This is a genomic window from Bacillus massilinigeriensis (genome assembly GCF_900117315.1).
Lineage (GTDB): Bacteria > Bacillota > Bacilli > Bacillales > Cytobacillaceae > Bacillus_BE > Bacillus_BE massilionigeriensis.
Genome location: NZ_LT630337.1, coordinates 2,301,947 through 2,359,617, shown reverse-complemented (window position 1 = coordinate 2,359,617; position 57,671 = coordinate 2,301,947). Strand labels below are relative to the sequence as shown.

Annotated in this window: 54 protein-coding genes, 1 tRNA gene, 3 pseudogenes, 2 riboswitches and 1 other annotated feature (1 of these 61 cut by a window edge); of the genes and pseudogenes, 44 read left to right on the top strand and 14 right to left on the bottom strand. The window is 36.4% G+C overall.

Annotated features, from left to right (window positions below):
- Positions 1-487 precede the first annotated feature (487 nt).
- Positions 488-865, top strand: a pseudogene (gene yiaA / locus BQ6100_RS11725) (inner membrane protein YiaA); the annotation flags it as partial.
- Between the two features lie 278 nt (positions 866-1,143).
- Here yiaA and BQ6100_RS21475 read toward each other — a convergent pair.
- Positions 1,144-1,311, bottom strand: a complete 168-nt coding sequence (locus BQ6100_RS21475) for a hypothetical protein (protein ID WP_173719842.1) — start codon at positions 1,309-1,311, stop codon at positions 1,144-1,146.
- 191 nt (positions 1,312-1,502) lie between these two features.
- Between BQ6100_RS21475 and BQ6100_RS11720 the strand changes: the two genes are divergently transcribed.
- Complete coding sequence (locus BQ6100_RS11720; protein WP_075981800.1) at positions 1,503-2,258, top strand: polysaccharide deacetylase family protein; 756 nt, start codon at positions 1,503-1,505, stop codon at positions 2,256-2,258.
- Between the two features lie 80 nt (positions 2,259-2,338).
- The gene (locus BQ6100_RS11715; protein ID WP_075981799.1) at positions 2,339-2,527 is read left to right on the top strand and encodes a hypothetical protein; all 189 of its coding nucleotides are present in this window, start codon (positions 2,339-2,341) and stop codon (positions 2,525-2,527) included.
- Between the two features lie 260 nt (positions 2,528-2,787).
- Here BQ6100_RS11715 and BQ6100_RS11710 read toward each other — a convergent pair whose 3' ends face one another.
- Positions 2,788-3,768 (bottom strand): YeiH family protein, encoded by a 981-nt coding sequence (locus tag BQ6100_RS11710; RefSeq protein ID WP_075983542.1) that lies wholly within the window; start codon positions 3,766-3,768, stop codon positions 2,788-2,790.
- A 263-nt stretch (positions 3,769-4,031) separates the two neighbouring features.
- On the opposite strand from BQ6100_RS11710, the gene BQ6100_RS11705 reads away from it, so the two are divergent.
- Together BQ6100_RS11705 and BQ6100_RS11700 are read left to right on the top strand one after the other, a co-directional pair.
- Positions 4,032-4,922 carry a LysR family transcriptional regulator gene (locus BQ6100_RS11705; protein ID WP_075983541.1) on the top strand — a complete coding sequence of 297 codons (891 nt, stop codon included), beginning with the start codon at positions 4,032-4,034 and terminating at the stop codon, positions 4,920-4,922.
- Between the two features lie 158 nt (positions 4,923-5,080).
- Positions 5,081-6,043 (top strand): DMT family transporter, encoded by a 963-nt coding sequence (locus tag BQ6100_RS11700; RefSeq protein ID WP_075981798.1) that lies wholly within the window; start codon positions 5,081-5,083, stop codon positions 6,041-6,043.
- A 68-nt stretch (positions 6,044-6,111) separates the two neighbouring features.
- On the opposite strand, the gene BQ6100_RS11695 is transcribed toward BQ6100_RS11700, so the two are convergent.
- Positions 6,112-7,734: an ABC1 kinase family protein gene (locus tag BQ6100_RS11695; RefSeq protein ID WP_075981797.1), complete on the bottom strand. Its 1,623-nt coding sequence runs from the start codon at positions 7,732-7,734 to the stop codon at positions 6,112-6,114.
- 284 nt (positions 7,735-8,018) lie between these two features.
- Between BQ6100_RS11695 and BQ6100_RS11690 the strand changes: the two genes are divergently transcribed.
- From BQ6100_RS11690 to BQ6100_RS11670, 4 genes are all read left to right on the top strand, one after another.
- Positions 8,019-8,975 carry a carbon-nitrogen hydrolase family protein gene (locus BQ6100_RS11690; RefSeq protein WP_075981796.1) on the top strand — a complete coding sequence of 319 codons (957 nt, stop codon included), beginning with the start codon at positions 8,019-8,021 and terminating at the stop codon, positions 8,973-8,975.
- Positions 8,976-9,112: 137 nt separating this feature from the next.
- Positions 9,113-9,802 carry an aspartate/glutamate racemase family protein gene (locus BQ6100_RS11685; RefSeq protein WP_075981795.1) on the top strand — a complete coding sequence of 230 codons (690 nt, stop codon included), beginning with the start codon at positions 9,113-9,115 and terminating at the stop codon, positions 9,800-9,802.
- 108 nt (positions 9,803-9,910) lie between these two features.
- Entirely contained in the window at positions 9,911-10,141 is a 231-nt protein-coding gene (locus tag BQ6100_RS11680) for a hypothetical protein (protein ID WP_075981794.1), read from the top strand.
- Positions 10,142-10,629: 488 nt separating this feature from the next.
- Positions 10,630-11,631: an ABC transporter substrate-binding protein gene (locus BQ6100_RS11670; protein WP_075981792.1), complete on the top strand. Its 1,002-nt coding sequence runs from the start codon at positions 10,630-10,632 to the stop codon at positions 11,629-11,631.
- Positions 11,632-12,020: 389 nt separating this feature from the next.
- On the opposite strand, the gene BQ6100_RS11665 is transcribed toward BQ6100_RS11670, so the two are convergent.
- The gene (locus tag BQ6100_RS11665; protein WP_075981791.1) at positions 12,021-13,265 is read right to left on the bottom strand and encodes a TolB family protein; all 1,245 of its coding nucleotides are present in this window, start codon (positions 13,263-13,265) and stop codon (positions 12,021-12,023) included.
- A 557-nt stretch (positions 13,266-13,822) separates the two neighbouring features.
- Between BQ6100_RS11665 and BQ6100_RS11660 the strand changes: the two genes are divergently transcribed.
- Together BQ6100_RS11660 and BQ6100_RS11655 are read left to right on the top strand one after the other, a co-directional pair.
- Positions 13,823-14,581 carry an SDR family oxidoreductase gene (locus tag BQ6100_RS11660; RefSeq protein ID WP_075981790.1) on the top strand — a complete coding sequence of 253 codons (759 nt, stop codon included), beginning with the start codon at positions 13,823-13,825 and terminating at the stop codon, positions 14,579-14,581.
- 161 nt (positions 14,582-14,742) lie between these two features.
- Positions 14,743-14,961: pseudogene (locus BQ6100_RS11655) on the top strand (SDR family oxidoreductase); the annotation flags it as partial.
- Positions 14,962-14,999: 38 nt separating this feature from the next.
- On the opposite strand, the gene BQ6100_RS11650 reads toward BQ6100_RS11655, so the two are convergent.
- Positions 15,000-15,200, bottom strand: coding sequence for an alpha/beta-type small acid-soluble spore protein (locus tag BQ6100_RS11650; RefSeq protein WP_075983540.1), 201 nt, complete (start codon positions 15,198-15,200; stop codon positions 15,000-15,002).
- A 425-nt stretch (positions 15,201-15,625) separates the two neighbouring features.
- On the opposite strand from BQ6100_RS11650, the gene BQ6100_RS11645 reads away from it, so the two are divergent.
- The 6 genes from BQ6100_RS11645 (at position 15,626) to BQ6100_RS11620 (ending at position 20,950) form a co-directional block, all read left to right on the top strand.
- Positions 15,626-16,450 carry an electron transfer flavoprotein subunit beta/FixA family protein gene (locus BQ6100_RS11645; protein WP_075981788.1) on the top strand — a complete coding sequence of 275 codons (825 nt, stop codon included), beginning with the start codon at positions 15,626-15,628 and terminating at the stop codon, positions 16,448-16,450.
- A 20-nt stretch (positions 16,451-16,470) separates the two neighbouring features.
- On the top strand, positions 16,471-17,493 hold the full coding sequence (locus BQ6100_RS11640) for an electron transfer flavoprotein subunit alpha/FixB family protein (RefSeq protein WP_075981787.1): 1,023 nt from the start codon (positions 16,471-16,473) through the stop codon (positions 17,491-17,493).
- On the top strand, positions 17,486-18,781 hold the full coding sequence (locus BQ6100_RS11635) for an FAD-dependent oxidoreductase (protein WP_075981786.1): 1,296 nt from the start codon (positions 17,486-17,488) through the stop codon (positions 18,779-18,781). Before BQ6100_RS11640 ends, BQ6100_RS11635 begins: the two co-directional genes overlap by 8 nt.
- Positions 18,781-19,062, top strand: a complete 282-nt coding sequence (locus tag BQ6100_RS11630) for a ferredoxin family protein (protein ID WP_075981785.1) — start codon at positions 18,781-18,783, stop codon at positions 19,060-19,062. The genes BQ6100_RS11635 and BQ6100_RS11630 overlap by 1 nt, the downstream gene beginning before the upstream one ends.
- A gap of 285 nt (positions 19,063-19,347) precedes the next feature.
- Positions 19,348-19,875: an RNA polymerase sigma factor gene (locus BQ6100_RS11625; RefSeq protein ID WP_235816518.1), complete on the top strand. Its 528-nt coding sequence runs from the start codon at positions 19,348-19,350 to the stop codon at positions 19,873-19,875.
- Entirely contained in the window at positions 19,859-20,950 is a 1,092-nt protein-coding gene (locus tag BQ6100_RS11620) for a DUF4030 domain-containing protein (protein WP_075981783.1), read from the top strand. The genes BQ6100_RS11625 and BQ6100_RS11620 overlap by 17 nt, the downstream gene beginning before the upstream one ends.
- 43 nt (positions 20,951-20,993) lie before the next feature.
- Here BQ6100_RS11620 and BQ6100_RS11615 read toward each other — a convergent pair whose 3' ends face one another.
- Positions 20,994-22,448 carry a hypothetical protein gene (locus BQ6100_RS11615; RefSeq protein ID WP_075981782.1) on the bottom strand — a complete coding sequence of 485 codons (1,455 nt, stop codon included), beginning with the start codon at positions 22,446-22,448 and terminating at the stop codon, positions 20,994-20,996.
- A gap of 234 nt (positions 22,449-22,682) precedes the next feature.
- Between BQ6100_RS11615 and BQ6100_RS11610 the strand changes: the two genes are divergently transcribed.
- From BQ6100_RS11610 to BQ6100_RS11590, 5 genes are all read left to right on the top strand, one after another.
- A complete protein-coding gene (locus BQ6100_RS11610) occupies positions 22,683-23,477 on the top strand; it encodes an ABC transporter ATP-binding protein (protein WP_075981781.1) in 795 nt (264 codons plus the stop codon).
- Between the two features lie 73 nt (positions 23,478-23,550).
- Entirely contained in the window at positions 23,551-24,519 is a 969-nt protein-coding gene (locus BQ6100_RS11605; RefSeq protein WP_235816586.1) for a bile acid:sodium symporter family protein, read from the top strand.
- 334 nt (positions 24,520-24,853) lie between these two features.
- On the top strand, positions 24,854-25,438 hold the full coding sequence (locus BQ6100_RS11600) for an LOG family protein (protein ID WP_075981779.1): 585 nt from the start codon (positions 24,854-24,856) through the stop codon (positions 25,436-25,438).
- A 56-nt stretch (positions 25,439-25,494) separates the two neighbouring features.
- Positions 25,495-25,848: a YkgJ family cysteine cluster protein gene (locus tag BQ6100_RS11595; RefSeq protein ID WP_075981778.1), complete on the top strand. Its 354-nt coding sequence runs from the start codon at positions 25,495-25,497 to the stop codon at positions 25,846-25,848.
- A 205-nt stretch (positions 25,849-26,053) separates the two neighbouring features.
- On the top strand, positions 26,054-27,121 hold the full coding sequence (locus BQ6100_RS11590) for a GGDEF domain-containing protein (protein ID WP_075981777.1): 1,068 nt from the start codon (positions 26,054-26,056) through the stop codon (positions 27,119-27,121).
- A 110-nt stretch (positions 27,122-27,231) separates the two neighbouring features.
- Here the strand turns inward: BQ6100_RS11590 and BQ6100_RS11585 are convergent, their stop codons facing one another.
- Positions 27,232-27,906: an SOS response-associated peptidase gene (locus BQ6100_RS11585; protein ID WP_075981776.1), complete on the bottom strand. Its 675-nt coding sequence runs from the start codon at positions 27,904-27,906 to the stop codon at positions 27,232-27,234.
- 213 nt (positions 27,907-28,119) lie between these two features.
- Here BQ6100_RS11585 and BQ6100_RS20860 point away from each other — a divergent pair, with 213 nt between their 5' ends.
- Complete coding sequence (locus BQ6100_RS20860; protein WP_084780361.1) at positions 28,120-30,861, top strand: diguanylate cyclase domain-containing protein; 2,742 nt, start codon at positions 28,120-28,122, stop codon at positions 30,859-30,861.
- A 63-nt stretch (positions 30,862-30,924) separates the two neighbouring features.
- On the opposite strand, the gene BQ6100_RS11560 is transcribed toward BQ6100_RS20860, so the two are convergent.
- Positions 30,925-31,713, bottom strand: coding sequence for a Cof-type HAD-IIB family hydrolase (locus BQ6100_RS11560; RefSeq protein WP_075981775.1), 789 nt, complete (start codon positions 31,711-31,713; stop codon positions 30,925-30,927).
- 229 nt (positions 31,714-31,942) lie between these two features.
- Here BQ6100_RS11560 and BQ6100_RS11555 point away from each other — a divergent pair, with 229 nt between their 5' ends.
- The 3 genes from BQ6100_RS11555 to BQ6100_RS11545 all read left to right on the top strand — a co-directional run bounded on the left by BQ6100_RS11555 (position 31,943) and on the right by BQ6100_RS11545 (position 36,039).
- Positions 31,943-33,310, top strand: coding sequence for an aspartate kinase (locus BQ6100_RS11555; protein WP_075981774.1), 1,368 nt, complete (start codon positions 31,943-31,945; stop codon positions 33,308-33,310).
- A gap of 53 nt (positions 33,311-33,363) precedes the next feature.
- Positions 33,364-33,585, top strand: a binding site (T-box leader).
- A 79-nt stretch (positions 33,586-33,664) separates the two neighbouring features.
- Positions 33,665-34,759: a glutamate 5-kinase gene (proB, locus tag BQ6100_RS11550; RefSeq protein WP_075981773.1), complete on the top strand. Its 1,095-nt coding sequence runs from the start codon at positions 33,665-33,667 to the stop codon at positions 34,757-34,759.
- A gap of 32 nt (positions 34,760-34,791) precedes the next feature.
- The gene (locus BQ6100_RS11545) at positions 34,792-36,039 is read left to right on the top strand and encodes a glutamate-5-semialdehyde dehydrogenase (RefSeq protein WP_075981772.1); all 1,248 of its coding nucleotides are present in this window, start codon (positions 34,792-34,794) and stop codon (positions 36,037-36,039) included.
- 297 nt (positions 36,040-36,336) lie between these two features.
- On the opposite strand, the gene BQ6100_RS11540 is transcribed toward BQ6100_RS11545, so the two are convergent.
- Complete coding sequence (locus BQ6100_RS11540; protein ID WP_075981771.1) at positions 36,337-36,573, bottom strand: helix-turn-helix domain-containing protein; 237 nt, start codon at positions 36,571-36,573, stop codon at positions 36,337-36,339.
- 220 nt (positions 36,574-36,793) lie between these two features.
- A complete protein-coding gene (locus BQ6100_RS11535; RefSeq protein ID WP_075981770.1) occupies positions 36,794-37,480 on the bottom strand; it encodes a YhcN/YlaJ family sporulation lipoprotein in 687 nt (228 codons plus the stop codon).
- A 413-nt stretch (positions 37,481-37,893) separates the two neighbouring features.
- On the opposite strand from BQ6100_RS11535, the pseudogene BQ6100_RS22005 reads away from it, so the two are divergent.
- From BQ6100_RS22005 to BQ6100_RS11515, 5 genes and pseudogenes are all read left to right on the top strand, one after another.
- Positions 37,894-38,694, top strand: a pseudogene (locus BQ6100_RS22005) (MCP four helix bundle domain-containing protein); the annotation flags it as partial.
- Complete coding sequence (locus BQ6100_RS22000) at positions 38,689-39,735, top strand: methyl-accepting chemotaxis protein (protein ID WP_390622438.1); 1,047 nt, start codon at positions 38,689-38,691, stop codon at positions 39,733-39,735. The pseudogene BQ6100_RS22005 and the gene BQ6100_RS22000, both read left to right, overlap by 6 nt.
- A gap of 310 nt (positions 39,736-40,045) precedes the next feature.
- The gene (locus BQ6100_RS11525) at positions 40,046-41,416 is read left to right on the top strand and encodes an MFS transporter (protein ID WP_075981768.1); all 1,371 of its coding nucleotides are present in this window, start codon (positions 40,046-40,048) and stop codon (positions 41,414-41,416) included.
- Positions 41,417-41,651: 235 nt separating this feature from the next.
- Positions 41,652-42,752, top strand: a complete 1,101-nt coding sequence (locus tag BQ6100_RS11520) for a DUF6920 family protein (RefSeq protein ID WP_235816517.1) — start codon at positions 41,652-41,654, stop codon at positions 42,750-42,752.
- Positions 42,753-42,913: 161 nt separating this feature from the next.
- A complete protein-coding gene (locus BQ6100_RS11515; protein WP_075981767.1) occupies positions 42,914-43,147 on the top strand; it encodes a glutaredoxin family protein in 234 nt (77 codons plus the stop codon).
- A gap of 1,076 nt (positions 43,148-44,223) precedes the next feature.
- Here the strand turns inward: BQ6100_RS11515 and BQ6100_RS11505 are convergent.
- The gene (locus BQ6100_RS11505) at positions 44,224-45,096 is read right to left on the bottom strand and encodes a LysR family transcriptional regulator (RefSeq protein WP_075981765.1); all 873 of its coding nucleotides are present in this window, start codon (positions 45,094-45,096) and stop codon (positions 44,224-44,226) included.
- Positions 45,097-45,343: 247 nt separating this feature from the next.
- On the opposite strand from BQ6100_RS11505, the gene BQ6100_RS11500 reads away from it, so the two are divergent.
- The 4 genes from BQ6100_RS11500 to BQ6100_RS11480 all read left to right on the top strand — a co-directional run bounded on the left by BQ6100_RS11500 (position 45,344) and on the right by BQ6100_RS11480 (position 49,023).
- Positions 45,344-45,976, top strand: a complete 633-nt coding sequence (locus tag BQ6100_RS11500) for a LysE family translocator (RefSeq protein ID WP_075981764.1) — start codon at positions 45,344-45,346, stop codon at positions 45,974-45,976.
- A 251-nt stretch (positions 45,977-46,227) separates the two neighbouring features.
- On the top strand, positions 46,228-46,515 hold the full coding sequence (locus BQ6100_RS11495) for a YciI family protein (protein ID WP_075981763.1): 288 nt from the start codon (positions 46,228-46,230) through the stop codon (positions 46,513-46,515).
- 519 nt (positions 46,516-47,034) lie between these two features.
- Positions 47,035-48,276, top strand: a complete 1,242-nt coding sequence (locus BQ6100_RS11485; RefSeq protein WP_075981761.1) for an ABC transporter substrate-binding protein — start codon at positions 47,035-47,037, stop codon at positions 48,274-48,276.
- 15 nt (positions 48,277-48,291) lie between these two features.
- Positions 48,292-49,023 carry a hypothetical protein gene (locus tag BQ6100_RS11480; RefSeq protein WP_075981760.1) on the top strand — a complete coding sequence of 244 codons (732 nt, stop codon included), beginning with the start codon at positions 48,292-48,294 and terminating at the stop codon, positions 49,021-49,023.
- 154 nt (positions 49,024-49,177) lie between these two features.
- Here BQ6100_RS11480 and BQ6100_RS11475 read toward each other — a convergent pair.
- Positions 49,178-49,251 (bottom strand) — tRNA-Arg (locus tag BQ6100_RS11475).
- Positions 49,252-49,813: 562 nt separating this feature from the next.
- Positions 49,814-50,584, bottom strand: coding sequence for a molybdate ABC transporter substrate-binding protein (gene modA, locus BQ6100_RS11470; RefSeq protein WP_075981759.1), 771 nt, complete (start codon positions 50,582-50,584; stop codon positions 49,814-49,816).
- Between the two features lie 198 nt (positions 50,585-50,782).
- Here modA and BQ6100_RS11465 point away from each other — a divergent pair, with 198 nt between their 5' ends.
- The 4 genes from BQ6100_RS11465 (at position 50,783) to BQ6100_RS11455 (ending at position 52,254) form a co-directional block, all read left to right on the top strand.
- Positions 50,783-50,935, top strand: coding sequence for a YpzG family protein (locus tag BQ6100_RS11465; protein ID WP_075981758.1), 153 nt, complete (start codon positions 50,783-50,785; stop codon positions 50,933-50,935).
- Positions 50,892-51,029, top strand: a complete 138-nt coding sequence (locus tag BQ6100_RS21470; protein WP_173719792.1) for a hypothetical protein — start codon at positions 50,892-50,894, stop codon at positions 51,027-51,029. Before BQ6100_RS11465 ends, BQ6100_RS21470 begins: the two co-directional genes overlap by 44 nt.
- A 24-nt stretch (positions 51,030-51,053) precedes the next feature.
- Positions 51,054-51,158: riboswitch (SAM riboswitch) on the top strand.
- Positions 51,159-51,283: 125 nt separating this feature from the next.
- Complete coding sequence (locus tag BQ6100_RS11460; RefSeq protein WP_075981757.1) at positions 51,284-51,442, top strand: Fur-regulated basic protein FbpA; 159 nt, start codon at positions 51,284-51,286, stop codon at positions 51,440-51,442.
- Complete coding sequence (locus BQ6100_RS11455) at positions 51,439-52,254, top strand: alpha/beta hydrolase (RefSeq protein WP_075981756.1); 816 nt, start codon at positions 51,439-51,441, stop codon at positions 52,252-52,254. The genes BQ6100_RS11460 and BQ6100_RS11455 overlap by 4 nt, the downstream gene beginning before the upstream one ends.
- 3 nt (positions 52,255-52,257) lie before the next feature.
- Here BQ6100_RS11455 and BQ6100_RS11450 read toward each other — a convergent pair whose 3' ends face one another.
- Positions 52,258-52,458 (bottom strand): hypothetical protein, encoded by a 201-nt coding sequence (locus BQ6100_RS11450; RefSeq protein ID WP_075981755.1) that lies wholly within the window; start codon positions 52,456-52,458, stop codon positions 52,258-52,260.
- A gap of 642 nt (positions 52,459-53,100) precedes the next feature.
- Between BQ6100_RS11450 and BQ6100_RS21845 the strand changes: the two genes are divergently transcribed.
- The 5 genes from BQ6100_RS21845 to BQ6100_RS11430 form a co-directional block, all read left to right on the top strand.
- Entirely contained in the window at positions 53,101-53,229 is a 129-nt protein-coding gene (locus BQ6100_RS21845; RefSeq protein WP_261798577.1) for a hypothetical protein, read from the top strand.
- 131 nt (positions 53,230-53,360) lie between these two features.
- Positions 53,361-53,465, top strand: a riboswitch (TPP riboswitch).
- Between the two features lie 73 nt (positions 53,466-53,538).
- On the top strand, positions 53,539-54,138 hold the full coding sequence (gene thiT / locus BQ6100_RS11445; protein WP_075981754.1) for an energy-coupled thiamine transporter ThiT: 600 nt from the start codon (positions 53,539-53,541) through the stop codon (positions 54,136-54,138).
- Positions 54,139-54,330: 192 nt separating this feature from the next.
- A complete protein-coding gene (locus BQ6100_RS11440; RefSeq protein ID WP_084780353.1) occupies positions 54,331-54,825 on the top strand; it encodes a DinB family protein in 495 nt (164 codons plus the stop codon).
- Positions 54,826-55,069: 244 nt separating this feature from the next.
- Entirely contained in the window at positions 55,070-56,575 is a 1,506-nt protein-coding gene (locus BQ6100_RS11435; protein WP_075981753.1) for a class I adenylate-forming enzyme family protein, read from the top strand.
- A gap of 58 nt (positions 56,576-56,633) precedes the next feature.
- Positions 56,634-57,671, top strand: the 5' portion of a protein-coding gene (locus BQ6100_RS11430; RefSeq protein ID WP_075981752.1) for an acyl-CoA dehydrogenase family protein. It continues 105 nt past the right edge of the window; the window shows 1,038 of its 1,143 coding nt (coding positions 1-1,038); the start codon lies at positions 56,634-56,636; its stop codon lies off the right edge, out of view.

Sequence of the window (57,671 nt, the reverse complement as noted above, 5' to 3'; positions counted from 1 at the left end):
CAACCATTATTTATTATGAACTGTTACTGTAAATACCATGTAACCCTCTGGACTGTCAGGATCATAAGAGTCGATTTTTATTGCTTCTTTCTGAGTATCCGGACCATCTATTCTGGGGATTTTTGGTATTGTTTATATCTAATTGGGAACGTTCCGTTAGGTTTGGTTTGGGTGTACAACAATTATCAGTCATAATTTCTCCTATATTTCACAATAACATTGTTAATTAACTTACTATGTATTATCAATAACTTTCTTTATAGGTGTTACTCAATTATATGGCCCGATTGCGGAGGAATAATCTTCTTGAAAATCAATCAAATTGGATAACAACTATAACATTTTTGTTTCTAAAATCTATGTTTTTTATCTTTTATCACCAGAATGTTTGAAGTGGAAGGAATAAATTAGGAGCATACATATTAGATATATCTAAAATGTGCGGTCTTTATCACAGCAATGTTTATGCTATATAACCTAAATATAATTTAAAGGTGCTTCTTGGGCTGCGTTGCTAGTCGGTGTTTCGGCTTACCTCGTTGGCTTGTTTAATGCATCGATGCAACTGAACGAAAAAGGTTATTACTTTGCCGTTTTAATATTTGGACTGTATTCAGCGGTTTCTTTACAGAAAGCAGTACGAGATAAGGAAGAGGGAATACCTGTTACGAATATTTATTATGGAATTAGTTGGTTTGCTCTGATTGTATCGATTTCCTTGATGGCTATTGGTTTATACAATGCAGGAAGTATCGTACTAAGCGAAAAAGGATTTTACGGCATGGCATTTGTTTTGAGTATATTTGCAGCTATCACTGTTCAAAAGAATATTAGAGATACACAGAGGGCAAGGGAAAGAGATTGAAGCAGAGGGAAGCTTAGGAAAGCTCTTATAGCTAACAATAGGAAGTTTTGATTAGAAAAAGTCACATTGAATGGTTTTGCTGCCACATGTGACTTTTTCTTTTTATTATTCATCTTTGTGTGTATATTTTTTGATATCGGGGTTTACAGCTGATTTTGTTTTTTTCTTCAGATAAGATTTTCCCGTGTAAAAAATTAATTTAGAATTGGTCACAGCTTGGAAGCAGAGAACCGTCCCTACTTCAAGGTATGGCTTATTCCAAATATCTACAGAAAACACTATTTATTTCTATCAATATTTTCTTGAAGAATTTTTTTCAACGTCCCATGAATATTATTCAAACTCAATAAAATAAACCCAAGCATGACATAGGTTACAATTTCATGTGTAAAAAATGATACAACTCCTAAAATAACCGCATAAACCATGTAAAGCCCATTTCTCATAGTTTGACTCCTTTTTATCATCTAATGATTTTTTTTATATGTACTACTTACTCAGATATTACCTTATGCTATCTCCAGTTTACACTAGGTGTGCCTTGAATGACTTACAATATGTGAAAAATTTTTCAATAGATATAGGTTGGTGTGGAACAATATTACTAAACAAATCGTGTGGAAAAACGGAGGATTTTATGAAAAGGTATATCTTTATCATTCTTGTTCTAGTCTTTACACTACTTGCAACCAAAACCTATGCAGCTAAAAAGGTACCCATATTAGTCTATCACCACATTGATGAGTACAATGAAAAAGGTGGTTCCAAAGCGCTATTTGTTACACCAGAAAATTTCGAAAAGCAAATGATTTACCTGAGAGAACACGGATTTACGTTATTAACCTTTGAGCAATGGGACCTAATTAACCAAGTGGAAAAGCCGATATTTCTTACCTTTGATGATGGGTACAAGGATAACCTGAATGTGATGGAGGTTTTTCAAAAAATAAAGAACGAGAAGTTTCAACCTAGAGGGACATTCTTTGTCATTAGTGACTTTATTGGGTGGTCAAATCGACTATCTGCATCAGAGTTGAGAGAAATCTCTCGCTCCGGATTGATTTCTGTGCAATCTCATACCGCAACCCATCCCAGCTTAACGTCAATTGACCAATTTGAATATGAACTAAGAAGTCCCATCGATACGATTCAGAAAATGACTAATCGGCCAGTTATTGCAATAGCCTATCCTTACGGAAGTTTTAACAGCAGAGTTGTCGAAGAAACCAAGAAATACTATAAATTTGGGATTACGACAACCCCTGAACTTTATTCAGAGAAGGGCTTGAAGGATGAACTCTATTTATTGCCGAGGATATATATTAAATATTCAACCACAATAGATGAGTTTGAAAGGATTGTAGAAGGGAAGTATACCAGAAAAAAATTCTGAAGGAACTCTTTAAAAAGATTTCAAGGAATATTTAGATAGAAGCCGCTGATATGTTAAAATTTAGTAAAGGGGGAGGCAAGATGGAAAAGGAAAAAAAGCCATTTAATGATGTAATCGACCACTTAAATAAGATAGAAGGCAATGCTACCAATTCTTCTAACGCAAAATTAAAGAACTTGCCCGGGCCATTGAAATTCTTCGGCTACTTTGTGATTGGATTTTTCTCAATAACTATTTTATTTATAATTATCGCAAATTTTCTCGATTGACTAGTGACTGTATTCTGACAAGAACTAGGTGATAATCTTCAATGTAGCGTAACGGATAGCCATTCCGTTAAAAGCATAAAAACAAGCCCAAAATCCAACTTACCGGACACAGGAGCCGCTATTTTTAATGAATAACGGAACGTGAGTCCGACAAAAAGAAGTCCACGAGATTTCTGTAACTTATCGGACAAGAGATTCGTTAAGGCATAAAAACAGGCCCGAAATCCAATAAATCCGTAATAATGCTTTTTCTGATCTCCCTAAATAATAAAAAACGTGATAATTGAAAGAGCTAAAGACACAATCAATATCGTAGTAAGTGGGCGTAATGCTTTTTTTCGTAAATGACTAAAACTAATATTAAGACCCAGACCAACCATAGCTGATGACATGAAAAAAGACGTAACCATTGAGACCTTATCAATCACTTCCTGCGATACGAGAATTGCTTTTCCTAATACGAAGCTTCCAAATACGCTCATAAGAATGAAACCGATTAAAAACCAAGGGAATTCAATTCTTGCCTCTTTTGTATCCGCTGTATTGCTCCTTTTCATCCAATAAATGAGGATTAATGATAATGGTATAAGAAGCAGAACTCTTCCTAATTTTGCAACTAGAGCCATTGCTAGTCCTTCTTGACCTGCAACAGCACCAGCCAAAGCTACATGGGCAATTTCATGAAGACTCATTCCACTCCACATTCCGTATTCAACCGATGATATAGGTAGAAACGGCCAAATAATCGTATAAGTGACAGAAAAAACTGTACCTACTAAGGCGATAATACCCACCGATATGGCAGTGTCTTCTTCATTTGATTTCAAGATTGAAGATATTGCGGCAATGGCCGCTGCCCCACATACCCCGGTACCTACTCCAAGCAAAAAGGTAATGGAAGGGGATGCCTTCAAACGTCTTCCTAGCATGATCATAGCCAAAATTGCAAAAACAATGACCATCGTATCACGAATTAACAAACCTAAACCTTGATGTATGATGACATCAATATTTAGTTTTAAGCCATATAACACAATCGCAAAGCGTAACAGATGCTTGGAGGAAAATTGAATTCCGGTGCGAATATGGAAGGGATAATCAAATAATTGTCTATAAAGGATGGCTAAAAAAATCGCACAGGCCATGGGCCCAATAGAAATTAGAACGGGCACCTTAGAAATAAGATATCCGATTGCAGCAATAACAAATGTAAATCCAACACCGTATAGCCACATCATCATTCGATGTGCGATGGAATCTGCTTTATTATCAGTTCTTAATTGGTTGACGTTAATGGATTGGTTTTTCAAAAGTAATCATCCCTTTTACATGAATATTTATAGAATACAAAGAATTCTACAATAAGAAAAATAAATATATATAATAGGTATGATAAGTAAATGGTTATACATAAATAGATTATTCTTTTTAGCTTAAGTAGGGGTTTTTCTAAATTGACAATTGACTAGGGAAATAATAGTTCTTTGAGATGAGGTATTTTGTGGTGGATCATTCTTTAATGGTATTTGTAAAAGTAGTGGAAAAGCAAAATTTTTCAAAGGCTGCAAATGAGCTTCATATGACGCAGCCAGCAGTAAGCCAATATATTAAATCATTGGAGGAGAATTTAGGTACAAGATTACTAGAAAGAAGCAATAAGTATGTTCGTCTGAACCAGGCAGGTGAGCTTGTCTATAGTCATGCGAAGGAAATTTTGGCCTTATATTCAAAAATGAAGACATCGGTTGATGAACTTACTACCGAAGCGCGTGGTTCACTTTCTATAGGGGCTAGCTATACCTTTGGTGAATACATATTACCGCGTATTATATCTACACTCCGAAAGAAATACCCTCTAATCACACCGACAGTTAAAATACACAACACAAAGCAGATTATTGAGCTTGTAGCTGCTCATCAGATTGACATTGGGATTATTGAAGGTACTTTTCATGATGAAAAACTATATACTGAAGCAATTTCTAATGATGAGATGTTGATTGTATCATCACCGCTGCATCCACAAGCGAAGAAGGGAAAGGGAAGGAGAATTGCAGAATTAGAGAATGAAACTTGGATATTAAGGGAGAAGGGTTCAGGTACGAGGCAGGCAGCGGAAAAGCTGTTTGAAATGTATCAAATGGCTCCAAAGAACATTATGGAATTTGGAAGCACTCAGTTAATAAAGGAATCTGTTGAGCAGGGGTTAGGCATCTCTCTATTATCAAGCTGGGCAATAGAAAAAGAGCGACAAAATGATTATTTAGATATCATTCCTGTTATTGAACTTCCTTTTAAAAGAACCTTTTATACTGTTACCCAAACAATCTACCAAACTAAGACGTTAAAAACATTTATTGATACTCTAAAGGACTCGCTAAAGCAAGAATTTTAAAAATGAACATTTTGTGAGTTGCATTTAAAGCAATTGGGGATTTCTTTTTTTCACATGAATATGGCCAATCCATCAAGTTTCAAATATCTACTTGAAGAATTCAGTCGAAAGTGTTTGAATTAATTGAATGTGTACAATAATCAGAGAGAAGTAATAATATGAACAAACAAAAGCTCGAGGTAACAAAAAACCCTTATATTTTATTGCCAATCTTACTATTTTTATGGGGTTCTTTAGCGGCCATAACAAAATTGATTCTCAGGAGTCTTGATGGGTATCAGGTTATTTTCTTTATGTTTGGAATTGCTGCGCTGGTTTATACGATTGTTCTTATTGTTAAAGGTGGTTTTGCAGAATTGGTCAACTGGAGGATAAAGGATTACCTTTTTATCCTTCTTTGTGGAATCTTTTCCTTTCTTTATGATTTCTTATACATACAATCACTGGAGATTCTGCCTGCCATTGAGGCTTCAATGTTAAATTATCTTTTCCCTATTTTTATCGTATTGTTTGCCATTCCGATTAATCATGAGAGGCTCGATTTTTTTAAAATTCTATCGATTCTTTTCGGCTTTGCGGGGACAGTACTCCTTATAACTAAAGGGAATTTTGGCAACATGAGCCTTACTAATATGAAGGGAGACATAATGGCCATCTCAGCTGCAATTAGCTGGGGTCTTTTTACCAATATGACTAAAAGGAATCAAAAGGATTTGCTTCTTAGTAACATCTTGATTGTATACGTCGCATTCCTTTTTTCAGCGATTAGCTTGATTACTTTTTCTCATTTTCAAATACCGACGGTGACAGATTTTTCTCGTCTTGTTTGGTTAGGGGTTAGCAATATTGTTCTTGGATTCCTGATTTATATTAGAGCATTGAAATATACATCCGCTTCATTGGTTGCTAGTTTTACATATTTCACTCCATTTGTAACCCTATTTTTCATAATGATCATGGTTGGGGAAAAATTAACCTTGATTGACTTATTGGCATTTTTGCTAATTTGTGTTGGCGTACCGATTCAGGGCATTGGTAATCGTTTGATTCGCAGGAGGAAAAATCAAGTTCTTTTAAGAGAAAGTAGCTCGGATTGCACCAATGATATTAGATTAAAATAAAGAGTTTAATATAGTAAAAAAAGGATAGATTCATGGGTACTGCGAGATCTATCCTCTTTGTATTCCATTTATTTTCTTCGTTTTTCATGCATGTATTTCAACCATTTCTTCTGTTTGGAGCTTACCACGAAATACCCTATGATAGAAATGCCACTTAATCCGGCTGATAATTTCAATATGAGCTCATGGGACAAATAGATCCCGGATACTACTCCAATGAATCCTAACAGAGTTATTAGAAATAACTGCTTTTTATTATTTTCATAAATTATAAACTGAAATTGGCGTCTCTGTTCGGTTTCCTTTAATTGCTCTAATTTCTGCGGGGAATTTAAAAAATCCGTTACAGAATGAATCATATTAAAGATAGGCTTAGATTGGATCCATTGCCATACAAATGACCATTTATTATTTCCTTGACGATTCAACCAATCCATAAATGCAGGCTTTCCTAAATCAAGAAATTCAGTTTCAGGTGCAAGGCTGAGGATGATTCCCTCAATGGTTACAAAGGAACGCCCTAAAAATACAAATCTTGTAGGAACCTGAATAGGCAGGGCTTGAACCATATCATTCATTTCTTTCTTTAATGCAATCAAGTCCATTTCCTTTAGTTGATCCGGTTGAATGGACATGAATTCTGCCAACAGGCGCTCAATCGTTTTTGTCTCAGCCTCAGGGAGCAAAAATCCTAAGTGACCTAAGCATTCGACAGCTTTGGAATAATTTTTTGATAGAAAGCTTTCAATTAATCCTTGAAAGTAGGTAGCATCCCTTTTAGAGATTTCCCCAATCATTCCGAAATCTAATAGAATGATTTTTCCTTCCTTTGAAATGAAAATGTTTCCTGAATGGGGATCTGCATGGAAAATTCCAGGCTCCAGCCATTGTGGCAGGAACACCTTCATCAATCTTTGAGCAAGCTCCTCTCGATTCACCGCTAACTGATCTAGCTCCTTGGTATTAGTCACTCGAATTCCCTCTAGCCATTCCATTACGAGTACATTAGAGGTACTAAGTTCAGGATATACGGAAGGAATTTGTACAATATCCATATTCTTAAAACGTTCCTTAAATTGGAAAATGGTGTGAAGCTCTTTTGTATAGTTCAATTCACGTTCAATAACTTCTTTCAATTCCTGAAAAAGAAGCTTAAAATTTATAAAGCTTTTTGGTATGGGGACAAAGTGGTCTGCAAACCAAAGGATCATTTTTAATGTGCGAAAATCCGTTTCGACTAACGAATCGATATACGGACGTTTTACTTTAATTGCTACCTTCGTTCCATCCGGTAAAACTCCTTTATACACCTCTCCGATTGAAGCGGAAGCAATTGCCTCTTTTTCAATAGATAGAAGGTTATGGGTAACTGAGTGTCCCCATTCATGCTCAAGAATTGCCTGAATCTCATTCCAATTGGAAGGAGGGACTTTATCAGTTAAATCCTCAATTTGATGGATAAAGGCATTTGGTAGTAAGTCGCCACGCGTGCTCAAGATTTGTCCAATTTTAATAAGTAATCCTTCTAATTCAAACAATGTTTTTCGAAATCGTTCTCCAATTTTTCCCCAAAGAATATCCCAATCTTCAGGGCGCCTTCTAGTTATTTTATACCAATAGATTTGGAGGAATATAACAAAGGCCATGGAAAGAACTTTCGTCGTCCGAACAAATTTATTTCTTGTTTTCATTATAGGTCACCTCATGACTATCAATTAAGTTTTCAACCAGTTGAACTAACTACTCTGTGATATTTTTATCAAACCATATAAACGATCAATTGGACAGTTTTTTCTACGATCACAGAATCTTAAGGTTTCATATAAAGGGGGAAAAATAGAAAGAGAGGATCCCGTTTTGTTTTGTACACGATTGATTTTGAACATTCTGATTGTACAAAACATTTCTTTAATTTATCATAATAGGTAAACATTAACAGGATATAAACTTTAATAGAAAAAGGGGAGGGGTCCGCGTGACGAATCAACCAAAAAATGCAAGAGTTGCCGTGATTCAAGCAGCATCTGTAATCATGGATAGAGAAGCAAGTACAGAAAAAGCTGTTTCATTAACATTAGAAGCGGGAGAAAAAGGGGCAAATATCGTCGTATTTCCAGAAGCATTTATTCCTGCTTACCCAAGGGGACTAAGCTTTGGTGCAACGGTTGGGAGCCGTTCGATAGAAGGGAGAAAAGATTGGTTTCGATATTGGAATAATTCGGTTCCTGTTCCAAGTCAGACGACTGAGAGATTAGGAGAAGCGGCACGTAAGGCAGGAGTATATCTTGTTATTGGCATAATAGAGAGGGATAACGAGACGAGCGGAGGTACCTTGTACTGCTCTGTTTTGTTCTTCGGGCCTGATGGGAGCTTGCTAGGAAAGCACCGCAAGCTTAAGCCAACAGCCTCAGAACGACTAATCTGGGGAGAGGGCGACGGCAGCACGCTTCCTGTATTTGATACTCCATATGGAAAAATTGGTGCCTTGATTTGTTGGGAAAATTATATGCCGTTAGCAAGGGCAGCCATGTATGCAAAAGGGGTTCAAATATACATAGCACCAACAGCGGATTCGAGGGAATTATGGCAATCGACTATTCGCCATATTGCAGCAGAAGGCCGATGCTTTGTATTATCGTGTAATCAATACGTGAATAAGGAAATGTATCCTACTGATTTAGCATGCTATGACGAGCTTGAAGGTTCACCGAATGAGATGTGTCCAGGGGGAAGTGCAATTATTGGACCGTTAGGGAATTATGTACACGAGCCTGTATATGGGAAAGAGGAGATTTTGTTAGCAGATCTCGATTTACGAGAAATCGCATATAGCCAATTTGATTTTGATGTAGTTGGCCATTATTCAAGACCTGATGTATTTCAGCTTTTGGTGAATGAGGAGAAGAAAGAGAATGTGAAGTGGTGGAAATAACCTTCAAAAGGAAATATATCCTGAGTGATTTATAATTCATTCGGGATATTTTTTTAAAATGAAAGGTTTTATAGAGATGCAGTTCTTGATTAAACTTATTAATTGGTTTGACATATTCATTCAAGGGGGAGCTACCATTGAAAACGATTGGACTTATTGGTGGAATGAGCTGGGAATCTTCAACAGAGTATTATCGGATCATTAATGAGGAAGTTAATAAAAAATTAGGTGGTTTGCATTCCGCAAAATGTGTACTATATAGCGTTGACTTTGAGGAAATCGAGCGTTGTCAATCAGAAGGTAATTGGGGAAAATCCGGTCAGATATTAGGTGAAGCAGCTCAATCATTGGAAAATGCCGGTGCGGATTATATTCTCATTTGTACGAATACGATGCATAAGGTAGTAGAAATAATTGAAAAGGAAATTTCGATCCCAGTTATCCATATTGCTGATGCAACAGCAAGACAAATAAAAAAGCTAAACTTGAAGAAAGTAGGATTACTAGGGACCAAATATACGATGGAAGAGGATTTTCTTCAATTACGTATTGAATCGAATGGAATTAAGGTGTTAGTTCCAGACAATGGCGAACATATAAAAATTAATCAAGTGATTTTTGAGGAGCTTTGCCTAGGTAGAATGAATCCGGATTCCAGAGAATATTTTATTAAAGTAATGAAAGGCTTAATCGAACAAGGTGCTGAGGGCATCATTCTAGGGTGCACGGAAATTGGCTTATTGGTGAAAAATGGAGATGTGGATGTTCCATTATTTGATTCGGCACTAATCCATGCAATGGAATCAGTTGAATATGCCCTAGGCTGATACTAGTGATAAATAATATATTAACAGATAGAGAGTACCCGCCTCTTTCTATAACTAGAGGCAGAAATATTTTTAAAGATGATACCAAGTTCGGAGGGGAGGCTTAAGATGGAAAACTTTAATGTCATTGTTTTTCTTTGGAGAGTTTCATTTTTTGTTTTTATCTTTGCTTTTTTGATTGGTTTTACCAAAAAATCTTGGATGATTATGTTGATTAGCTTTATCGCCTCACTTCCGATTGCCTATTACTTTTTTGGGGCAGAAAATGCATGGAGGCTTGTTTCCTTAATCCCTTTTCTTCTGTTGTGTCTTACTATTTATTATTGGAAGAGGAATTAGGTATGACTGAATCTATAATTTATTTTCTATTTTAGGAGTTGTTCGTATGAGGGAGAGAAAATGCAAAAATTGCGGTGGATTGGAATTTGCAGAGGGAACTGATTTCATGCCAATCAAACCGTTAAATAGGAAGATGTCCTTGACTGGTCATAACAAAATCTTCACTTTTTGTCTGAATTGCGGAGAAGTCTTATCTATAAGAGTTGAAAATCCAAGTCTTTTTAAAAAATGATGACTGCTAGACATGGAAAACCTAAGTTTTTTTAAAAATAATGAATGAGATCCTAAGAAGCCTTTATGATTTAAGGCTTTTTTTGTTGGAATAAATATTTTAAGATAAAAACTTAAGTTCTATTGTCAAAAAATTAAAAATTTTGTAAAATATATTTAATTTTCGATTTAATACATTAAACTATAAAACATTAAAGCAATAAAATATCGTTAATGTGAAATCGAAGGAATTAATTTAACTGGGGGGAAATGAAAAGATGAAAAAGTTTTTAATAGCAGTCCTTTGTGGGGCGTTATTAATGCTTGCTGCCTGCGGTTCAGATAGTGAGAAAACCAGTGGTAGCAAGAAAGAAGGGGAGAAAACAGTTAAAGTTGGAATTATCCAGCTTGTCGAACATCCTTCATTGGATGCGGCAAGAGAGGGATTTATTGAGGCATTAAAGGATGCAGGATATGAGGAAGGTAAGAACTTAAAACTTGATTATCAAAATGCGCAAGGGGACGTCAACAATAACATGACGATAGCGCAAAAGTTAGTTTCTGACAAAAGTGATGTTATTTTAGCCATTGCAACATCAAGTGCTCAAGCAGTTGCCCAATCTACCAAAGACATTCCAGTATTATTCACAGCAATTACAGATCCAGTTGGAGCCGAGCTAGTTCAAAGTCTTGAAAAGCCAGGTGCAAATGTAACAGGTACATCTGATACACATCCAGATGCGATTAAGAAAACAATTAATTCCATTAAGGAATTTATCCCAGAAGCGAAAAAAGTCGGAATCATCTATAATTCCGGTGAACCAAATGCTGTTGTAAACGTGAAAAATGCTAAGGAAGCAATTAAGGAATTAGGTTTAGAATCTGTTGAAGCAACAATTTCTCAAAGCTCTGAAGTGAAACAAGCTGCTGAATCTTTAGTAGGTCGTTGTGATGTGTTCTACATACCAAAGGACAATACTGTTGTCTCAGCACTTGAATCTGTTATCACCGTTGCAAATGCAGAAAAAATCCCAACCTTTGTTGGTGAAGGAGATTCTGTAAAACGTGGAACATTTGCTTCATATGGTTTAGATTATCATGACCTTGGATACAAAACTGGTAAAATGGCCGTTGATATCCTTAAAGGGAAGAAGCCTGCTGATATTCCAGTCGGTTTCCCAGATAATCTAGAGTTAGTTGTTAACAAAAAAGCCGCTGAACAAGAGGAAATTAAACTTAATGAAGACTTGTTGAAGGATGCAAAGATTGTTGGAGAATAATTAGATTTATTAAGGGAAAAAAGCGTGGTTTTTATCCACGCTTTTTCTTAATGAGAATTAATTTCATTAGCTGTCTCCCGTAAAAGGGTCCGTTTTTGAGGTTGGATAAGGGACAAATGAAGTAAGGCAAACGATAGATATGTCTTTCATTATTCGAATGAAGGACCAATCAGATAAGGCAAACGCAAATATGGTTTTTCATAAACTGGATGAGAGACAAAATCAGCAAGTCACCCGAAAGAACTACCTTTCATGAACAGTATGAGAGACAAATTAAGCAAGGCAACCGATAATACTGTCTTTCGTAAGCCTAAATAAATCCACCTAAAAATTATGGGAATTAAACTGCCCTTTATCCCCCCAAACAAAATCACAAGCACCACTAAATACTATCCCTCACCCAAATAGAACTCAATTGCATCAACATTTTTTATCCATTCCTTCTCACCCTCCCCATCTGGGTTAGAAACCCAAAGGTTACGCTTTTGATCGGTGAGGGATGTTCCTCTTAGCCAAACGAGCTTACCTATAGACTTAATGTACTGGGGGTTATAGTCGCCATATCCCTTAGGGGGTTTCGTAATTTGTGTTTGTTTTTTCGTTTCTAAATTTATGGAATAGAGAATGGGGAGTGGGTGCTCTTTAAAGTCGTTGGACCACTCTTTTTCTTTTATTCTTGAAGTAACGATGGATTCATTTGTGATCCAGTCGAAATCTAAATCCGCATAATTTTTAGGTGTATATGTACTTGAAACGGGCATTTCTTTTAGCTTTAATTCTTTATTTTTAAAACCGAAGACGATTCTACCAGCTCCAGCTATGAAGGCTAAAGTGTCATTAGAGGGTGCCCATTTTGGTTCTCCTACCTCAAAAATAACCTCATCCATTACCTCAAAATCCTTCCCATCGCTTGAAATTACACAAAGCATATTGCTATCCATTGACAAGGACGCAGTAGGTGAAACGATAAAGGAAATCCATTTTTGACTGGGGGAGTAATGAAACTGGTCCGCGTAAATGGCTGGGATTTTGTTATTGTTTAAACCGATTTCCTTAGGAAGTGTGAAAAAACGCTCCACCCCTCCAAATAAAATAACATCTTCATATGGTTTTTGGATTTGTTTTTTAAATAGAATGCTACTCGTCCATCCATCGGGACGAAGAACACCTGCAGAGGAAAGCAAAAACCCATTCCCATTTGGTAGCCATGTGAAACCACTCACACCCGTGGCAATATTATAAAATTTACTTAAATCGGAAAGATTCAAAATTCCTTGCGTATTAAAAGCGATGATGTTTTCCCTTGGTGACCAGGAAGGGGATGTACCATCGTACATAATTTTTTTCCTTTCGCCAGTATCAACCTGATAAACCCATACCTCAGACTGTTTTTCATTTGGTTGAATTTCAGAATTAGCTAAATTTTGATATAATAGCCATTTCCCATCATAGGACCATTTGGGTTTTGAAAAAATAGTACCAGTGTTAGTAATTTTCTTCTCCTTATTATTATGGATGACCCATAAATCTCCATCTCTAATAAAAGCTGCTCTTACATTTCCCAGAGGTGATGCAGTAGCTACCACCGGGAGAAAAATCGATAGAAATAGAATAAATAGGACGAATATGCGCATAATAATTTCTCCTAGCTAAATTTTATCTTCTATAAAATGGAAAAAGGGAAGCATAATTATATGCTCTCCTTTTTCTTTCTACAATGCGAAATAGAGAATACTTTAAGAATATCCTTGCTTAGGATAAAGAAGGCATCTTTATTAATTCTTTCATTTTGGAGGTAAGGTTATTTAATAGATATGCTGCTTCTCTACCTATTCTTATCAATGTTAAAATCAAGCTAAAAAGAATATTCAAAGTAAATCCCTCCACATTGAGATTTCGTGTTAAAAATTAACACTAATATTAGTGTCAATCTGATAAAAATAATTATACAAAGGAAAAGTTTGATATATAGGGATAATTTGTAAATTATTTCTTTTATTTAATAAAATACACTTTTATATAAGAAGTAATGATTCGCATAATAGGATAATTTTGGTTTGTATAAAAAGTTCACTATTTCACAATTATTTTTTAATTGGATAGATTGGATTGTTTTTAATGGTAAATTATACTATTATTAGGTGTTTGAAGGTAATTATTAACACCTATACTTACAACAGGAGGAATAACTATGAAACTTCAAGGAAAAGTCGCAGTAGTTACAGGTGCAGCTTCAGGTATGGGGAAGGCAATTGCCGTTCTTTATGCAAAAGAAGGTGCAAAGGTTGTTGTATCAGATCTTTATTTAGAGGGAACACAAGCAGTTGTTGATGAAATTATATCAAATGGTGGAACAGCAATAGCTGTTGCTGCAAATGTTGCAAAAGAAGAAGATATTCAAAATTTAATAGATACTGCAGTTAATACATATGGAACACTGGATATTTTAGTGAATAATGCTGGAATTATGGATAATTTCATTCCGGCGGCGGAAGTGACTGATGAACTGTGGGAACGTGTAATAGCAGTAAATACCACAGGACCAATGCGTGCCATTAGAAAGGTTTTACCAATATTCCTTGAGAAAGGAAAAGGAGTTATTATTAATAATGCATCAATTGGTGGGCTACGTGGTTCTGTAGCAGGTGCTAGCTATACTGCTTCAAAACATGCCTTGATTGGACTAACGAAAAACGTTGGTTTCCAATATGCAACTTCGGGTATTCGTTGTAATGCCATTGCACCGGGTGGGGTCAATACAAATATTGGTACAACTATGAATCAACCAAGCCCATTCGGAATGGAAAAAGCGATGAGTGGGGTAAACTCTAACCCAAGACAAGGTGAACCTGAGGAGATTGCAACCATAGCTTTATTCTTGGCATCCAACGATTCAAGCTTTGTTAATGGCACAGTTATCACAGCTGATTCTGGCTGGTCTGCATATTAAGGCTCTTTATAAGGGTGACAGGCACCTTCCATATTTTGGATGGTGCCTGTCACCTTTTTTGATGATCACATCCTCTATAATTTCCTCTAATAGGTCTTCTTTATATTGATAATGTGTGTAAAAGGTTCCGCTTTATTAAGGTCGGCTCTCTCAACAATATCAGTTCCATCGCACCAGGTGGAGTAAATACGAATATTGGGACTACCATGAACCAGCCAAACGAGTTTGGCGCTGGAAAGGCAATGTCAGGGGCGGTTATTAACCCAAGAGCAGGTGAGCCAGAAGAAATCGCAAAAGTAGCTCTGTTCTTAGCTTCAGATGATTCAAGCTTTGTTAATGGTACAGTCATTACAGCTGATGCTGGTTGGACAGCCTATTAAATATAGGGGAGAGGCCAGCGTGAAAGGCCTCTCTATTTTTACTGGTCTTGCTGATTTCTACTTCTTAGCTGTTGTTCTCCTAATGCGACGAGACGTTTTGTCATTTCGCCGCCAACAGAGCCATTCGCTCGTGCGGTCGTATCTGCACCAAGTTGTACTCCAAACTCATTGGCAATTTCCTCTTTCATCTGTTCCAGTACGTTTTCTGAACCAGGAACCAAAAGCTTGTTTCTACCCATGATGATCACTCCCGACGATTGAATTTGAGCAAAAAGCATTTGCTCCTCCTTAGCTTAACCACATGAAAATGATGAATTCAGTTAAGGAGGAGAAAATATCAAGTAAAAAAGCAATCAAATACAAAAAATACCATTAACAAGCCTGATATTGTGAAATCCTTCTCAAAGTGTGATTTTTATCACTGTATATTTCAGAATATTCATATAAAATTTAGAAAAATTATCTAATACAGTATAACACCACCGATACCTCATCTTTTCTACACCATGACCTACATACTACAATTTTTACTCTATTAGAAATATCAAGTTGCCTTTTGAAGGGAATGAGTTTTAACGGTTTTTATCGGGATGAACGCTCCACCCAAACAAAAAATTTAAGAGCGTTTTCATAAAATTGTCATATTTAAGAGAGGAATGATGGTATGCACATTGTCGTCTGTATCAAGCAGGTGCCTGATACAAAGATCATTAAGATCAATCCAAAAACGAATACACTTGACCGACGCAGTGCTCCCGCGATTTTAAATCCATATGATGCACATGCCGTTCAAGAAGCTGTTCGACTTCGTCATTTGATTGGTCATGGAACGATCTCGGTAGTATCCATGGGACCGCCACAAGCTACAGCAATTATTAAAAAGGCTGTAGAAATTGGCGCAGATAGAGGATACTTGGTGTCTGACAGAGCGTTTGCTGGTGCGGATACTTTAGCAACAAGCTACGCGTTAGCTAAAGCAATTGAGAAAATCTCTAAGGAGGAGCAAGTGGATCTTGTTTTTTGCGGCAAGCATGCCATTGATGGAGATACAGGTCAAGTGGGACCTGGAATTGCAAGGAGAATGGACATCCCACCAGTAACAAACGTCATTGAAGTTCAGGAATTCAAGCCAACTGAAAAGAAAGTAATCTTGAAAAGAAAGCTGACCAATGGATATCAGCTTATAGAGGCCGACCTACCATGCTTAGTCACAGTTGAGAAGGAAATAAACGAAATTGCGTATGCACCAATGCCAAATATGATGAAAGCAGCACGTTACAATCCCGAAATTTGGTCTGTAAAGGATCTAGAAGACGTAGACAAAACCAAGCTTGGATTAAAGGGATCACCGACTGTAGTAGGAAAAATGTTCACCCCTCCAAAACATGAAGGCGGAGAAAAGCTTGAGGGATCGGCAGAAGAGCAAGTAGCTCGTCTCTTAGATTTGCTTAGTGACAAAAAGGATTTATTTCAATTAGTAAAAAATTGATAAAGGATGGTGTTCCTAATATGGTGGAAGAATACCAAGGAGTTTGGGTATTCATTGAACAAAATGATGGCGTAATTGAAGGAGTCTCCCGCGAATTATTAGGAGCAGGAAGAGCTCTTGCTGATAAATTAGAGGTACCATTAGCCGGAGCATTATTAGGAGAAAATATCACAGAACTCACTAGAGAAGTCATTGCCTATGGAGCAGATGAAGTCTATTATATCGATCATCCTGTACTTAAGGATTATCGTACGGAGTCATATATGAAAGGTCTTATGCTTTTAGCACAAAAGTACAAGCCAGAGATTATTTTATATGGAGCCACTCCAAATGGCAAAGATTTAGCAAGTGCCGTTGCTACAGATTTGAACACAGGGTTAACAGCAGATACAACCATGCTTGATATTGATATGGAAAAGAGGTTGCTTGAAGCAAGTAGACCAGCATTTGGTGGGAACATCATGGCAACGATTCTTTGTAAAGTCAATCGCCCACAGATGGCCACGGTCCGTCCAAAGGTCATGAAAGCATTAGAACCTGATGACAACCGTGTGGGAAAAGTGATTCAGGAAGATATTGATTTAAAAGAAGAAGATATGCGTACACGTGTACTAGAGATTGTGAAGAACGTATCAAAGACGAATTTAGCCGATGCTCATGTGATTGTTGCTGGGGGAAAAGGTCTTGGCGATGAAAATGGATTCCAGCTCGTCAAGGATTTGGCAGAAGTGATTGGAGCAAGCTACGGTGGGACAAGGGATGCGGTAGAAGCGGGATGGCTTCCTCATGAGTTGCAAGTAGGACAGACGGGAGAAACGGTTACACCAAAGGTTTATTTTGCGATAGGAATTTCTGGAGCGATACAGCATGTGGTCGGAATGAAAAACTCAGAAACCATCATCGCCATAAACAAGGATCCAAATGCACCGATTTTTGATATTGCAAACTATGGAATTGTTGGTGATGCATTAGAAGTTGTTCCAAAATTAATCGAGGGGTTCAAGGAGCTTTTAGGGGATAAGGCAGGTGTCGTTCATGTCTGAGAAATTTGATGTTATTGTGGTTGGCGCTGGCCCAGCAGGAACTGCATGTGCCTATACATGTGCGAAAAAAGGATTAAAGGTATTGCAAATCGAACGTGGGGAATATCCAGGGAGCAAGAACGTCATGGGTGGGGTATTATATAGAAAACAAATGGAAGATATCATTCCAGAATTTTGGAAGGAGGCACCTATTGAAAGACCAATTGTCGAACAACGGATGATGATGTTAGAAAAAGAATCAGCCGTCACATTTGGTTATAAGGGACTTGAATGGGGGCAAGAACCTTATAATAATTTTACAATTTTACGTGCCAAATTCGACCAATGGTTCGCTGATAAGGCAGTAGAAGAAGGGGTTCTACTCATCAATGAAACCGTTGTGAAAGAATGTATTGTTGAAAATGGAAAAGTGGTTGGGGTAAGAACGGACCGACCTGATGGAGATGTGTTTGCTGATGTCATTGTATTAGCAGATGGTGTGAACTCTCTACTCGCCAAACAGCTCGGATTTCATCGGGAATTACGCCCTGATCAGGTTGCTCTAACGGTAATGGAAGTCATTAACCTTCCTAAGGATGCGATTAACGCACGATTTAATCTTCAGGAAAATCAAGGCTGTACGATTGAGTTTTTTGGCGAAGCAACGAAGGGAAATCTTGGCACGGCCTTCTTATACACCAACAAGGATAGCGTAAATATCGGTGTCGGCACGACATTATCCAGTATGATGGAGGCCAAGCTAAAGCCATACGAATTACTTGATCAACTGAAGGAGCATCCAATTGTGAAGCCATTCCTTGAAGGGGGAGAATCTGCAGAATACTTAGCTCACTTAATTCCAGAAGGTGGCTATCATTCAGTCCCAAAAGTAGCTGGAGATGGAGTTCTAGTTGTTGGGGATGCAGCTCAGTTGGTTAACTCGATTCATCGTGAGGGGTCTAATATGGCGATGGCCTCTGGAAAATTAGCCGCAGAAACCATTATTGATGCGAAGGCAAGAGGAGATTTCAGTGAATCCTCTCTTAATCAATATCGAACAGCTCTTAATGAAAGCTTTATTATGAAGGATTTGGAGAAATACAAGGATACGACTCATACCTTTGAACATAATCCACAGTATTTTAAAGAATATTTGCCATTCCTAAATCGTGCCGTTGGTGAATTTTTAACGGTTGATGGAACAGCTAAGAGGGACAAACAGAAAGATATTATGAAAGAGCTAAAGCACAAAAGAGGAACCATTCGCATCTTGAAGGATGCTTACCGAGCTTGGAAGGCGGTGAAATAATGTCAACGAAAACACTTGAAGAAAAACAGTATCTAGTCCGCTATAAAGCCGATAAAAAATCACATCTCACTATTTTAGATCAAGATGTTTGTGCTCGTTGTGAAGAAAAGTATTGCACTCATTTCTGTCCAGGTGAGGTATATAAATGGGAAGGGACCCGTATGCAGGTGGGTTACGAAGGCTGCCATGAATGCGGAAGCTGTCGGATCGGTTGCCCAAGTCAAAATATTAAGTGGGAATACCCATTAGGTGGCCATGGAATCGTCTTCCGTTTGGCTTAGTGGTTATTTGTAGCAAGTTTTTTTAAAATAAGAGGATAATCAGTTCTAATCAGGAACGATTATCCTCTTTTTTACATATATAAATATATCTTTTGCAAAATGGGCTTATTTTTGTAAAAATGACTCATAGTCCAATCTAATATTGTTATTTTTTTAAAATAACCTTCACAACCAATCCCATACTTAATTCTTTATAAACTACATAGAAAAAATTTTTCAATAAAAATAAAACTTTTTCAATACTAATTCGTCTAAGTAATGAACATCAAAAAGGAGGGAAGAGAGTTGTCAGATATACATAGGGGAGAAATTGCTGAATGGTATGACATCCATAGCAAATCAGTTTTGAGTTTTATCTTATTAATGATTCATGATTATCAGCAAGCAGAGGATCTAACTCACGATACCTTTGTTAAGGCATATATAAACTATGATTCATTTAAAAAGAATTCTAGTGAGAAAACATGGTTGTTTAGTATTGCTCATAATTTAACCGTGGATTTTTTGAGAAAGCGTAAACCGAGCATTATTTTAAAAGAGGTTCTTTTACTAAAAAGGGATCATAAACCATTGCCAGAAGAAGTGGTACAAGTTAAGGAGGAATCTTACGAGCTTTATAAAGCTTTAGAGGAAATGAAGGAATCATATAAGAAGGTCATTATCTTAAGAAAAATTAAAGATTTCTCTATTGAGGATACAGCCATAATATTAAATTGGTCTGAAAGTAAAGTGAAATCAACTCTTCATCGTGCCTTGCCTCAATTAAAAAAGAAGCTAAGAAAGGAGGGTTCCTTCTATGAAGAAACCATTTGAGGATAAAGAATTTGAAGAATCCTTAAGGAAAATGGAAACGGATCTATTATGGAAGAAAAGTCAAAAGCAAGAGCTGAAGGATAGAATTTTGAAGGATATTGAAGGGATTCAATGGATGGAAGAGAACAAGAGCCCAGTCATTGCATCTACCATAAGAAAACAGAGCATTGGTCGGAGATTGGCTTACACTGGGGCAGTGCTAGCGGTATTATTTGGTTTGTTTATTGGAACCACCTTCTTTTCTCCAGCTATGGCTGAGGTTGCTGCAAAAATTCCATATTTAAATAAAGTGTTTCAATTAAAACCATTAAATGAGGTCTTGTGGGAAAAATTACAGGCTGAAGGGTATAAAATTGAAACAATTGGTGGGAGTGCCCGTGAAATTAGTATTTCGATTGGGGGTTCAGATGCCTACTACAATGAAGTCAGAGGGAAGGTAAAAGAGATAGCAGAAGGAATTTTAGAGTCAAGAGAATATGATGCTTATAAGGTAAAAGTTATTAAATCAATCGAAAGAATGAATGAATCTACTCCGATTTCTGATAGAGATCAAGCGATTCAAGATACGATGATGGAAATCCAAAAGGAATTGGAAAAGTTAGATGTCAATGTTCTTGCGCAAGGGTATGGGTATTCTGCACCTAATACGAAAAAGTTCAGGGTGCAAATAGATGTTCCAAATACTGAAACAAGAGACGAGGTTATTAAACAGATTATTAATCAAAAGTTTGAGGAAAAAAACCTAAGTAATTACTCCATTGATATCAAGAAAATAGATTTAGTTCAAAGAGAAAGAGAATCGAAATGGGATAGGGTATTTCCAACTATTATTGAAGGTTTAACAGCAAAAAAAGAGTACAAAGTCACTGGATTTGCCTATTCTTTTCACCCGGCACCACTTCAAATCATCATTAAAACCTCTATTGAGAGTACAGACAAGGATGCAGCAGAAAGGGCAGCCATTATAGAAGAAACGATTGAAGAATTCTTACATTCTGAAGAAATAAAAAGTGAGATCGAAGGCGAACCATATCAAATCATCATCAGAAGCAAGGATAAAAAGCATATAAACTAGGTGACAGGCACCTTCCATAAAATGGAAGGTGCCTGTCACCATTCTAGTCTACCAAATACCCACCGATTCCAATTTTTACGTCGTTATAGGAGTTTCCGTAGACTTTAAGCAAATAGGATAAATTAATCGCGTTATGGTCTTCGAAGATGATTAGCTTTACTCTTGTGTTAGGAGTGAATTGATAATAGGTAGATGTTCCATTAACGGTCATAAAGCCTGATACAGATCGAGATTGGTCATAGCCATAAACGACCTGATATGGAACTTGAACCTGGTCTAATAAACGATATAACTCTTCTTCAGTGAGACTATAACGCCAATAATAATTAATTATTGTCTGATATTTTTGGGAGGTTGGATTTTCAACCTTGATATCTTCGTAAATTGGCTCCTGAACGGTATAGGTATATGGTTCCTTTTCTATATAAGTAAAGGGCTGATTTTCTAATTTCGTTCCAACCTGCTCATTAATTAAATATTCATTGTAATTTTCCTTCGTAGTGTATGCTTCCTGTTTGGTTTTATTGATAGAACGATATTTGGTAATCGATTTTTCACCAGACTTAACGCGACTTGCTTTTGTTGCTACATATTTGGATGGAATATATGCCATGGCTTTTTTTCTTCCTGGCTCCCAGGTCATACTGCCTGAGATATATTTTCTATTAACATATACTTTTTTCGAAATTTGTTTTTGTTTTACCCATTTTCCACGAATCTTTTGATAGGGAGTATATTTGACTGTTGCGTAATAGCTCCCGCTTTTTTTCGTTAGGGTAGTATTTTTTGGAACGGAAAGGGTTACTTTTTGCCCTTTGCTATTATAGTATTTTGTACTTGTATTAATGCGTTGATGATTATAAGTTCTTTCGACTTTTTTATAATGATCATAGGAAATGGTTGCTTTATACCAATCCTTGTTCACTCTGGTGAGCTTCGTGAATTTAGACATACTTACGTAATATTTCTTCCCATAAGGGTTAGTCGCCGAAAGCTTATATTTTGTACTAGTTTTGGTGTAGGCTTGTGTTTTTTGCTTGGCGGTGTATGAGTACACGGTTTTGTATATGGGTTCTTTGACCGTATACGATTGCTTTTCTTGATAAGGGACAGTTTTATATTTTGTTATTTCTTTTTGCTTAGGAATAATTTTGATTTCTCCATATTGTTTCGCATTGAGGTAAGACTGTTGATCATACAATCTATTTGTATATTCGTTACTGAATTGATAGAACCCATCCCCAGTTTTTCCAAGGAATTCGCTGATCACAAAATCATAAACAGGTACTTCTACTTCTTTATAACCGGTTATTTCTTTATCCTTGAAACCATTTTTTTCAATATCCTGATAACCAACTAATTTCTGCTCCGTATGATACATCGCATTTTCGGCTAATGTATCAAGTGAAACTGCAGCAGCACCAGCGTTAGTTTCAGGTAGTAGCAGGCCAACAGTAAGTAAAGAAATGAAAGCTGTGATAACCCCTCTTTTTATCATATTTAAATTCCTCCGATGTATGTACTATGTACTAGATACTATATTAATATTTTAACAGCTTTGTAGAATACATGTTCTGGTACATTGTTCCAAATAGGGTGACAGGCACCTTCCATAAAATGGAAGGTGCCTGTCACCCTATTTTTTAATTTTATTGTTATAATAGATAAATAACAGAATATTTTCATAGTTTAGGTTGGTCTTAAAGATGGAATAATTGGAGGGGGTTTTGATATGATAATACAGCTTGAAAACACGTGCTTGAAGCGGGATGGGTCGTGGATTTTAGAGAATATCAATTGGAAGGTGAATAAAGGGGAACATTGGGTAATATTTGGCTTGAATGGTGCAGGGAAAACGGCCTTACTTAACGTCTTGAACGCATATGAATTCCCAACGAAAGGGAAAGTCAAAGTTCTAAATAAAGAATTTGGTAAAACGATGCTCGGAGAAGATCTTCGTAAGAAAATTGGACTTGTCTCTTCGTCTTTACAGCAAAAGTTTTATCCAACAGATAATGCCTTTGAGATTGTGTTAAGTGGTGCATTTGCTTCCATTGGCCTTTATGAGGTTCCATCAGAAGAAAATAGAGAAAAAGCTATTTCTCTATTAAAGGAGTTGGGCTGCTATGAATATGCAGACCGTTTATATGAAACCCTATCCCAAGGAGAGAGGCAACGGGTTCTAATAGCAAGGGCATTAATGTCTGATCCCGAGATATTAATATTAGACGAGCCAACGAATGGACTTGATTTTATTGCAAGAGAAGCACTTCTTGAAACGGTTGAGAGAATTGGAGAAAGTAAGAATGGTCCAACCATTCTATATGTCACTCACCATGTAGAAGAAATTCTGCCTATTTTTCAGAAGACCTTACTTCTAAGAAATGGGAGGGTCTTTGCATCAGGCAAGACCATTGATATGATTTCAAGCTCCACATTATCCAGCTTTTTTGAATTGCCTGTTGAAGTAATCTGGAACCATAATCGCCCACTTATAGCCAAAACCTCTAAAGTTCAAGTAAAATAGGGATTTGACTCTAGCGAGGTTGCTTGTATTATTGTATTCTAATTGGACTAATGAAACTAGTAGGAGCGATTTCATCGTGTTACAAAAGTTAAATAGACAGCTGGAAAAGATCATGCCTCTAATCACTCCAACAAGCTTGGTTATTGGAGTGCTGTTATCGACATATTTAAAAGATTTTTCTCCATTGATTCCGTGGATATTTGCCTTTATGACCTTTTCGGGTAGTTTAAGCTCAAATTTCCGGTCATTAAAGGAGGCATTTACACATCCGATGCCACTGTGTATTGCCTTTATTATTTTACACATTTTGATGCCTTTATGGGCTTGGGGTGTGGGACATTTTGTGTTTCGTGATGATTTACTTACAATAACAGGTCTCGTTCTTGCCATGGCGATTCCAACGGGGATATCAAGCTTTATTTGGGTGTCAATTTACCGGGGGAACATTCCTTTTACACTATCCATTATTTTGCTGGATACTCTTTTATCACCTTTAATCGTGCCATTTACTCTTTCTATTTTGGTTGGCTCAAAGGTTGAGATGGATGTTTTAAGTATGATGAAGGGGTTAATTGGAATGGTTGTTCTCCCATCCATACTTGGAATGCTTTTGAATCAGATGACAAAAGGGAAGGTCGCTACCGATCTCGGAAAACACCTCGCCCCATTTTCAAAGATTGGGATTGGGTTGGTTGTTATGATTAATGGCGCGATTGTATCTCCCTACTTAAAGAATGTCGATGGGAAATTAATTATCATTGCTATAACAGTATTATGTATTGCCTTTACAGGTTATTTGTTCTCATTCCTAATCGGAAGGTTTATTTTAAAGGATCGGGAAGCGGTGGTTGCTTTAACCTTTACTGGCGGAATGAGAAATATCAGTGCTGGTGCAGTCCTTGCTGTATCCTATTTTCCTGCACCCGTTGCGATTCCTGTTATTATAGGCATGCTCTTTCAACAGGTGCTTGCTTCCTTATATGGTTTGATGGTTGATCGATATTATAGTAAAAAGGTTTATAATCTTCAACAAACTGGATAAAAAGTGGTATTCCCTGTTAGAATGCCCCTTTCTCAGTTGAGGGGTCCCAAATGGAGGATGCTAATTTTGTTCAGAAATATCTGATATTATTTCTTGGGAAAGCGCAGGACTAGACATTTCCTGCGCTCTTGTTGTCGGATAATGGAGATATAACACTAAAAGTAAGAACTTTGTCAATAGAGGTTCGTTTCATTCCGACTATTCTGTAGAATTATGTTTGATGTTGTCATTTTTATCAGTGAAATTATTTCATTTTTGGATAAAAATATGATTATTTCTAACAGAATCCTATGTTAGAATGGGAAAACAACGATGAAAAAGGGGAGGATTGATGATGAAATCAGTTGCTGTTTTTTGTGGATCAAGTCCAGGAAATAATCCAATTTATATGAAAGAGGCAAGGAGACTTGGTGAAATCCTTGCTGCAGAGGGAATAACCTTGGTTTATGGTGGATCGACTGTCGGTTGCATGGGTGCAGTGGCAGATGGTGTTCTCGAAAACGGGGGCTGCGTCATTGGGGTAATTCCAAAAAGTCTGCAGGATGTCGAAATTGCTCATCACCATTTAACCGAACTTCATATAGTAAAAGATATGCATGAAAGAAAGGCAATGATGGCAGAACATGCTGATGCGTTTATCGCATTACCCGGCGGTGCAGGGACGATGGAGGAATGGTTTGAAGTCTACACTTGGGCACAGCTAGGTTATCATGAAAAACCATGTGCGTTGTTAAGTATCAATCATTATTATGAGCCGTTATATTCTCTTTTTGACCATATGATTAATCAAGGTTTTTTAAGAAAGGAATATAAGGATGATTTAATATTAATAGAAAAGGATCCGGCCATCCTAATTGAACGAATCAAAAACTATAAAATGAACTTTCAACCAAAATGGAATGAAAGAAGGAAAAAATAATTGACCAGCAACTAGCTAAATAAATGAGTTAAAATCAATGTAAATGAGGGGAGAAAATGGAAGCTTTACAATGTCAGAATTGCAAAGGATTATGCTGCGGCCCTGTCCCGGTGACAGAGCAAGAGCTCAAAAAAATTAGAAAAAAAGTAAAATCTATGCCACCAAAGCTTCGGACGCAGCTTCAAAGTCAAAACAGGCATTTCGGAACTTGCATTTTCTATGATTTAGATAAAAATCAATGCGGAATTTATTCTGCAAGACCAGAAACCTGTCGCCTGTTTGGTTACCACAAGGATTTAGTATGTATGTTTCATCCCCAGCTGGCAACAAAAGAATTACCCAAAGGGTTTTCTGCTAAGAGGAAGAATGAGAGAATGCTTACGTTAGACATTACTTGGAATGACTTCTAAGATATCTCATTTTTAACTCCTCTATAGGAAAAGGAAAATAGGTTACATAAACACGAACGGGTGTAAGTCCTTGTTGAACCTGTTTCGTGTTTTTTTTCATACGGAAATATTTGAATATTCTCCATCTTTCTAACAAAGAGCACAATAGCGATAGTGATATAATTATAAGTGAAGAAATGGTCACTAATTAGAGGGTGATGAAGAGTTGAAAGAATCATGGTTGTATAACCATCCAGCTTTTTCAGAATTAAAAAGGAAAATTTATCTAGTTGTTCTACCAGTGTTACTTTTTACATTTTTTATCGTATTTTTTTACGGGTTTAAAAATGAGTTTTTCACCTCATCAAGAATGGTCATTTGTTTAGTTCTGTTTTTTGGACTTTCCTTTTGTTATCTATTTCTCCTTGTAATAAGAAATCGATTGGATATTGTGGAGATTGCAGCATGTACGATAGCCGTCTTTTCCTTTCTATATGGAATGCATGAATCAATCATCCATTATCTTGGGGTGAATGGAAATAATCTTTTAGGGCCGGTCTCCTATTGGACTCCATTGTTATTTATCTTTTTTTACTTTACCTTTAGAGGGGCAGTTGCCTTAATTTTTTCATTAGTGGTCTTTTCTTTTAGTGTAGTATTAGGGTTCTATCACGTGTTTTTCAGTAATCTTGTGAATCCCTCTACGATTTATACCTTAATACAATATTATTTTTCCAGCTTGGCAACAATCATTGCTATTAACTATTTTCATAGAATTATAGAAATTTATCTTGAAGCAGAAGTTTCTCAAAAGAGGGCTAATACAGACTACTTAACGAACTTACCGAATAGACGAATGCTTGAACAGCAGTTAAATGAAGAAATTGAAAAGTCTAGAAGAAGTCAAACCACTTTGTCGGTTATTTTATTTGATATCGATCATTTTAAAATAGTCAATGACACGTATGGACATGATGTTGGGGATAGGGTATTGAAGGAATTGTCACAAACAGTACGTGAGAATATTCGGGATACGGACTATTTTGGACGCTGGGGCGGAGAGGAATTTCTAGTAATTGCTACAAGAAAGAATCTTCAGGATGGAGTTGTTCTAGCGGAAAGAATGAGAGAAACCATCGCGGGCCACAAGCACAACACAATAGGCTATATTACATGTAGTTTTGGTGTGGCAGAGCTGCAAAAGAATGAGCAGGCAACAAGTATAATCAAACGAGCCGACCTTGCCCTTTACAAAGCGAAAAAGAACGGTCGGAATCAAGTTGGTACTAATTGATAAAGAGATCGTTGCTTAGAATTGAAGAGATTCTGGGCAATTAAGCGTCTTATAAAAGATTAAGGCCAGGCAGAGTGTGTGAAGTATAAACTCTGCCTGGTCTAAATTAATCAACATATTTTCTGAATTAACTCAATGGAATTGTTTTTCGGTGAATTAACGAGTGAGGAAACCTCATATGCTTCCATCAATTCCTTGTCATATGGCTTTAAGAAGAGGCTAAGTTGTTGAGGGTCCGTTAAAGACCTATCCAGCCATGCCTTTTCATCCTCTCTTTTTAATATGACCGGCATACGATCATGAATGGGTTTCATAAGAGGGTTGGCCTCTGTAGTTATCACTGAGCAGGAAAAAATCGATTCACCAGATGGGGATTTCCATTGCTCCCAAATCCCTGCCATGGCAAATAACTCTTCGGATTTCAAGCGTATGCGCATCGGTGTTTTCTCTTTTCCTTCTCGTTTCCATTCATAAAAGGAGTCTGCAACGATCAAGCATCGTTTCTTTCGAAATGCGCTTCGAAAGCTAGGTTTTTCTCCAAGGGTTTCAGCTCGAGCATTGATTAATTTATAACCGATTGATAAATCCTTTGCCCATGGAGGAACAAGCCCCCAACGTAAAAAACCCATTTTGTTCTCTTTCCCATTATTAATAACAGCCATGACGGATTGTGATGGAGCTATGTTATAGCTAGGTGAGTAATCATCTTCTAAAAAGGTGAAGATGGCCTCAAAGCGATTAGCTATTTCTTCAATGGATGCTGTTAATGTAAACCTACCACACATAGAAAAAAAACCTCCTTTATATTTTGTAGATGTATAGAAAATGTTATATTAAAAAATCTTTTGAATGGGTGATAGTATCGCCAAAACTCTTCCTTTACAACCATTATTCATTTCCTTCATCTAAGCAAACATATAAGTTTGCTGAAGTGTTCAAAAATGGAAATAGTATTAAATAATTATCATAGTAAAATTTAATAAAGAAAGGTGGATAATATGGATGATTTAACCCTTATACACAAACAAAATAGACGAGTAATCTTATTACTTTGGTTATTTCTTTCTATTGATTTCATATTAAATCTATTTTTATTTAATTTTTCCTTTGCAAAGGTAATGATTTTAACCTCGTTGCTTCCATTATTGACCATTACTATTTTTGTTAGGAAGAGAAAATTTATTAAATCAACAATGTATATCATTACATTTTTATTAATGTTAGATTTACTTTTAATTAATATATTTCATTCCAATTATATTAATCTGTTTTTTGTTATTTTACCAATATTTATCAGTCTTTCCTATAGGGAATGGATTAATGTCTTAATTAGTATTGCTGGAAGTGGCAGTATTTTTGTGACGATCATTAGGTTACATGGAAGGGAGTTTTTTACTCAATGGCAACCATTTGATAGCCTCTATTTTTTACTTTTTTTCATGATGTTTGGTTCAATCATCATATATGAATCTAAAAACTCAGAAGCCACTCGCTTTCAGTTAAAGAATGAGCTTAGTGAAGTGAAAAAGCTACAAGGGAAACTGTTTGAGAGTGAAGAAAGATATCGCGCCATGGTCAAGCAATCGACAGAAGGAATCTTTGCGTTCCACCCTGAAACCAAAAAGATTGTGGAAACGAATGAATTATTTTGTAAAATGCTTGGTTATGAAGAAGATGAGCTAATTAATTTTTCCATTAAAAAGGTCATAGTTGCAGATGATAAAAGTGTTGAAGCAAATATCGAGAGCGTGGTGAAGAAGAACCGTGATTTTCTTGGAGAGAGAAGGTATCTTTGTAAAAGTGGAGAGGAAATTATCGTTGAAGTTAGCGCTACTCTGATTTCAATAAATAATGACCAGCTTATTTTATCCAGTATCCGTGATATTACGGAACATAAGAGAACGGAAGAGATGATCAAAAAACAGGAAAAATTATTCAATGCTGTTTATGAAGGAATGAGTAGGCTATTAACCGCTGAAAATCCAGTAGATGCTATAAAAGAAGCGTTGGGAATAATCGGGAAGTCCATTCCTGTTGATCATGTGTACGTCTTTGAAAATAAGCGGGCTTCTAATCAGGAAGAAACGATGAACCTTTGTTTTGAATGGGTGAATAACAATGCGATTCCTTATATAGATAAATCAATTATGCAGGACTTGCCTTATAGTCTTTTTAAGGAGTCCAATTGGTTTGATTGGCTAGCTGAAGGAAATTCCATCAATGGACCGCTTCAAATGTTTTCTGAAAAAGAACAAAAACTATTAAAAATGGTAAAAATCAAATCAGTCCTGGTCGTTCCCATCTTTATTCGAGAGGAATTCTGGGGTTTTATCGGTTTTAGTGATTCCATTCAAGAGAAGACTTGGAATACCAATGAAGAAATGATTTTAATGGCTGCTGCTGCAAATATCGGTGGTGCAATTAAGGGTCACCTTGACTCTATTAAATTACAAGAAAGTGAAAAGAAGTATCGATTGATTGCTGATAATATCACGGATGTTGTCGGACTAATTGATAGAGATTTTAACATTCTCTATGTATCTCCTTCTTTTGGAAGTATTATGAAGGAGCTCCCAGATGTTAATGACGAAGGATATCCGATAAAGTATGTTCATCCAGAGGATTGCGAATCAGTAAATCAAGCATTTCAAAATATGCTGAAGAATAAAAAAACCCTTCAAACAGAATTTCGGTGGAAAGGGGAAAATGGGTGGATTAATCTGGAATTTAGGGCGACTCCTGTAATTGAAAGTGATGGTGAAATTCGTAACATAGTCACGACTTGTAGGAATATTACAGAGCGAGTGACAATGGAAGAAAGAGTAAAACAAACCACTGCAAGGCTAGAAACCTTAATTTCACATTTACCATACGGAATATTAGCCGAGGATAAAGACAATAAGCTATTACTAATTAATGAACAATTCACTGATATGTTCGGAGACCCCCACCTTGTAGATCTTGGTGAGGGATGGGATAAAGAACATAGAAACACGAAGATGGTCTTTTTTGAACAAGCATTGTATGACAAAAGGACAAGGGAAATTATAAAAAATAGGGAAATGGTATTAGAAGAGGAATGGGCATTATTGGATGGGCGAGTCATCAGTCGGGATGCCATTCCAATTTTCACAAATAATAAATTTGATGGATTTCTATGGCAGTTTAAGGATATAACAACCCAGAAAAAAATCGAACAGGACCTAAAGGAAGCCTCTCTTATCGATGGGTTAACGAATATATCGAATCGTAGATATTTTGATGAAACCATTGAAAGAGAATGGAATCGTTGTTCAAGGAGCTCTAAACCCCTGACCTTAATTATGTTAGATATTGATCGTTTTAAAAAGTTTAATGACACATACGGTCATCAACGAGGGGATGAGTGTTTAATTAAGGTTGCACAAACGATTAAAGAGACAATCAAAAGACCATCCGATGTGGTGTGCAGATATGGCGGGGAGGAGTTTGCGATTATTCTTCCAGAAACAACCGAGGAAGGAGGAGAATTTGTAGCGGAAAGAATTCGCGCTGCCATCGAATCTTTAGAGATTCCACATGTAGCATCCAAGGTAAGCCCTTACGTTACATGTAGTCTAGGGGTAGCAACGGTAATACCGAGTACCTTAACAACACCCGATGAAATTATCAGGATGGCAGACAAGGCCCTCTATGAGTCAAAAAACCATGGACGTAACCGGTATAGTGTATATGATAATAAAGAAAGTTTACAGCTTTAAATAAAAACAAAAGCAGAAATGTCCATGCATCTCTGCTTTTGTTTTCTCCATTATTTCATGCAATTAGTCAACAAGTCCAAGTGATTTTAAACCGTTATAGACCCCTGAGTTGGTTACCTCTGTTGTTTTATGCTTAGCATAGGCAAATAAGTCCGGATTTGAATTACCCATTGCGAATCCTTCACCAACGTAAGATAACATTTCTTTATCGTTCATACCATCACCAAAGGCAATCGCATGCTCTTTAGGGATGCCAAGATGGTCCAATACTCTATTAACACCTACCCCTTTATTTACATTTTCCTGAATGATGTCAAAACATTTATGCATTCCAGCAACGTTGACTTGAGTTAAATGAAATCCCTCTTCTTCAGTATAGTACGCTGCTTCCCTTTCATCATTGGTCATTAGTGTAATTCCTAGTACATCACCCATGACCTTTGGAGTAAATAATTCATTTTCTTTTAAAAGGAAGGTATCAATAAAGTTTATCACCTTTGGAGTATGTAAATTTGTAAAATAATTTTTATTTCTTGTATAGAGCACCAATTCATGATTGTTTTCATCCGCGATATTAATAAATTTCTCTACAGAAGACTCCTTCATCGGTTCTTTGAAAAGTTCTTTCTTTTTATAGACGGCAAAAGCTCCATTGTAACCGATTAAAGATTGAATTTGTAACATTTCTGCGATATCCATGATTTCATGGAGAGGTCTTCCTGTTGCTAAGAAAACTTCAATCCCTTTATCTTGTGCAGAGAAAATCGCTTTTTTTGTTGAATCCTCAATCGTATGGTCGGGCTTAATAATTGTACCATCGATATCTAGAAATAAGGCTTGAAATTGAGTCATGCTGCTTTTCACATCCTAACTGAGTAATCGTGGAAAATTATAGCACATATATGAGTTTGTCACAAAAGGACAGGTAAAATATCTTTCATTCTAGCATTATATTTTATAATGTCCATGTGAAAAATACAGATGTTCTTTTATGACGGAAAAAACACTTGATTCTTTTTCGCTTTAGGGTGATAATAATAACTAAATTTTAAGAAATATTCGTCAGGCAGGAGATGTATGCATGAAAGTAGTTAAATTTGGTGGTTCCTCCTTAGCGACTGGAGAGCAATTAGAAAAGGTTTTTCAAATTGTAGTATCTGATCCTGAAAGAAAAATTGTTGTCGTTTCAGCACCTGGAAAGCGATATGCTGATGATATAAAGGTTACCGATTTATTAATCACATGTGGCGAACACTATTTAAAGGGTGAAAAGGCAGATGTTGAGTTTAATCAAATCATCGAAAGATATGCAAATATTGCCAGTGAATTAGATTTATCAGATGATATTATCCATCGAATTCAGGATGATCTACTGACCTTATTAAATGGGGATAAAAGCAATCCTGATAGCTTCCTGGAGGCTATTAAAGCGAGTGGTGAGGATAATAATGCCAAACTGATTGCCTATTATTTTCAAAATAAAGGGGTTGAAGCAGAATATGTTAATCCCAAGGAGGCTGGTTTGTTCGTAAGTGATGAACCTGGAAATGCAAGGGTATTGCCAGAGTCATATAAGAATTTATACTCTCTACGTGATCGTTCTGGAATCATTATTTTTCCGGGCTTCTTTGGATACAGTTTAAAAGGCGAAGTGGTTACATTTTCTAGAAGTGGGTCAGATATTACGGGATCCATTTTAGCTAATGGAACAAAGGCGAGCCTTTATGAGAATTTCACAGATGTTGACGCGGTTTATTCTGTCAATCCAAACCTTGTCAATCACCCTAATGAAATTCGTGAACTAACCTATCGAGAAATGCGTGAGCTCTCCTATGCTGGTTTCTCAGTATTTCATGATGAAGCTTTAATACCAGCCTTCCGTGCAGGAATTCCTGTGAATGTGAAAAATACTAATAACCCATCCGCACCAGGTACAAGAATTGTCAATGAAAGAGATAATAATAATGGTCCAGTCATCGGAATAGCCAGTGATAAAGGCTTCTGTAGTATTTATGTAAGTAAATATTTGATGAATAGGGAAATTGGTTTTGGACGCAAGCTTCTACATATTTTGGAGGATTATGGATTATCTTATGAGCACATTCCATCAGGGATTGATGATATCTCCATTATTTTAAAAGAAGACCAAATGACTAAAGAGATTGAAGATCATATTAAACTAAGAATACTTGAAGAACTACAAGCAGATGAGGTAGTGATTGATCATCATCTAGCTCTTATTATGGTGGTTGGGGAAGGCATGCGTCATAATGTTGGAACCACCGCTAGAGCCGCACATGCTTTAGCCAATGCAGGGGTAAATATCGAAATGATTAACCAAGGCTCATCTGAGGTTAGCATGATGTTTGCAGTGAAGGCAGTAGATGCTGACCATGCAGTGAAGGCTTTATATAATGAGTTTTTTGTAAAAGTAGCTGTGAAAGCTTAACTCATAAAAATTTCTTGACATAATTAAAAAATCTATTCATAATATATAGAAATTATGGAACGTTGATGAAGGAATAGTACGTAGGACATTCTATGTAAGAGAGCGAAGTTTATGAGCTGAAAGACTTCGTCATATGAAGCCTGCTGAACCTGCCTTTTGAGTCCTATGCAATACATAGGCGCATTCTCCAAGCGTTATCTGGAAGAGTGGGATGCAATTGTCATTGGCATCCAATCAAGGTGGTACCACGGAAACTATCCCTTTTCGTCCTTATTTTTAGGATGAAAAGGGTTTTTTTATTATATCAAGGCAAGTTGATTGAAAAAGTTGTCATCACTCTTGGAGGAATACAGAATGGAAAAAAAACGGGTAGTTGTCAAAATTGGAAGTAGTTCATTAACTAACTCAAAAGGAGATATTGATACGGAGAAATTTTTCGATCATATCCAAGCGATTGCAGCATTGAAGGAGCTTGGTCATGAGGTTCTTATTGTCTCTTCAGGAGCTGTTGCTGCAGGTTTTAGAAGATTGGGCTACCCGTCTCGACCCGTTACGATTAAAGGGAAGCAAGCGGCGGCTGCAGTTGGTCAAAGCTTGTTAATTCAATCCTACATTGATCATTTCAATCATTTTGGAATTGTTCCAGCACAAATTTTACTAACAAGAAACGTATTTTCGAAAAAAGATGGTTACAGGAATGCTTATGCGACCATCACGGAGCTTTTGGAACGAGGAATTTTACCAATTATTAATGAAAATGATTCCGTTTCCATCGAGGAATTAACCTTTGGAGATAACGATATGTTATCTGCACATGTTAGCGGAATGGTCCATGCAGATCAATTAATTATTTTAACTGACATCAATGGACTTTATGACTCCAACCCTCAGAAGAATCCACTCGCTACAAAGTATGATTTTATCGAAGAGATTACAGAGAAAATGATGGAGGCAGCGGATGGAAGTGGCTCTAAGGTTGGTACCGGGGGAATGGCATCAAAGCTTGAGGCTGCAAAAATCGCAACATCGCTTGGGGTTCACGTTTTTATCGGAAAGGGTAAAGGCAGAAACAAGCTAATTAATATTTTAGATGGTCAAGGGGATGGTACATACATCGGAAAGGAACTGAGGACCATCAATAATAATAAGCAATGGATTGCCCTTCACTCCGCATCGACAGGAAAAATCTTCATTGACCAAGGAGCAGAGGATGCCCTCTTAATGCATGGAAAAAGCTTGCTACCAGCCGGGGTAAAGAACATTACGGGAACCTTTAAAAAAGGGGATGTTGTCGATGTTGTAGGGAAAAATGGTCTGGTTGGAAAAGGGGAGGTTCTCTACTCATTAGAGGAATTAAGACTTGTCATGGGGAAAAGAAGTGAAGAAATGAAAAGGCATTCTGGATTAACAATTGAAGTCATCCATAGAGATCGCTGGGTAAAAATATAAGAAAAAATATTTTTGAAGGTGGAGGGAAATCGATGAGTGAAGTGAGAACGAAAGGTCAAAAAGCTAAGGTTGCAAGTTTTAAGCTAGTTGGATTAAAGACAGAGGAAAAAAATCAGGCTTTGGCTAAAATTGCTGAGCAACTAATCAATGAAATGGATTACCTAATAGAAGAAAATCAAAAGGATATTCAAAAGGGGAAGGAAGCAGGTCTTTCAGATTCCATCTTAGATCGCATTCTGCTTAATGAAAAAAGAATCGAGGATATGTCATCTGCTATTCAACTTCTCATTTCGCTGCCAGATCCAATAGGTGAAACACTCGAATCGATTGAAAAAGAAAATGGTCTATTAATTAAGAAAAAACGTGTTCCAATCGGTGTCATTGGGATGATATATGAAGCAAGGCCAAATGTTACAGTGGACGCAGCCACCCTTTCATTGAAAACGGGAAATGCCGTTGTTTTACGAGGAAGCTCTTCTGCTAAATTTTCAAATATTGCTCTAGTGAATGTGATTCACCGTGCGCTCGAAAATACCTCTATTCCACTCGATGCTGTTCAATTAATCGAGGATACGAGCAGGGAAAACGCGAAAGAATTGTTCCATCTAAATGAATATTTGGATGTTCTCATTCCACGTGGAGGGAAAAATTTAATTCATACCGTTGTAAAAGAATCAAGTGTTCCAGTATTAGAAACAGGGGCAGGAAACTGTCATGTCTATATCGACGAATCAGCCGATGTAGAAATGTCTAAGCGAGTGGTGATGAACGCAAAAACCCAGCGCCCATCCGTTTGCAATGCCGCTGAATCTCTTCTCATTCATAAAAATTGGTTTGATCAGTTTGGATTAGAATTACTAACAACTCTTCAAGAAGGCGGAGTTGAAATTATTGGTGATGAAAAGGTATGCACTATCTTTCCTGCAGCAAAACAGGCATCTGATGAGGATTGGGGAACTGAATACTTAGGATTAACGATTAGTGTCAAAATTGTTGAAGACACCTTTGAGGCCATTAACCACATTAACCAGTACGGTACAAAACATTCTGAATCCATTCTAACAGACAACGAGGAAAGCGCTGAGGCATTTCTTACAAATGTAGATGCAGCGGCAGTATATCATAATGCTTCAACACGTTTTACAGATGGATTCGAATATGGGTATGGAGCTGAAATAGGTATTAGCACACAAAAGCTACATGCGAGGGGACCAATGGGACTTCAGGCATTAACTTCGAGCAAATATTATATTTATGGCGAAGGGCAGATTAGAGAGTAAACATACTTGCCTGGGTGGCGGTGAAATTTTAGTAGAAATAAACCACCAAATAGAAGAAGGTCGATACATATGGTGTATCGACCTTCTTTTTTTAGTTATTAGGATATTTGGGTACAACACAGTAATTGATTTTGTGGCTTTCGAATTAGCGGAGACAGTAAGCTGTCGAAAAAACAAAACTTTGATTTCATGGTTTTAAAGATAGCGGAAGCAGTGGCCATTACTCCTTATATTTTGGCCTTGTAAAAAGCTTTTACATGACTTGGAAGGAATTATAGGTAGGCTGTAAGTTGCATATTAACACATTGGCGGTACGTTCTTGCTTAATTCAGCAACAATGGATGCAATAGATTGTACCTGTTGTTCATCCAAATCAAAGGCATCGATTATTTTGCCTTCAAGATTTTTTGTTACATTTCTTTTGCCAATTTCCACGAGGGCAATTAGGGCATAGCTACAATTAACAATTCTAGCAAAATCACGTTGTGTCATATTATAGCTTTCTCTTAAAAATTTAATAATCTCTTTATTCATATAGATCCCTTCATTCAAAAACATGGAATATCTATAAATTAGCATTTCTATTATATTCTGTCAAAATGGTTTGCTGAACTTGGGAGCGAGGATTGGAGGTAAGCGGATGGTTAAAGTGGGGGAATGGTGAGGTGTAAGAAAAATAGCTGCAAGCGTTCATTAAATCTGCCGAGAATGCCTACTTACAGCCATCTTAATCCCTGATATTAATGCCAACTAATCAACGGCTATTATTCAAATTTGGAAATACCCGACGGACATTATTGTTGAAATCGTCCAGAAGGGTTTGGTCTGTGTTTCCATTACGAATTCGATTAGAATAATTGGTCATATCATTATAAAAGCCTGTATCAGTTGTTATATAAACATTCTCAATACGATTATCGTAGGCTTTTACCTTTTTTGATATTTTTCTTTCTAGATCAGAAGAAATAGTAGAACCATTATTGATGTTTACAGCGTGTCTATTCCTATTTGTATTCGGGACCTCATTATCCTGAGTAATGGAAGGGGTTCTGGTAGAATTCCCATCTCCATTCTGATTAATTATTCCTGTAGGGTTCTCTGAACCTCTTTTTGTTCCACTATTTTGGTTTTGGGAGCCTTTATCATCTAATTGATAATTTAATCTAACAGATACATAAGCTGTATTCCCTGAAACAATCACATTTGCATGGTCAATTTCTTGCATAACAGCAACTCGATCAGCAATTTCATCTGCTACGTCCATTTTTTGATTGTTGTCTCGTCCATTTAATTCAACAAAATTATTGTTATCCCGGTCAACGTTGTTCACTCTTGCTGGTTGAACTCCATTATGGCCATTATGGCCGTCGTTATCCATCCCACATCCAGCTGTTAAAAGTAAAAAAGAGGAGGCTACCAATATAGTTAAAGCCTTATTCATATGTTCACACTCCTAAAACATTTTATCGATGATAGCATTCCAAAAAATGAAAGAACTATACGGCATTAGGCATCAAAATTTGTATTAGGTTGGACATAGAAAATAATAGTTCAAAATGAAACTGCTTCTTATTTATGATTCATTATAAAATTAAAAACCAAAATGTAATCACTATACCAATTAATGTAAATAATACGGTTTTTATAGGTAAAGAAAAATGATATAAATATAGCAAAAATATTATTATTACATAAAGTATTGTCAATGTTTTTGAGTATTATTTTCACAATTATGTGAATGAAATGCAAACTATTCACAACCTATCTTGTGAAAAGTTGAATAAAAAGTTATTATTATAAAAATGATAGACTTCCTTTTTACAAATTCTTTGCTCATGGTAAGTCATCAGGAAAATGTACAATTTTGCAATAGAATGGGGAGATACATCAATGAAGTGGATCAAAAATTTAAAAATTCTATCAAAAATGCTAATACTTTCTATCATTGTCATACTAAGCTTACTGACCATTGGTGGGATAGGTTTTTCACAAATAACCAAGATGGGTCAATCCCTGGAAGATATCTATGATAAAAATATTGCCCCAAATCAAACCCTTACCTTAATGCAATCCAATCAGCAACATATTCAATCCTCTTTATTAGAATTAATGATTAATGATAATCCGGAAAGAGTAAATGAATTATTGACTGATATTGATGTTAGAACGAAAGCAAATGAAGATTTAAGAGGAACCTACAAAACAGGCGATTCTGCTGCAAAAGGGTTATTAGTAACCCATGACCAACTTGCTCAAAAATATCATGAAAAAATCAATGATATCATTAATCTAGCTAGTCAAAATAAAAAAGAAGAAGCATATCAAACCTACTTAGATAGTCTTGAACCTATTGCAAATGAATTAGATTCTACCTTCACTAAATTAACAAAACTAAGTTCTGATAAAACACTGGAGGTTAATAAAGAGAATAAAGACGCAGTCGATTTTTCTCTAACCATTCAGATTTCTATAATCGTAATTGCAATTGCTCTCTATTTAGTTATTTCTTGGATTGTTATTATGGCAATAGTAAAACCAATGAAAGAACTTGAAGGATTAATGGAAAAGGCTGAGAGTGGGGATTTAACCGTTCAAAGCAATTATCAATCAAAGGATGAAGTAAGTAGTCTTTCACGGTCATTTAATGAAATGCTCGCTCATATTAAAGATGTCATTATGAAGGTGAGAGAAGCATCTGATATGGTTGCTGCATCATCAGAAGAATTGCTAGCAAGCGCAGAGCAAACAAGTAGCGCAACAGAGCATATTGCAGAAGCAAGTTCAGAATTAGCGATTGGCGCAGACAATTCTGTAAAAGGTGCTGAAAATGCATCCATTTCTATGGGTGATGTGGCGATTGGCATTGGAAGTATAACAGATTCTATTTCGAACGTAACCGATCATTCTAAAGTAACAAGCTCTGAATCAGAAAAAGGAAATGAAGCTATTACGAAAACCATTGAGCAAATGGGAACAATCAATGAAACCGTTATGTTTTCTTCAGATGTTATTAAAGAGCTTGGTACTCGATCAGAGGAAATTGAAAAAATTGTTGGTGTTATTTCAGGTATTTCTGACCAAACCAATTTACTAGCCTTAAATGCTGCGATTGAGGCAGCACGTGCAGGTGAACATGGAAAAGGATTTGCTGTCGTTGCTGATGAAGTAAGAAAGCTTGCTGAGGAATCTAGAAAATCAGCAGAACAAATTACTAATCTAATTCGAGATATCCAAGAAAATACAAATAATGCCGTTATTTCGATGGGGAAATGTACAGATGAAGTACAAACTGGTATGGTCTTAGTTAATCATACAGGGGATTCATTTAAGAAAATTCTTAACTCTGCCCTTGATGTATCGAAGCAAGTCGAAGAGGTTTCTTCTTCCATTACCCATATGTCTTCAAGTGTAGAAAATATGGCTATTAGTATGGCAGAAGTATCCATTAATGCAGAAAATGCAGCACAAAAGTCACAAAGTGTAGCTGCTGGTGCTGAAGAACAACTTGCCTCTATGGAGGAAATTACTGCATCTGCCAATTCATTGGCACATATGGCAGATGATTTAAGAAAAATGGTTGGATCTTTTATTGTCAATAACTCAGACAAAAATACAGTAACAGAATCCTCAACGGAGTTTGAAGCAGTTTCTGATGTAGTGGATTCAGAAGAACAAGATTCCGAAATAGCTATTTAATTAAAGGTCCCTGTTGCCTCTCATAAAAGGTTTGTTGATTTTGTCTGTGAGGAACAGAGGAGTGAATAAGGAGGGCTATCGCAATTTTTGCGATAGCCCTCCTTTGATTTTTAAGAAATATATAGTCCTACCTCTAAAATAGGGTTTCTAATTTTCGGGTTGTTTACAAAAACAAAGAATATTTTGCTGGTTATGGAATTTACTATATAAAAGGGAATTCATTAGACCAAGTATTAATGTAAGAGGTTGATTGGATTCCTATTTTTGTATCATCTATTATTGAAAACGCTTACAACAAAGGAGGTCAAAAATGATTGTTGAGAAAGATGGGAAGACGACAGATGAAATTAGCGTGAAAAGGCCAGGGCACCAAGAGATGCTTTCTTATGGGCTTGGAGCATTAGGGCTATTCGGCATATGGACTTTTACTGGAACTTTTTTAACCTATTATTACACTGATGTTGTTGGCGTAGCAGCAGGAATAGTTGGGACGCTTATGGTGCTAGTTCGATTTTTAGACGGTTTTGCTGATGTGGGAATGGGGGTTGTAGTGGATCGAACAAGGACGAAATATGGAAAGACAAGGCCCTGGATTCTTTGGATGGCAATTCCTATAGGTGTTTCTAACATTTTGCTATTTACTGTCCCCGAAACAAGCATGCTCGGAAAAATTGTTTATTTATACATTACCTTTATCATTTTTAATTTAGTTTTTACTGCACTTTCCATTCCATTTAAAACTCTTCTTGGAATGATGACACAGGATCATTATGGTAGAGGGGTAGCCAATATCTATTCTGGTTTTTTTAATATGATTGGCACCATGCTAGTCTTTACGTTGTCCCAACCATTGGCAGAAAGGTTTGGTTGGACCTTAATAGCAAGCGTTTTGAGTGTAGTTGCAATTATTTTCTTATTGCTTACCTTTCGTGGTACAAAAGAGAGGGCAAGTGCCTCCATTCTACAGGATGAAAAAATTGGAGTAAATAAGGGGGTTAAAGCCTTATTTCAAAATAAATATTGGGTAATTATTACCTTGAGCTGCATCGTGTTTTACGCAGATATCAGTGTTGTACAGTCAGCTGGAATCTATTATGCTACCTACATTCTCGGGAATACGAATTATTTTTCCTTGATCGGACTTGCCTTGACCATTCCGATGATTATTGGTCTTCTGTTCGTTGCGCCACTAGTAAAGAGAATGGGAAAACGTAATGTGGCATTGGTTGGGGGAGTAATTGCTATTATCGGACAGCTTGTTAAATTAATCGATCCTTCGAGCTTATCAATCTTTTTAATTGGAAGTGTTATCACTGGCTTTGGGGCAATGCCTTTACTCGGGTTCATTCTTTCAATGATTAATGATACGATTGAATATGGGGAGTGGAGAACGGGGATTAGAACAGAAGGCCTAATTAATAGCGGAGCCAGTTTTGGTATTAAGGTAGGAACGGGCCTTGGACTCGCATTAATCGGCTGGCTACTGGCAATCGGTAAATATGTAGGTGGCGCAGCAGAACAAACAGATGCAGCTATATCTATGATTCTAGCTTTAAACGTATATGTCCCGTTAATATTGACAGCCATCCTTTTATGTTTACTAACTGCCTATAAGTTGGATAAACAATATCCGAATATTCTCGCCGAGTTATTAAAAAGGAAAAATGAATCAAAAAAATAAATCCTCTATCTTGAGGATTTTTTTCTGTAGTTTTTTTTAGTGATAGTAAAAATAGTATTGCGTAAGTGGTAAAAATCAAAAGTGAATTGAACTTCCCTATTCCCCTAAGAATCCATTTTGAGTTTTTAACTTTTTTCTAATAATAAAGTTTCTAAAATTGTAATAATATAACGACTTTAGTTTTATTAGGCATATTAGAATAAGGTTGAACATATTTTCCTAGGAGGAAAAACAATTGAATATCTTGTTTCTAGTATTAATAATTATTCACGGACTCATTCATTTAATGGGATTTCTAAAGTCATATAATTTAGTAGAAATTAGCCAATTAACGGATGATATTTCGCATTTCATAGGCATTTTATGGTTAGTGGCTGCTTTGCTTTTTTCAGTGGCAGCAATTCTTTATTCATTAAAAAAAGTTTCTTGGTGGATACCCGGAATGATTGCAACCGTTCTATCACAGGTTTTAATCATATTGTCATGGGAGGATGCAAGGTTCGGTACAATACCCAACATCATAATCCTCTTAGAAGTTATTATTGGCTACGGGGGTTGGCTATTTCATAATAAAACGAAAAGGGAGATAAATCTATTCATATTAAAAGCGAAAAGCTTAGGAAACAAGGAAAAGAAGATCACAGAGCAGAAGATTGTCGTCTTACCTTCTCCAGTTCAAAAATGGTTAAAACGAACAGGAATCGTTGGAAAAGAACCTATTCACTCCTTATATTTTAAACAAAAGGGGATTATGAAGCTTAAACCAGAGCAAAAGGGATGGTATAAAGCCCAGGCGGAACAATATGTTACCCCAAACGAACCAGCATTTTTGTGGAGAGTGAATATGAAGATGGCTCCTCTTGTAAACGTCGCTGGTAGAGATCTATACATAAACGGGAAAGGCGAGATGGTTATAAAAATCGCATCACTTTTACCTGTCGTAAATGTTCATAATAACAAAAAAACGAATCAATCTATTTTACAGAGATTTCTACTTGAACTCCCGATGTATCCAACAGCAGCATTAAACCCCTATATTACATGGGAGGGTATAGATGAATACACTTCAAAAGCTACTCTGGCTTATAAAGGAGTATCGGGTTCAGCCTCATTTCATTTTAGTGAAGATGGGGATTTAGAAAAGGTTAGTGCTTTTCGATTTAAGGAAAATGATGAAAAGGCGGAACTAGTAGAATGCATTGGGGAGTTGAAAGAAACAACACAAATTGACGGTATGAGAATTCCTACTAAGATGGATATATCTTGGATGCTGGGTCAAGGAAAATTCACATGGTATAAGCTTGAGATATTTGATGTAAAAATAAATGAAGAATAAGAGCTGAGGCTGTTCAATAAGTTTTTGTTGAACAGCCTTATTTAATGTACTAATAAATATATGATTGGATTTGGGCAAAGGAGAACTTTTTTCTTCACATTCAATACCCTATAGGGTATAATGCTTATATATGAAAAGTTAGTAAAAGGAGGGGAAAGAGTATGAAATCAATTACAGTTTACACAACTACACAATGTCCATATTGCGTCATGTTAAAAAATTTTTTAACTAGTCAAAATGTACCTTTTAAAGAAGTCAATGTTGAAAGAAATCCTGAAATGATGCAAAAACTGGTCAATACAACAGGACAAATGGGTGTACCTCAGACTGAGGTTAATGGTCAATGGGTTATTGGTTTTGATCCAAATCGTATTATGATGGCGTTAAATAATTAGAAGTTTGGGTAAATTTATAGTGCCGGAAATGTTTCAAAAGGTTATCTGTATTTATTGATAATGGGAACTCTGATATAGAGATTGTATTTTTGTTAAAAAATATACCGTGCGGGGTACTGTTAATATTAGCATTTTTTAGAATAAAGGCTAGTCCCCAACGATTTGAAAAAATGAACAGGGAGGAAGGAATATGGTAAAGTTTACACATGCTGCTTTATCTGTGATTACAAATGAAGTTCAAGACTTAATTAACGAAGGAAAAAAACCACAAATTCGTCTTTCCATGGGAATTGGCTGAGGTGGCCCACAGCTTCGTCTGACTCTGGTAGAGTCAGCTTTAGAAAATGATGAAATAACTGAACTAAACGGGGTCCAGTTCTTAGTAAATGAAAGAGACAAAGTCTATTTTCATCAAGTAAAAATAGACTATATGGATATGTTTGGATGCGGACAGTTTCACTTGCTTCGAGTTTGAATGGACTGTTAGGATATCAAATATTAGGTATTTGAAGGACAACCGGAAAAGATCATTAGGTGAACTCTTTCCATGGGGTTATGAAGGACAAAACTGTGGAAGGAACTTGGGGAACTGTCTTTTGTGCTTATGAAAGAAAAACTGGATAGTCACTTAAGAAGATACTTGTCTTTCACCATGCAAATGAAAGACAAAACCCCGAGGAATCGAGAAGGAGCTGTCCCTCATAAGACAAAGCCTGGAAACCATACGAAAAAATCTCTTTCAAAAAGCCAAAAAACCCCAAAAAATATTATATTGTCATTCAAGAGGTGATCATTTGGAGAAACAAAAAAGAAAACAATGTACTAGTGGGTCTTGAGGAATAAATCATAAAAAACCCCTTAAGAAATATCCTCCACCGATATGACCCGGGGTTTTGATTTGGCTCCTGGTAGGAGTTATTTATTTCATATACAAACTTTTCTAGGAGGGCTTTATGCCCTTTTTTTCTATGGAAAAATATCCAGTGGCTAATTATTACTCCCGAAGATATGGTTGTCTACATAAAGGTAGTTCCCAGAACAAAGAGTTATCTATCAAAAACAATTCTAAATCAGAATTAAAGTAAGTTATTTGTAACCAAGTCTTTTGTATGCTCTACGAATGCTCTTAATGAGGGGGATAACTCCAGGGAGCGTGCGGCTAGTCCTATTTCACGGTATGTATAAGGATTGATGGATAGTATTTTGACTCCTTCCATGTGGTCAGGGATAGATAATTCAGGGAGGATTGAAATGCCTATTTCCTCTTTTACCATTTTTATAATCGTACTAGTATCACGGATTTCAAAAGGGATCTTTGGATGAAACTTATGTTCTTGAAATATTGAAAAAATAAGATTTTCACAGCCAGCATTAGGCAAAATAAAAGGGATGTCATGAAATTCGTTTAGATTAACCTTTTCTTCATTTTCTAATTCAAAAGTGGATGGAAGTATTAGTTTCATTTCATCCTTCTTAAGGCTTATAACCTCGAATTCATGGTTTGGCAGAGTAATAAACCCAAGATCAATATCTCCTTCGAGTATCGATTTTTTTATTTCCTCATAAGTTCCTTCAACTAAATGCAATTGAATATTAGGAAACCGGTCATTGAATGTTCTAAAGATTGTTGGAATCCACTTTGAAGAAACACTTGAAAAACAACCTATGCGAACCTTCCCAGCCTGCAGTCCCAATGAATATGAAATTTCTTGATTCATTTTTTCCCGTTGCTTGATGATTTCTTTAGCCATCAAAGAGATCTTTTCTCCAATTTCGGTGATGATAAAGTTTTTTCGGTTCCGTTCAATGAGCTTGACTCCTAACTCATCTTCTAAACTAGACATAGCATGACTAACAGCTGATTGACTCATGTTGAGTCGTTCACCCGCTTTTGTAAAATTTTTTGTTTTTAAGACCATCAAAAAAACTTCAAGCTGTACAAAAGTCATTAAGCTTTCTCCTTTAGAAATCATTATACTTTGATTATAGCACATTCATGAGTATTTGCTCATGCAAACCATTCGAAACATTCATTAGATTAATACAAAGAAAACCCATATAATTCTTTTATCGGAGCAACTTTATTTTTTTACAATGGTAAAATTTTAGCCTTCGTAATTTTAAAGGTTGAGAAATAGGAATTGTTTTCATCACATTTTAAAGAGATGAAAAAATAGAAAAAAGGGGAGTTAATACATGTTTGGAATTGATAATTATGGTGTTTTTATTTTATCAGCAGTTTTGCTAAATATTACACCGGGAACAGATACCATGTATATTATGAGTAGGAGCATATCTCAAGGAAAGAAAGCAGGGATCTATTCGGCTTTGGGAATTTCCTTAGGGAGCGTGGTACACACGTTACTCGCAGCATTTGGCCTATCAATCATATTAACACAATCATTATTACTATTTACCCTCGTGAAAATAATGGGTGCCGCCTATCTTGTATATTTAGGTATAAAAATGTTAATGGCCAAAAGGTCAAATCAAAATACTATTATTTCTGAACAGACTGCAACTTTTAATAAAATATTTATTCAAGGCCTCCTTACAAATATTACGAATCCAAAGGTTGCTTTATTTTTTCTAGCATTTATTCCACAATTCATTGATGGCAGCCAGTCAGGTCCGATACCATTTCTATTATTGGGATTAACCTTTTGTTGCACAGGTGGATTTTGGAATATCCTTGTTGCTGTTTTTTCTTCAACCGTTACAAAAAAACTTAGGAATAATTCCTCTATTGAATTTTTACTTAATAAAGCGATGGGGTTTGTTTTTATTGCCATAAGTGTGGAGTTATTGAGGGCAAAAGTATCGGAGTGAGGAAGGAATGCTAGGTTTTGTAGGTTAAAATTTGTATATTGGCGAGATTGTTTTAAGGTGGGTATAACCTTTTGTTTCACCTCAATAATAAATATGTTATTCCTTTACTTCCAGTTCATGGATAAGATTATTATATTCTAGAAGGATAATTACCGAACTGTTGATATAATTCACTTGTTTGAAAGGGTTCATACTCGGTAGAACGACTGCCTTCATAGATTATTTTGTATTAGAAAACTGGGGTGAAATAGGTGTATATCATTAACTTAAATTATTTAGTTCCAATTGAAAGGGTAGATGAAGTTCGAGAGGAACATTTAGAGTATTTGGACAGGTATTTTTCTAAATCAATTTTTCGAGTTTCAGGACCTAAAGTTCCTAGGAACGGAGGGATTATTTTAGCAGAAGGAGTAACTAGGGAAGAGCTAGAAGTTATTTTAAGAGAAGATCCATTTTTTGAAAAAAAGATAGCTGATTATGAAGTAATTGAATTTACTCCCACTAAGATAATAAACTCTAAGTATTGTTTGCAGATATAAGGAAGAAACAAAATCAAGCACACATCCAAAAAGGAAATAAATTGTTATAGGAAAAAGCCCTTGCTGTTGCAAGGGCCTTTTGACGTCCCAGATAGGATTCGAACCTACGACCTACAGGTTTAGGAAAAATACGAAAATAGGTATTCCCTTAACCACTTCGTAACGAAACGTTGATTTACTAGGGCTATTTGGTAATTTTGTTGATTCTAGAGAAATTAAATAAATATGGTAAATATGGTTTTACTGAGTTTTTCGGCTAATTTGCAGCAATTTTAACTTCAGAGAATGTATGTATTTAGGAAAACAAAAATAAGGAAGAAACCTGTAAAAAGTATTGGGTTGCTGTAATGCTAAAAGAAACACTAGTATTGCTGAATTAATTCCAATAATTCGAAATACTAACAATGTTCAAAAATCACTTGTTCATACAGCAAAAAAAACCTTTACAATGGAAGTGCAGAAGGATCCTCTCCAAATCCAATTTGAAAGGTCTCTCTATGTAGAGAAAGGATGATGTTGATGAGAAAAAGGTTTTCTATCGTTTCTCTTTGGATTCTATCATTGTTGTTTCTAATGCTTAACACAGGTTGTGTCGATGAAGAAGATCAAACCAAATCGAATATAATCAAATTGGCTGCCATATTGCCGATGAGCGGTGAGTTGGGATCTAAAGGGGAGATTCGTAAACAAGCAATAGAAAAAGGTGTAGAAGACGCAAATGAAAAATGGAAAGAGGAAGGATTGAATCTGCAATTTGATTTAAAGGTAGAAGATGGTCAAAGTGATCCTAAAATGGCTCTGGAAAAAGCAAAACAATTATGGGAAGAAGGGTATAAAATCTTTATTGCTGGATCGAGTGCCGAAATAGAAAAGCTACAACCTTGGGCGACAGATAATGGCGCAATTGTCATCAGCTATAGCAGCACCTCTCCTTCTTTAGGAATGGTAGGGGATGGGGTATTTCGAATGGTTCCTGATGATACTCAACAAGCAAAAGCGTTAGCTAGCTTACTAGAATACGAGGGGATTTACGGGATTGTACCCATTTTACGGGATGATGTGTATGGTCGTGAATTGACTAAATTACTTTCAAAGGAATTTAAATCGCTTCAAGGAATAGTCTCTGAACCCGTCAAGTATCAACCACAAGAAACAGATTGGGATCATGTCATGGGGGAAGTTTCAAAGGCCGTAAATAATTTGGAAATGGAAAAAGAAAGAATCGCGGTTGTCCTTGTTTCCTTTGATGAAATAGCCGATATTTTTCTAGCTAGTGAAGAAGAAAAAACAATAAATGAAGTCCGATGGTTCGGTACAGATACAGTTACACTCAGTCCAATCATTTTAGAAGACAAGCAAATTGCAAAGAACGCTTCTCAAGTGAAATTGACAGGCGTGACTTTTGGTATTCCTGAATCAGATTTGTTTCATTCGGTTCAAGCTGAGTTGGGGTCACATAAAGGAGGGGATTTCCTTCCCGATGCTATGTTTGCTTACGATACTCCCCTTATGTTGGCAACAGTCATTGGTCAACTGAATGACCCGTTTAGTACGGTGGAGTTAATGAATCACTTGGTAGAAGGGTCAGCGGCATATGCAGGCGTAACAGGATGGACTCTCCTTAACGAAAAAGGGGACCGTACGTATTTTCAGTATGACATATGGGAGGTTCAAACGAAGAGCGAGGATTCATTCGAATGGAATCAAACCGCCAAATATTTAAGGAGTCCAGGCTTTCCAGGCTATATTTCGCCTAATTGAAAGGAATGAAGAAAAATGAGTAAGTGGGTTCGGACCATTGGGATAGGATGTTTGAGTATCGCCATCACTTCAGCCATCTTTTTTGGCGAAGGAAATGTAAATAGTTATGCGGAAGATGGAGACAGTTATAAAGAGGAAATGAAGCGTGCTCTTGAGGCTTTCGAAAATATGGATGCTAGTTCGCAACAGCAAATGATAGCTAGCATGATTGCCAGTGGCGTTACGAATACTGATTTGAGTAGGAAAGACATAGAGACTATGATGATGGAGATTCAGATGAATCGAGTTGACTTATTAGAGAGTCAATTGACAGAACAGGTAAACAGTATACAAAGTAGGATGAACCAAATAAAAAACTATTCACAACTAATAAAAGTAGCACAAACGGAATTAGATAGACTTCGAGATGGAAAGAAAATAGAGAATGAAGAGCATAAAGAGATGATTGGAACATTGCTTTTATTTATTAAAGGTGTTGTAGGTGAGGAAGTACTATTAGAATCTGAGAATAAGAAAGAGTTAGAACCCAAATATAAAAAAGAATTAGAATCATTAGATGTAGAAACATTAGAAAAATGCATTTCTCATATAAAAACTAAAGTGGACCTTATGTCAAATAGCCAACAGATGGATATGATCAGATTGCAGTCTTTGCAAAATAAGAGGAATGAAGCAATTGAGATTATGACAAACTCTATTCAGAAAACCCAGAGAATCCAAGATTTAATCAATGAAAATATACGTTAAAGGTCATTCTAAAGTAGTCCATCTTATTCAACGAGCCTTGTGAAAACACTGATAAGACAGGCGCTTGCAATAAAATGGATCATTTTAAAGATAATCTCTACAGATTCACTTTCGAAAAAAATAAAAAAGCCTTGATAATTCAAGGCTTTTTTGACGTCCCAGATAGGATTCGAACCTACGACCTACAGTTTAGGAAACTGTTGCTCTATCCTGCTGAGCTACTGGGACATGATATTATATAAAATTGTTTGTGTTCCACACATTTAAAAAGTCGTCCGGATTTCAGAAAGCATACTCAAGATGCGGTTCAATCCGTACGCTGAAGTAAAGTCAGGGAAGCCTATTCGTTCGTGCTCTATCCTGCTGAGCTACTGGGACATGATATTATATAAAATTGTTTGTGTTCCACACATTTAAAAAGTCGTCCGGATTTCAGAAAGCATACTCAAGAAGTGGCTCAATCCGTACGCTGAAGAAAATTCAAAGAAGCGGATTCGTTCGTGCTCTATCCTACTGAGCTACTGGGACATGATATTATATAAAATTGTTTGTGTTCCACACATTTAAAAAGTCGTCCGGATTTCAGAAAGCATACTCAAGAAGTGGCTCAATCCGTACGCTGAAGAAAATTCAGAGAAGCGGATTCGTTCGTGCTCTATCCTGCTGAGCTACTGGGACACTTTTAAACGAAGTAATTCTATTATAAGGAAAAAAGAGCATATATTCAAGGGAAATATTTGAAAAAAACCCCTTCGCTTATTATTTAAATATAACAAATTATTTATTGGTATCAAAAAACTTGAAATCCGAACTCTTCAAAAATTGCTTGTGCCTCTTTACTTTTTAAATATTCATAAAAGGCAATAGCTTCTTTTTTTTGTTTTGATTCTTTTAGTACACCAACAGGATAAATAATTGGCTGGTGCATTCCAGGAGCCGCAGTGGAAGTGACAATCACTTTTTTGGAAACAAGGGCATCGGTTCTATAAACAATTCCAGCATCAACATTTCCAGTTTCCACATAGGTTAATACTTGGCGGACATCCTTTGTAAAAATGATTTTACTATTTACCTTTGACCAGATGCCTAAACGATTCAATAATTCCTGTGCATACATACCTGCAGGAACGCTTTCTGGTGTACCAATTGATATTTTTTCTACACTTCCATTGACTAAATCTTTGAAATCTAAATTGGCCTTTGAAGAATTCTTTGGTTGTACAAGCACGAGCTTATTCCCAACTAAATTTGAAGAATAATCAAAATCAAGAATTCCGTCTTTTTCTAACTGATTGAATTCCTTTTTGGCCGCAGATAAAAATACATCCACCTCTGCACCCTGAGATATTTGCTGTTGTAATGCGCCAGATGCACCAAAATTAAAATATAATTTGATTTCAGGATTTGCTTTTTCATAATTCCTTTGTATTTTAGTCAAGACATCCTTCATGCTTGAAGCGGCAGATATGGTTAATTCGACTGTGTGATTCTTTGATTGGCTTGTGCAGGCAGTAAGAAGTAGGAGGGGAACAAAAATTATAAATAATCCTTTTTTTAGCATGAAATGGTCATCCCTTCCATTATCCTTCCTTACCTACTATAACGAAAATTCCTAATCTTTTACAAGTGAAAGCTCCTAAGTTCATTTTGGAAAACTTTGCTTGTAAAGTTTTCTTTTCTGTAACCCATTCTAATAGGGAGGCGATTTATTCGTGAATTCGTCTCATTAGTTTCAAGTATCCTACTAAGAGGTGATTAGATGAGCTACAAAGATCATTTAGATCCGCATTCAGAGCTTTTTCACCATACTTGGACACGAAGAAAGCATGCTAAGTCACAGGTGAATGGCGAAACGCAAGTAACACAGAATGTTATTTTATTGCGAAGTAATGCTAAAGCACACCGTTGGTAAGGATGCTATGAACATCAAGGAAAAAAGGGAGCATTTAGTTGCTTCTTTTTTTCCAAATATCATTGACAAAGAAATGGTTTTTCGTTACATTTAACAATAATAAATTGAATATAATAACTTCTTATCGAGAGAGGCGGAGGGATCTGGCCCTGTGAAGCCTCGGCAGCGGACTTATTAAGAGAACTGTGCCAATTCCAACAAGCAATAGCTTGAGAGATAGGACGAGAAAATGTGTATACATACGAACCTCTTCTTATTGTTCTCGGGAAGCGATAGGAAGGGGTTTTTTTATCGCTATAAAATAATTAAACATATAGGATTAATCGGAATTAAGGAGGATGAAGGAAGTTGGAGGAAACACAACGAAAAGATGAGCTTATTCATGAACTCCTTCGCTCAGGGGTGTATAAAAAGGGAAATCTGCATTTATTTGAATTATCACTGGATGATTTAGAAAAGGTATATCACTATGAGATAAAAAAGAATGAAGGGGGAACAAAGGAATGACAAGTTCTTTTAGTGTTGAATGGAGAAAAGAAAAACTAATTGGTTCAATCGACTACCCAGAAAATTTTAAACCGCAGTATACCTATCCACTAATTATTATATGCCATGGCTTTATAGGAACAAGAATTGGGATGAATCGTTTGTTTGTTAAGGCTTCACAGGAGCTTATTCAGGATGGAAATGTCGTTATCCGCTTTGATTATGCGGGCTGCGGGGAGAGTTCAGGTAATTATGGGGATATCGGTTTGACCGGTCTAATTGAGCAGACACATGCGATAATTCAGTTCGCTATGGGACTTACCTTTGTTGATAAGGAACAAATCACCCTTCTAGGACATAGTTTAGGAGGTGCAACATCCGTATTAACCGCAATTAATGAAAAACAGATTAAGAATTTAATTTTATGGTCAGCAGTTGGACAGCCATTTAATGATATTGAGCAAATTATTAGTAAAAAGAAGGTAGAACAGCTAGAAACTCGAGAGAGGATAGAATATCTTGGGTATTATTTTTCCAGTCCATATTTTGAAACATTAAAAAGATATAAACCAATAAATGAAATCGAAGCATTTAAGGGCGATGTATTGCTCATTCACGGTACAGCAGATGATGACATACCTGTCACCTACTGCGCAGCATATGAGCAGTCATTAATGCAAAGGGGACTTGGTACAGTAAAGCGTAAGGAAATTGAGGGTGCAGACCATATTTATTCGAATGGGCCACATTTCAAGGAATTAATTCAAGCAACGAGAAAATGGTTGTGTCGTGGTCAGTTCGAAGGTCAAATTTACGAGAGAAAAATCTTATAAAACTTATAAAAAAACACAAGATCCATCATTTCCTTGATTAGAAAAATGGTTCTTGTGTTTTTGAACGTATAGACGATCCTTTTTCGTTTTTGATTTTCTTGTTCGCATGTCTGCAAATACAAAGGGACTGCGATTATCCACTGGATTCCTTTTACCTTCACGTACGAGTTTTTCTCTTAACTTCTTGGCATTAGATTTAGCCATCAAATCTCCTCCTAATAAAATTACTTCAAGCATATTATATATGAATATTAAGGCGAAAAATAGTGTGGAGCTATTTATTTTAGTGGAGTTCCATTACGGACAAAGGATGCGCTATTTAGGTAAATACATTAGAAATTGAAATTTAAACGGACCCACCTTCCGTTATTTGAACAATTTGAAGTGATTTACCTGTAATTTTCGGCACCTAAAGGAATCTCAGTCTGTTAGGTGCTTGAATTTAATTGTTTTTATGGATATAGCGGATTCTGAGTACGTTACACTAGTCCGAGGGTATCTCAAATTCAAGGGACACTGGATCATCTATTAATAATTTAAAATATATACATAGATATTTCAATAAACCACACTAATCGTTAACCTAGAAATGAAAAGCAGTTACTCCAACAATCTTTCAAAAGCCCTTATCATTTTTTACCAAAAACATTTGAAAAAACCGAAACTTTAGTCCTATTACCATCGTCTATAGTTATGTAATCCAAAGGAAACCAAAAATTTTTATCCATGTACCCACATATCCTGAAATGATTAGACGAAGGATATAAGTGAAACTTAAAAAAGATACTATACTTGGATTAATAAAATTGAGAAAAAAATTAGTTTCAAGAAATGGGGCACCTAGGAATGAAGTTAATTGTAACGGATATTGATAAGCTGTTAGAAACGACTAGTGACTTAAAAGATGAGGATTTTCAAGAAACTTTTAACATAATAGAGATTGACAAACTTTTAGAATTAACTCAAAATTGGTAACTTAGTCAATTGATTTCCTACAACAACCAATAGGTTGGGAGCAGTAACCAAGAGTAAAAAAATGAACTTATTTGAATTTTTCCTTTAAAATGAGTATTCGTTGATATATAATAAGTCTATTAACATAATAACGTTACCACAAGGGGAGCTTTGTTGCTGAGAGTGAGCAGGATATCTGTTCAGACCCTATGAACCTGTTAGATAATGCTAGCGCAGGGATGTGGATGTGAATGTTTGCATTTGCTTATTTCGTATGCAAATCGTTCTCCCTTGAGGTTTCGTATTTATACACAAAGGGGAGATTTTTTTATGAAAAAATTGAGCTTGATTGCTATGATTGAAGCTTCTTTTTTCGCAGCATTTGCACTCATTCTCGACTTGCTACCATCCATTAAATTAACACCAGCGGTATCCGTATCGCTTGCGATGGTACCGATTTTTGTAATCGCATTCCGTTGGGGTGTGAGGGTCAGTTTTCTTTCAGGATTTTTATGGGGATTATTACAAATTGTCATAGGAGATATCCAACCACTCTCAGCATTGCAATTAATCATTGAATATTTTATTGCATTTGCCTTTATAGGGGCTGCTGGGTTATTTTATAAACCAATACAAGCGGCTATTAATCATAACAATAAGAAGCAACTGATTTTATACGTTGTTTTGGCTACATTTGTTGGTAGTTTTGCACGATATTTCTGGCATTTTCTCGCAGGATTCATTTATTGGGGTCAATACGCTCCGAAAGGAATGAACCCAGTTTGGTATTCATTTATCGTGAATGGAGGAACAGGGTTGGGAGCAGCTGTTCTATGCTCAGTCGTTTTAGCCATTTTAGTTCCTTCTGCTTCAAGAATCCTTGTAAGAAAATCCGTTCCAATGGATACAAGAAATCGTCATGCCTCTTAATATGAAGATGAAACCACTTCCTGGTTTGCAAAGGAAGTGGTTTTTTTGTGGCTTGAGATAATTGGCCATCTTGAGGAGGGTCTCATTTGGAAATTCCTGAAATAAATAGTTTAGACAGGAAGTCATTTTTGAAGAGGAAATATCATAATTAACTATGAAGAGTTAAATTTTCAGGTAGAAAGGAAGCTAGACATGAGTATGAACAACAATCAAATAATTAGGGAAGAAATTTTTGACAGTATTGGTGGATTAACGGACCAACAGATTAATAAAAGAGTAGAGGAAGGGGGCTGGACGATTGCTCAAGTTCTCCTTCATTTATTTTTACTTGAGCGAGTAGTAACAAAAGCGTTCACTGAACAATTGAGATCAGAAATCAAATGGGTGGTTGAGGATAAACCGATTCAGTACACAACCGATCGAAGGAAAAAAATAAAAGCTCCATCTTATCTTGAACCTTCTTCTAAATTTATCACTCTCTCAGATGTAAAGGAAAAGCTAGCGCAGTCACGCAGAGACTTTACCGAAGTTGTTCGTGGAGCGGATGAGTCACTACTAAATGAGAGAGCGATACCGCATCCAGTATTTGGTTCACTTAACTTAAATCAATGGATTTCTTTTATTGGACTTCATGAGAAACGCCACCTAAAACAAATTGAGGAAATAAAAGAGAAACTATATCAATAGAGGGAATGAGACAAGCGATTTTTTTTTACATGTTGGAATACTACTGTTCATAAGATATAAGAATAGAACACTTTGGAAGCGCATACATTGTGTTGATAGATAAATAGGTTTAGTTCCAAAGTAATTCCCATTTATTTTTAATAGAGTCGAACTAATAGAAGATTCATTATTTTTTCCTAAACCATTCATTCTATTGAAATGCTATTAAACCATATTCTAGTTTTTTAAAGAGGAGGAAAAGAGAGTGAACATAGCACAAATGTTATTAGATTCAGCTAAAAAGGTTGGAAGTCATCCGGCAGTGATTTTTCAAAATCAGGCCATCACCTATGAACAAATGGCACAAAGGGTAAAGGATAAAACAGTAGGGTTGAAAAAGTTAGGAATTGAAAATGGATCGCATGTTGGGCTCATGATGGCTAATAAACCGGAATATATGATAGCCTATTTTTCCTTATTATCACTAGGAGCAACAGTCGTTCCTATTAATCCGCTTTTTAAAGCGAATGAAATTACCTATATTTTAAACGACTCAGAAGCAGATTCCTTAATTATTGATGAAATAGGGTATAAAGAGGTTAAAGGCTGTTATAAGGAATTAAGGACAGTGAAAACCATCGTTTCAATAGCTCCTGATGAAGAGTTTATCCTATGGGATGAGGTGTATGGTGAGACTTCGGAATTTGAACTAGTACCAAAAAATGAAGATGACAATGCTCAAATTATCTATACATCTGGAACGACAGGAAAACCTAAGGGTGCGTTAATTACCCATGGCAATTTGAAATGGATGACAGAGGCAAGTATTAAAATGACAGAATTGACTCAAGAAGACCGGGTTCTACTTGTTCTCCCTCTGTTCCATGCCTATGCCAAACTACAAGGCTTACTACAATGTGTCTATACAGGATGCACGATTTATCTGGAGGAACGATTTATTCCAGATAAGATGCTACAAATGATGCATTCTGAGAAAATTACTGTTTTCTTAGGAGTTCCTACGATGTACACCATGTTTATAAGTCTCCCACAAATTCATGAATTGGATTTCTCAGCTCTAAGAATTGCAGGCTGTGGAGGTGCTTCCCTTCCTTTAGAAATATTAGAAAAAGTTAACACCTTGATGGGTGTGGATATTGGAGAAGGGTATGGACAAACAGAGAGTACAGTAATGATTAGCTGTTTCCCTCCGAATAGTGAAAAGGTACATGGTTCTGTCGGACTTCCTTTACCGGGAATTGAGCTGAAAATAGTAGACCCTAACGGAAACGAAGTCCCTACTGGAGAAGTTGGAGAAATTATCTTCCGTGGGCCGAATGCCATGAAAGGATATTATAAGAAGGAACAAGAGACAAAGGATACCATTGTTAATGGCTGGATATATACAGGAGATTTAGGAAGACGAGATGAGCGTGGGTTCCTATATATTGTCGATCGCAAAAAAGATATGATCATTCGTGGTGGTTACAATGTGTATCCAAGGGAAGTGGAGGAAGTATTGTATTCACATCCTGATGTTGTTGAATGTGCTGTCATTGGAGAATCAGATCCAGTTTTCGGAGAGGAAGTAGCAGCGTATGTCGTGACAAAGGAGGAACGAACTCCTGAAGAAATTAGCGATTATTGTAAACAGCATCTAGCCCATTATAAAATTCCAAGAAAAATTTATTTCCTCAAAGAGCTTCCAAAAACAGCAACCGGCAAAATATTAAAGACCCCACTAAAGAAAAAAGAAAATGTTGAAATGTAAACCTTATTAAAACTCACAATTTAAACCTTTCCAAAAAATGTTCAAGGAGATGGATGAAATGAATAAGCCATATTTTAAGGAAGAACATGAAATCTTTAGAAGATCTCTTCGGAAATTTCTCGATAAAAATGCGGTTCCCTATTTTGCTGGATGGGAGGAAGCAAAGCAAGTACCAAAGTCATTTTGGAAGCTTGCTGGTGAGCAAGGATTTCTCTGTCCATGGGTTGATGAGAAATACGGTGGCTCCAATGCAGACTTTGCCTATTCGGTTGTAATGGCGCAAGAGTTCGACCGGGTAGGAGGGGGAATAGGAATCGGCCTTCATAATGATATTGTTATTCCTTACGTTGATGAATTTGGTTCAGAGGAACAGAAGGATCGCTGGCTGCCAAAAGCGGTTAGTGGTGACATGATTTCTGCGATTGCCATGACAGAGCCTGGAACAGGTTCTGATTTAGCCAATATACAAACAACTGCCATAAAAGAAGGCGATCACTATATTATTAATGGGGAAAAAACCTTTATTACCAATGGTTATTCCTCCAACTTTGTAATCGTTGTTTGTAAAACGAATCCTCATGCCGTACCAGCTCATAAAGGCATTAGCCTCATTGTCGTCGAGGAAGGAACCCCAGGGTTTAAAAAAGGGAAAAAGCTCCGTAAAATGGGACAACATGCGAATGATACCTCTGAGCTAATCTTTGAGGATGCAAGAGTTCCTCAGGATAATCTATTAGGGGAAGAAGGAAAGGGCTTTTACTACTTAATGAAAAAGCTTCAGCAGGAACGTCTGATGCTCGCCATTGGAAGCATCACCAGTTCAAAAAGAATGCTAGAAATCACGCTGGATTATGTCAAGCAGCGAACAGCATTCGGAAAACCAATTAGTAAATTTCAAAATACACAGTTTAAGCTTGCTGAATTAGCAACGAATATTACCATAGGAGAATCCTTCGTTGACCGCTTAATTTGTGATCATATGGAAAAGAAAAACATCGTTAATGAAGTATCGATGGCCAAATGGTGGATGACAGACCTTGCCAAAAAGGTTGCAGCAGAATGTATGCAGCTTCATGGTGGTTATGGATATATGGAA

Bases quoted from the DNA above. Each gene is read 5' to 3' on its own strand.
- BQ6100_RS11620 (WP_075981783.1), top strand. From the start codon at position 19,859: ATGAAGAAACCATTTGAGGATAAAGAATTTGAAGAATCCTTAAGGAAA.
- BQ6100_RS11680 (WP_075981794.1), top strand. From the start codon at position 9,911: ATGGAAAACTTTAATGTCATTGTTTTTCTTTGGAGAGTTTCATTTTTT.
- BQ6100_RS11700 (WP_075981798.1), top strand. From the start codon at position 5,081: ATGAACAAACAAAAGCTCGAGGTAACAAAAAACCCTTATATTTTATTG.
- BQ6100_RS21470 (WP_173719792.1), top strand. From the start codon at position 50,892: ATGTTATTTTATTGCGAAGTAATGCTAAAGCACACCGTTGGTAAGGAT.
- BQ6100_RS11645 (WP_075981788.1), top strand. From the start codon at position 15,626: ATGCACATTGTCGTCTGTATCAAGCAGGTGCCTGATACAAAGATCATT.
- BQ6100_RS11610 (WP_075981781.1), top strand. From the start codon at position 22,683: ATGATAATACAGCTTGAAAACACGTGCTTGAAGCGGGATGGGTCGTGG.
- BQ6100_RS11665 (WP_075981791.1), bottom strand. From the start codon at position 13,265: ATGCGCATATTCGTCCTATTTATTCTATTTCTATCGATTTTTCTCCCG.
- BQ6100_RS11715 (WP_075981799.1), top strand. From the start codon at position 2,339: ATGGAAAAGGAAAAAAAGCCATTTAATGATGTAATCGACCACTTAAAT.
- BQ6100_RS11670 (WP_075981792.1), top strand. From the start codon at position 10,630: ATGAAAAAGTTTTTAATAGCAGTCCTTTGTGGGGCGTTATTAATGCTT.
- BQ6100_RS11525 (WP_075981768.1), top strand. From the start codon at position 40,046: ATGATTGTTGAGAAAGATGGGAAGACGACAGATGAAATTAGCGTGAAA.
- BQ6100_RS11615 (WP_075981782.1), bottom strand. From the start codon at position 22,448: ATGATAAAAAGAGGGGTTATCACAGCTTTCATTTCTTTACTTACTGTT.
- BQ6100_RS11465 (WP_075981758.1), top strand. From the start codon at position 50,783: ATGAGCTACAAAGATCATTTAGATCCGCATTCAGAGCTTTTTCACCAT.
- BQ6100_RS11660 (WP_075981790.1), top strand. From the start codon at position 13,823: ATGAAACTTCAAGGAAAAGTCGCAGTAGTTACAGGTGCAGCTTCAGGT.
- BQ6100_RS11595 (WP_075981778.1), top strand. From the start codon at position 25,495: ATGGAAGCTTTACAATGTCAGAATTGCAAAGGATTATGCTGCGGCCCT.
- BQ6100_RS11560 (WP_075981775.1), bottom strand. From the start codon at position 31,713: ATGACTCAATTTCAAGCCTTATTTCTAGATATCGATGGTACAATTATT.
- BQ6100_RS11500 (WP_075981764.1), top strand. From the start codon at position 45,344: ATGTTTGGAATTGATAATTATGGTGTTTTTATTTTATCAGCAGTTTTG.
- BQ6100_RS11440 (WP_084780353.1), top strand. From the start codon at position 54,331: ATGAGTATGAACAACAATCAAATAATTAGGGAAGAAATTTTTGACAGT.
- BQ6100_RS11650 (WP_075983540.1), bottom strand. From the start codon at position 15,200: ATGGGTAGAAACAAGCTTTTGGTTCCTGGTTCAGAAAACGTACTGGAA.
- modA (WP_075981759.1), bottom strand. From the start codon at position 50,584: ATGCTAAAAAAAGGATTATTTATAATTTTTGTTCCCCTCCTACTTCTT.
- BQ6100_RS21475 (WP_173719842.1), bottom strand. From the start codon at position 1,311: ATGAGAAATGGGCTTTACATGGTTTATGCGGTTATTTTAGGAGTTGTA.
- BQ6100_RS11695 (WP_075981797.1), bottom strand. From the start codon at position 7,734: ATGAAAACAAGAAATAAATTTGTTCGGACGACGAAAGTTCTTTCCATG.
- BQ6100_RS11545 (WP_075981772.1), top strand. From the start codon at position 34,792: ATGAGTGAAGTGAGAACGAAAGGTCAAAAAGCTAAGGTTGCAAGTTTT.
- BQ6100_RS20860 (WP_084780361.1), top strand. From the start codon at position 28,120: ATGGATGATTTAACCCTTATACACAAACAAAATAGACGAGTAATCTTA.
- BQ6100_RS11485 (WP_075981761.1), top strand. From the start codon at position 47,035: ATGAGAAAAAGGTTTTCTATCGTTTCTCTTTGGATTCTATCATTGTTG.
- BQ6100_RS11515 (WP_075981767.1), top strand. From the start codon at position 42,914: ATGAAATCAATTACAGTTTACACAACTACACAATGTCCATATTGCGTC.
- BQ6100_RS11535 (WP_075981770.1), bottom strand. From the start codon at position 37,480: ATGAATAAGGCTTTAACTATATTGGTAGCCTCCTCTTTTTTACTTTTA.
- BQ6100_RS21845 (WP_261798577.1), top strand. From the start codon at position 53,101: ATGAAGTTAATTGTAACGGATATTGATAAGCTGTTAGAAACGACTAGT.
- thiT (WP_075981754.1), top strand. From the start codon at position 53,539: ATGAAAAAATTGAGCTTGATTGCTATGATTGAAGCTTCTTTTTTCGCA.
- BQ6100_RS11505 (WP_075981765.1), bottom strand. From the start codon at position 45,096: ATGACTTTTGTACAGCTTGAAGTTTTTTTGATGGTCTTAAAAACAAAA.
- BQ6100_RS11630 (WP_075981785.1), top strand. From the start codon at position 18,781: ATGTCAACGAAAACACTTGAAGAAAAACAGTATCTAGTCCGCTATAAA.
- BQ6100_RS22000 (WP_390622438.1), top strand. From the start codon at position 38,689: ATGCTCGCTCATATTAAAGATGTCATTATGAAGGTGAGAGAAGCATCT.
- BQ6100_RS11710 (WP_075983542.1), bottom strand. From the start codon at position 3,768: ATGATGATGTGGCTATACGGTGTTGGATTTACATTTGTTATTGCTGCA.
- BQ6100_RS11455 (WP_075981756.1), top strand. From the start codon at position 51,439: ATGACAAGTTCTTTTAGTGTTGAATGGAGAAAAGAAAAACTAATTGGT.
- BQ6100_RS11450 (WP_075981755.1), bottom strand. From the start codon at position 52,458: ATGGCTAAATCTAATGCCAAGAAGTTAAGAGAAAAACTCGTACGTGAA.
- BQ6100_RS11635 (WP_075981786.1), top strand. From the start codon at position 17,486: ATGTCTGAGAAATTTGATGTTATTGTGGTTGGCGCTGGCCCAGCAGGA.
- BQ6100_RS11540 (WP_075981771.1), bottom strand. From the start codon at position 36,573: ATGAATAAAGAGATTATTAAATTTTTAAGAGAAAGCTATAATATGACA.
- BQ6100_RS11480 (WP_075981760.1), top strand. From the start codon at position 48,292: ATGAGTAAGTGGGTTCGGACCATTGGGATAGGATGTTTGAGTATCGCC.
- BQ6100_RS11555 (WP_075981774.1), top strand. From the start codon at position 31,943: ATGAAAGTAGTTAAATTTGGTGGTTCCTCCTTAGCGACTGGAGAGCAA.
- BQ6100_RS11585 (WP_075981776.1), bottom strand. From the start codon at position 27,906: ATGTGTGGTAGGTTTACATTAACAGCATCCATTGAAGAAATAGCTAAT.
- BQ6100_RS11640 (WP_075981787.1), top strand. From the start codon at position 16,471: ATGGTGGAAGAATACCAAGGAGTTTGGGTATTCATTGAACAAAATGAT.
- BQ6100_RS11720 (WP_075981800.1), top strand. From the start codon at position 1,503: ATGAAAAGGTATATCTTTATCATTCTTGTTCTAGTCTTTACACTACTT.
- BQ6100_RS11600 (WP_075981779.1), top strand. From the start codon at position 24,854: ATGAAATCAGTTGCTGTTTTTTGTGGATCAAGTCCAGGAAATAATCCA.
- proB (WP_075981773.1), top strand. From the start codon at position 33,665: ATGGAAAAAAAACGGGTAGTTGTCAAAATTGGAAGTAGTTCATTAACT.